Annotated in this window: 49 protein-coding genes (2 of these 49 only partly in view); 19 read left to right on the top strand and 30 right to left on the bottom strand. The window is 70.5% G+C overall.

Features of this window, described 5'->3' with window-relative positions; all coding sequences use genetic code 11:
- The 6 genes from BLW84_RS17515 to BLW84_RS17490 form a co-directional block, all read right to left on the bottom strand.
- Positions 1–82: the start of a universal stress protein gene (locus tag BLW84_RS17515; protein ID WP_245761213.1), read on the bottom strand. It extends 797 nt beyond the left edge of the window; only the first 82 of its 879 coding nucleotides appear in the window; it begins with the start codon at positions 80–82; its stop codon lies off the left edge, out of view.
- A 64-nt stretch (positions 83–146) separates the two neighbouring features.
- Positions 147–395: an SHOCT domain-containing protein gene (locus BLW84_RS17510; RefSeq protein ID WP_093266599.1), complete on the bottom strand. Its 249-nt coding sequence runs from the start codon at positions 393–395 to the stop codon at positions 147–149.
- Positions 396–417: 22 nt separating this feature from the next.
- Entirely contained in the window at positions 418–1,302 is an 885-nt protein-coding gene (locus tag BLW84_RS17505) for a universal stress protein (protein ID WP_093266598.1), read from the bottom strand.
- Positions 1,299–2,246 carry a nitroreductase family protein gene (locus tag BLW84_RS17500; protein ID WP_093266597.1) on the bottom strand — a complete coding sequence of 316 codons (948 nt, stop codon included), beginning with the start codon at positions 2,244–2,246 and terminating at the stop codon, positions 1,299–1,301. The genes BLW84_RS17505 and BLW84_RS17500 overlap by 4 nt, the downstream gene beginning before the upstream one ends.
- Positions 2,243–2,659, bottom strand: a complete 417-nt coding sequence (locus BLW84_RS17495; protein WP_093266596.1) for a CBS domain-containing protein — start codon at positions 2,657–2,659, stop codon at positions 2,243–2,245. Before BLW84_RS17495 ends, BLW84_RS17500 begins: the two co-directional genes overlap by 4 nt.
- Before the next feature lie 87 nt (positions 2,660–2,746).
- On the bottom strand, positions 2,747–5,431 hold the full coding sequence (locus tag BLW84_RS17490) for a bifunctional acetate--CoA ligase family protein/GNAT family N-acetyltransferase (RefSeq protein WP_245761212.1): 2,685 nt from the start codon (positions 5,429–5,431) through the stop codon (positions 2,747–2,749).
- Positions 5,432–5,577: 146 nt separating this feature from the next.
- Here BLW84_RS17490 and BLW84_RS17485 point away from each other — a divergent pair, with 146 nt between their 5' ends.
- From BLW84_RS17485 to BLW84_RS17465, 5 genes are all read left to right on the top strand, one after another.
- Positions 5,578–6,396: a universal stress protein gene (locus tag BLW84_RS17485; RefSeq protein WP_093266593.1), complete on the top strand. Its 819-nt coding sequence runs from the start codon at positions 5,578–5,580 to the stop codon at positions 6,394–6,396.
- A gap of 25 nt (positions 6,397–6,421) precedes the next feature.
- On the top strand, positions 6,422–8,098 hold the full coding sequence (locus BLW84_RS17480) for an NADH-ubiquinone oxidoreductase-F iron-sulfur binding region domain-containing protein (RefSeq protein WP_093266592.1): 1,677 nt from the start codon (positions 6,422–6,424) through the stop codon (positions 8,096–8,098).
- Positions 8,098–10,776, top strand: coding sequence for a formate dehydrogenase subunit alpha (fdhF, locus tag BLW84_RS17475; protein ID WP_093266590.1), 2,679 nt, complete (start codon positions 8,098–8,100; stop codon positions 10,774–10,776). Before BLW84_RS17480 ends, fdhF begins: the two co-directional genes overlap by 1 nt.
- 99 nt (positions 10,777–10,875) lie before the next feature.
- A complete protein-coding gene (locus BLW84_RS17470; protein ID WP_245761211.1) occupies positions 10,876–11,586 on the top strand; it encodes a hypothetical protein in 711 nt (236 codons plus the stop codon).
- Positions 11,587–11,652: 66 nt separating this feature from the next.
- Complete coding sequence (locus BLW84_RS17465) at positions 11,653–12,087, top strand: universal stress protein (protein WP_093266587.1); 435 nt, start codon at positions 11,653–11,655, stop codon at positions 12,085–12,087.
- 299 nt (positions 12,088–12,386) lie between these two features.
- On the opposite strand, the gene BLW84_RS17460 is transcribed toward BLW84_RS17465, so the two are convergent.
- Complete coding sequence (locus BLW84_RS17460) at positions 12,387–13,388, bottom strand: type 1 glutamine amidotransferase domain-containing protein (protein WP_342743156.1); 1,002 nt, start codon at positions 13,386–13,388, stop codon at positions 12,387–12,389.
- A 160-nt stretch (positions 13,389–13,548) separates the two neighbouring features.
- On the opposite strand from BLW84_RS17460, the gene BLW84_RS17455 reads away from it, so the two are divergent.
- The gene (locus tag BLW84_RS17455; RefSeq protein ID WP_093266586.1) at positions 13,549–13,818 is read left to right on the top strand and encodes a hypothetical protein; all 270 of its coding nucleotides are present in this window, start codon (positions 13,549–13,551) and stop codon (positions 13,816–13,818) included.
- 20 nt (positions 13,819–13,838) lie between these two features.
- On the opposite strand, the gene BLW84_RS17450 is transcribed toward BLW84_RS17455, so the two are convergent.
- The gene (locus BLW84_RS17450; protein WP_093266584.1) at positions 13,839–14,792 is read right to left on the bottom strand and encodes an alcohol dehydrogenase catalytic domain-containing protein; all 954 of its coding nucleotides are present in this window, start codon (positions 14,790–14,792) and stop codon (positions 13,839–13,841) included.
- Positions 14,793–14,954: 162 nt separating this feature from the next.
- On the opposite strand from BLW84_RS17450, the gene BLW84_RS17445 reads away from it, so the two are divergent.
- From BLW84_RS17445 to BLW84_RS17425, 5 genes are all read left to right on the top strand, one after another.
- Entirely contained in the window at positions 14,955–16,676 is a 1,722-nt protein-coding gene (locus tag BLW84_RS17445; protein ID WP_093266583.1) for an NAD-dependent malic enzyme, read from the top strand.
- Between the two features lie 2 nt (positions 16,677–16,678).
- Complete coding sequence (fumC, locus tag BLW84_RS17440) at positions 16,679–18,148, top strand: class II fumarate hydratase (protein ID WP_093266581.1); 1,470 nt, start codon at positions 16,679–16,681, stop codon at positions 18,146–18,148.
- Between the two features lie 82 nt (positions 18,149–18,230).
- Positions 18,231–18,575 (top strand): CoA transferase, encoded by a 345-nt coding sequence (locus BLW84_RS17435; protein ID WP_177226519.1) that lies wholly within the window; start codon positions 18,231–18,233, stop codon positions 18,573–18,575.
- 60 nt (positions 18,576–18,635) lie between these two features.
- Positions 18,636–19,406, top strand: coding sequence for an HAD family hydrolase (locus BLW84_RS17430; protein WP_093266578.1), 771 nt, complete (start codon positions 18,636–18,638; stop codon positions 19,404–19,406).
- A 20-nt stretch (positions 19,407–19,426) separates the two neighbouring features.
- Positions 19,427–21,799 carry a glycoside hydrolase family 65 protein gene (locus BLW84_RS17425; protein ID WP_245761210.1) on the top strand — a complete coding sequence of 791 codons (2,373 nt, stop codon included), beginning with the start codon at positions 19,427–19,429 and terminating at the stop codon, positions 21,797–21,799.
- Between the two features lie 10 nt (positions 21,800–21,809).
- Here the strand turns inward: BLW84_RS17425 and BLW84_RS17420 are convergent, their stop codons facing one another.
- A complete protein-coding gene (locus BLW84_RS17420; protein WP_093266648.1) occupies positions 21,810–22,937 on the bottom strand; it encodes a hypothetical protein in 1,128 nt (375 codons plus the stop codon).
- 546 nt (positions 22,938–23,483) lie between these two features.
- Here BLW84_RS17420 and BLW84_RS17415 point away from each other — a divergent pair.
- Both BLW84_RS17415 and BLW84_RS17410 read left to right on the top strand, forming a co-directional pair.
- Positions 23,484–24,413 carry an NAD(P)H-binding protein gene (locus BLW84_RS17415; protein ID WP_093266575.1) on the top strand — a complete coding sequence of 310 codons (930 nt, stop codon included), beginning with the start codon at positions 23,484–23,486 and terminating at the stop codon, positions 24,411–24,413.
- 136 nt (positions 24,414–24,549) lie between these two features.
- On the top strand, positions 24,550–25,056 hold the full coding sequence (locus BLW84_RS17410; protein WP_093266573.1) for a metallophosphoesterase family protein: 507 nt from the start codon (positions 24,550–24,552) through the stop codon (positions 25,054–25,056).
- A 134-nt stretch (positions 25,057–25,190) separates the two neighbouring features.
- On the opposite strand, the gene BLW84_RS17405 is transcribed toward BLW84_RS17410, so the two are convergent.
- The 7 genes from BLW84_RS17405 to BLW84_RS17375 all read right to left on the bottom strand — a co-directional run bounded on the left by BLW84_RS17405 (position 25,191) and on the right by BLW84_RS17375 (position 36,884).
- Positions 25,191–25,889 (bottom strand): hypothetical protein, encoded by a 699-nt coding sequence (locus BLW84_RS17405; protein ID WP_093266572.1) that lies wholly within the window; start codon positions 25,887–25,889, stop codon positions 25,191–25,193.
- A 114-nt stretch (positions 25,890–26,003) separates the two neighbouring features.
- Positions 26,004–27,491, bottom strand: a complete 1,488-nt coding sequence (locus tag BLW84_RS17400; RefSeq protein WP_093266646.1) for a dynamin family protein — start codon at positions 27,489–27,491, stop codon at positions 26,004–26,006.
- The gene (locus tag BLW84_RS17395; protein WP_093266570.1) at positions 27,460–29,352 is read right to left on the bottom strand and encodes a dynamin family protein; all 1,893 of its coding nucleotides are present in this window, start codon (positions 29,350–29,352) and stop codon (positions 27,460–27,462) included. The genes BLW84_RS17400 and BLW84_RS17395 overlap by 32 nt, the downstream gene beginning before the upstream one ends.
- A 51-nt stretch (positions 29,353–29,403) precedes the next feature.
- Positions 29,404–31,743 (bottom strand): hypothetical protein, encoded by a 2,340-nt coding sequence (locus BLW84_RS17390; RefSeq protein WP_093266569.1) that lies wholly within the window; start codon positions 31,741–31,743, stop codon positions 29,404–29,406.
- Between the two features lie 44 nt (positions 31,744–31,787).
- Positions 31,788–33,731 carry an Hsp70 family protein gene (locus tag BLW84_RS49900; RefSeq protein WP_177226518.1) on the bottom strand — a complete coding sequence of 648 codons (1,944 nt, stop codon included), beginning with the start codon at positions 33,729–33,731 and terminating at the stop codon, positions 31,788–31,790.
- Positions 33,732–34,765: 1,034 nt separating this feature from the next.
- Positions 34,766–35,656: a VOC family protein gene (locus tag BLW84_RS17380; protein WP_093266565.1), complete on the bottom strand. Its 891-nt coding sequence runs from the start codon at positions 35,654–35,656 to the stop codon at positions 34,766–34,768.
- A gap of 43 nt (positions 35,657–35,699) precedes the next feature.
- Positions 35,700–36,884, bottom strand: a complete 1,185-nt coding sequence (locus tag BLW84_RS17375) for an acyl-CoA dehydrogenase family protein (protein WP_093266563.1) — start codon at positions 36,882–36,884, stop codon at positions 35,700–35,702.
- A 190-nt stretch (positions 36,885–37,074) separates the two neighbouring features.
- Between BLW84_RS17375 and BLW84_RS17370 the strand changes: the two genes are divergently transcribed.
- Positions 37,075–37,593, top strand: coding sequence for a MaoC family dehydratase (locus BLW84_RS17370; RefSeq protein ID WP_093266645.1), 519 nt, complete (start codon positions 37,075–37,077; stop codon positions 37,591–37,593).
- Between the two features lie 30 nt (positions 37,594–37,623).
- Here the strand turns inward: BLW84_RS17370 and BLW84_RS17365 are convergent, their stop codons facing one another.
- From BLW84_RS17365 to BLW84_RS17355, 3 genes are all read right to left on the bottom strand, one after another.
- Positions 37,624–37,998: a nuclear transport factor 2 family protein gene (locus tag BLW84_RS17365; RefSeq protein WP_093266562.1), complete on the bottom strand. Its 375-nt coding sequence runs from the start codon at positions 37,996–37,998 to the stop codon at positions 37,624–37,626.
- 107 nt (positions 37,999–38,105) lie between these two features.
- Positions 38,106–38,345, bottom strand: a complete 240-nt coding sequence (locus BLW84_RS17360) for a hypothetical protein (protein ID WP_093266560.1) — start codon at positions 38,343–38,345, stop codon at positions 38,106–38,108.
- A gap of 12 nt (positions 38,346–38,357) precedes the next feature.
- Positions 38,358–39,524, bottom strand: coding sequence for a 3-ketosteroid-9-alpha-monooxygenase, oxygenase component (locus BLW84_RS17355; RefSeq protein ID WP_093266558.1), 1,167 nt, complete (start codon positions 39,522–39,524; stop codon positions 38,358–38,360).
- Positions 39,525–39,859: 335 nt separating this feature from the next.
- Between BLW84_RS17355 and BLW84_RS17350 the strand changes: the two genes are divergently transcribed.
- Entirely contained in the window at positions 39,860–40,660 is an 801-nt protein-coding gene (locus tag BLW84_RS17350) for a mycofactocin-coupled SDR family oxidoreductase (RefSeq protein WP_177226517.1), read from the top strand.
- A gap of 166 nt (positions 40,661–40,826) precedes the next feature.
- Here BLW84_RS17350 and BLW84_RS17345 read toward each other — a convergent pair whose 3' ends face one another.
- The 4 genes from BLW84_RS17345 to BLW84_RS17330 all read right to left on the bottom strand — a co-directional run bounded on the left by BLW84_RS17345 (position 40,827) and on the right by BLW84_RS17330 (position 45,551).
- Complete coding sequence (locus BLW84_RS17345; protein ID WP_093266557.1) at positions 40,827–41,612, bottom strand: SDR family NAD(P)-dependent oxidoreductase; 786 nt, start codon at positions 41,610–41,612, stop codon at positions 40,827–40,829.
- The gene (locus BLW84_RS17340) at positions 41,609–42,916 is read right to left on the bottom strand and encodes an MFS transporter (protein WP_245761209.1); all 1,308 of its coding nucleotides are present in this window, start codon (positions 42,914–42,916) and stop codon (positions 41,609–41,611) included. Before BLW84_RS17340 ends, BLW84_RS17345 begins: the two co-directional genes overlap by 4 nt.
- 183 nt (positions 42,917–43,099) lie before the next feature.
- A complete protein-coding gene (locus BLW84_RS17335; protein WP_093266554.1) occupies positions 43,100–43,627 on the bottom strand; it encodes a nuclear transport factor 2 family protein in 528 nt (175 codons plus the stop codon).
- Between the two features lie 373 nt (positions 43,628–44,000).
- The gene (locus tag BLW84_RS17330; protein WP_093266552.1) at positions 44,001–45,551 is read right to left on the bottom strand and encodes an FAD-binding protein; all 1,551 of its coding nucleotides are present in this window, start codon (positions 45,549–45,551) and stop codon (positions 44,001–44,003) included.
- A gap of 264 nt (positions 45,552–45,815) precedes the next feature.
- Here BLW84_RS17330 and BLW84_RS17325 point away from each other — a divergent pair, with 264 nt between their 5' ends.
- Positions 45,816–46,652 carry an SDR family NAD(P)-dependent oxidoreductase gene (locus BLW84_RS17325; protein WP_093266551.1) on the top strand — a complete coding sequence of 279 codons (837 nt, stop codon included), beginning with the start codon at positions 45,816–45,818 and terminating at the stop codon, positions 46,650–46,652.
- A gap of 143 nt (positions 46,653–46,795) precedes the next feature.
- On the opposite strand, the gene BLW84_RS17320 is transcribed toward BLW84_RS17325, so the two are convergent.
- Positions 46,796–48,517, bottom strand: a complete 1,722-nt coding sequence (locus tag BLW84_RS17320) for a 3-ketosteroid-delta-1-dehydrogenase (protein ID WP_093266549.1) — start codon at positions 48,515–48,517, stop codon at positions 46,796–46,798.
- 108 nt (positions 48,518–48,625) lie between these two features.
- A complete protein-coding gene (locus BLW84_RS17315; RefSeq protein ID WP_218157355.1) occupies positions 48,626–49,483 on the bottom strand; it encodes an SDR family NAD(P)-dependent oxidoreductase in 858 nt (285 codons plus the stop codon).
- Positions 49,484–49,877: 394 nt separating this feature from the next.
- Here BLW84_RS17315 and BLW84_RS48390 point away from each other — a divergent pair, with 394 nt between their 5' ends.
- The 3 genes from BLW84_RS48390 to BLW84_RS17300 all read left to right on the top strand — a co-directional run bounded on the left by BLW84_RS48390 (position 49,878) and on the right by BLW84_RS17300 (position 51,966).
- Positions 49,878–50,114: a hypothetical protein gene (locus BLW84_RS48390; protein ID WP_218157354.1), complete on the top strand. Its 237-nt coding sequence runs from the start codon at positions 49,878–49,880 to the stop codon at positions 50,112–50,114.
- Between the two features lie 36 nt (positions 50,115–50,150).
- Positions 50,151–51,026 carry an IclR family transcriptional regulator gene (locus tag BLW84_RS17305; RefSeq protein WP_218157353.1) on the top strand — a complete coding sequence of 292 codons (876 nt, stop codon included), beginning with the start codon at positions 50,151–50,153 and terminating at the stop codon, positions 51,024–51,026.
- A gap of 337 nt (positions 51,027–51,363) precedes the next feature.
- Positions 51,364–51,966, top strand: coding sequence for a TetR/AcrR family transcriptional regulator (locus BLW84_RS17300; protein WP_093266543.1), 603 nt, complete (start codon positions 51,364–51,366; stop codon positions 51,964–51,966).
- 101 nt (positions 51,967–52,067) lie between these two features.
- Here BLW84_RS17300 and BLW84_RS17295 read toward each other — a convergent pair whose 3' ends face one another.
- The 5 genes from BLW84_RS17295 to BLW84_RS17275 all read right to left on the bottom strand — a co-directional run.
- Complete coding sequence (locus BLW84_RS17295; protein ID WP_093266542.1) at positions 52,068–52,880, bottom strand: 2-keto-4-pentenoate hydratase; 813 nt, start codon at positions 52,878–52,880, stop codon at positions 52,068–52,070.
- A gap of 74 nt (positions 52,881–52,954) precedes the next feature.
- The gene (locus BLW84_RS17290) at positions 52,955–54,055 is read right to left on the bottom strand and encodes an acyl-CoA dehydrogenase family protein (RefSeq protein WP_093266540.1); all 1,101 of its coding nucleotides are present in this window, start codon (positions 54,053–54,055) and stop codon (positions 52,955–52,957) included.
- A 13-nt stretch (positions 54,056–54,068) separates the two neighbouring features.
- Positions 54,069–55,226, bottom strand: coding sequence for an acyl-CoA dehydrogenase family protein (locus BLW84_RS17285; protein ID WP_093266539.1), 1,158 nt, complete (start codon positions 55,224–55,226; stop codon positions 54,069–54,071).
- A gap of 2 nt (positions 55,227–55,228) precedes the next feature.
- Positions 55,229–56,122, bottom strand: a complete 894-nt coding sequence (locus BLW84_RS17280; protein ID WP_093266537.1) for an SDR family oxidoreductase — start codon at positions 56,120–56,122, stop codon at positions 55,229–55,231.
- Between the two features lie 621 nt (positions 56,123–56,743).
- Positions 56,744–57,671: the 3' portion of an acetyl-CoA C-acetyltransferase gene (locus BLW84_RS17275; RefSeq protein ID WP_093266536.1), read on the bottom strand. It continues 224 nt past the right edge of the window; the window shows 928 of its 1,152 coding nt (coding positions 225–1,152); the start codon falls outside the window, past its right edge; its stop codon occupies positions 56,744–56,746.

The following is a 57,671-nucleotide window of genomic DNA, read 5'->3' as shown; positions in this document are numbered from 1 at the left end:
GCGCACCTCGCAACGCGGCTTCGCCGGCCGCCCACAGAGCTGCCGTTGCGGCCTCGGTCGAGCCGTCAACGCCTGCGAGCACGCACCTCATCACGCGTTCTCCCCGTTGGAATCGGATTCCGGCACCGCAACACCGGATCCGGCCGTCATCTCCGGCGTCTGCGTTCGGCCAGTGCCGTCATCCGGCGCCGGTACTCCTCCTCGTCGATCTCCCCGCGGGCGAAGCGCTCCGCCAGCAGCTCTTCGGCCGTGCCGGTGTCGCGGTCGCCCCGCCCAGTGCGCTGCAGGTAGCGAACCAGCGCGATGATCGCCGCGATGACGAGCGCCCAGAACAGGACCATGCTCACCGTCGTCATCGCCAGGCCCCACATACCCCAGCCGTAGCCGTAAGGCATCACGCTCGCCTCCTCTGCTCGTTCAGCGCGCCACGATGAGCGGGCACGGTGCGTGGTGCACCAACTGCTGACTCGTCGAACCCAGCACCAGACCGGTGAACGCACCGCGCCCGCGTGCTCCCACGATCACCACCTGCGCGTGCTGCGCGTGTTCGAGCAGGACGCGTGCCGGTTTGCCGTTCGCCACGATGCGGCGGACCTCGACCTGGGGGTACTTCTCGTGCCAGCTCGCGAGGTGCTCGGCGAGGATGCGCTCCTCCTCCTGCTGGACCGCCGCTGCGCGGCCCTCGGCGTGGAAGCTGTACCAGGCTTGCTCGGTGCCGACCGCGTGCCAGGCGTGGACGGCTTCGAGAGCGGCACCGCGCATCGCGGCTTCCTCGAATGCCGTCGTCAGCATGATTTCCCCGGCCGGTGTGCCGTCCACGCCGACGACGACGGGGGCGTCGGGGGCTTCCACCCGCGGCCGCCGCACCACTGCGACCGAGCAATGGCCGTGCGCGCACAGGCCGATCGCGACCGACCCGACGAGGAGTTCGGCGAAGCTGCCGAGGCCGCTGCGGCCGACGACGGCGAGCTGCGCGTGCTGCGACTCGGCGACGAGCACGGGTATGGCGCCGCCGGCGACCACGAAGGTCCGCACCTCCAGCCCCGGGGCCGCTGCGGTTGCTTCTCCCTTGGCCCGGTGCAGCCACTGCTCGGCTTGCCTCGCCATGGCTTTCGCGTACGTTTCGGGCACCGGTGTCGTCGGCAGCTCCGGCAGGTACGTCTGGGCGAGGACGTCTGCGAAGACCACGCGCAGCCAGGTGCCTCGGCGGTTGGCCTCGGCGGCGGCCCAGCGCGCGGCGTCCAGCGCCGCCGACGAACCGTCGATGCCCACGACTACCGGTTTCTCCTGCGCTGCGGTCATCGATCCCCCACCTCCGGTTCCACGGGCAGGCCGAATCGCATCAGCATCTGCGGCACCGCGGTGAGGCCGAGGCGCTGTGCCAAGCCGGTGCGCACCTCCTCCAGGTGCAGCGGTTGCGTCATGACGGAGGCGGCCAGGTCTCGGCTCGCCGCCTCCAGCCAGGCCTGCTCCATCGCTGCTCCGGCCCGGACGTGGTCCTGCGGGGTATCGGCACTCGTCGCGATGACGAGCACCGCCTCCCGCTGGATCCGGTCGGCGAGCAGGGACTCGTCGGGCAGCCGCGTGCGAGACGTGGTCAAGCCGACCGCCGCCAGTCCTTCCGCGCCGAACGCATCGGGTCGCACGCCACTACCGCGCGGGGTGGCCCACAGGGTCAGGTCACGTTGGTATTCGGCGTTGTCGCGGAAAACACGGGCCGCGTAGTCAAGCAACCGCGCGACGGCCAACGCCTCGTCGGGACCGGAGATCCACCGGCCGGTCACGCCGGGCGCCGCGAGCGCATCCAGCAGGGCGTCGCGGATGCCGTCGGGGAGTTCTCGCCGGTCGAAGGAGTGCCGGTGGCTTCGGCGGTCGGCCAAGACGCGGCGTCGGCGGTTCTCCGCATCGGTCGGCCGCGATCGGCGGGTGCCCACGACGGTGGCGGTCACCAGGTCGTCGGCGGAACCGGTCGCCGCCTCGGCGGCCCACCCCAGCCCGCGGATGGCCAGAGCCAGGTTCGCCAGCGCCGCGCCGAGGGAGATGCGCCGGTCGCGCCCTTCGGGGTCGTGCTGGGCCGCCAGAACCGTTCGTTCTCGGAGCTCGGCGGTCCGCCCGTGGAGCGCCAGTTCCCACGGGCGGGTGTTGTGCACCGACGGTGCACAGTGGACGGATTCAGCGAGGACAGCGGACTCGGCCGCCGACCACGAGTCCCGCCCGCCGTCGGCCTCGGCCCTGGCGACGCTCATCGCGAACCCTCCTCCTCGGGTCGTGCGGCACGGGTTCGGGCGATGCTGCGGACCAGATCGACCGCGGTGAGCACGCCGCACAGCCGACCGTCCCGCATGACCAGGACGGCATCGGTGTGGGCGTCGATCATGCGTTGCGCGGCGATGCCGATGTCGTCGGTGGCGTCCACCCGGGGCCCCGGCACCGGGCACAGCGAGCCGACCGGAGCGGACGTCTTCGGGTACTGGGCCGCGATGCCCTGCAGCAGATCCGCCGCGCTCACCAGCCCCAAGGCGTCGTCGTCGACGACCACGGCGAGGTGGTGGACGTCGCGCCGGTACATCTCGTACAGCGCGCTCATCGCGTCCAGCTCGGGCCGGACGGCCACCACGGGAGAGCTGGCGAGATCGAGCGCGCTTGCCTGAACGGTCATGTTCCACCCCGGAAGGCCGTATCCGGCTCGACCGTCGCGCACCCGCGGCCGTCCAGCTAGGGGAGATGGTCACGGAGTTCGCCTCCGTCAAACGCGGAGCTTGCGGATGAAGGGATCCTCGGGTTCGCCCGGCTCCAACCGGATGCGCGCGTCGGGGATCCGCACCCCGTGCTCGGCGGCGATCAGGGGGTTGAGGTCGGCTTCGGCTACCTCGGGGAGCAGCTCCGCCATCCGGGCCGTGCGCAGGAGCACGTCGACCACGGCGTCGGCGTCCAGCGGCTGTTCTGCCTGGGGGCCGAACAGCCGCGAGGCGGCCCGCAGGTCGTGGAGCATGTCGCGGGCGTCCCGGGTCGTGAGCGGGACCAGGCGCCGGCTGCGGTCGGCGATCAGGTCGGTATCGGTACCGCCCATGCCGAAGACGACTATCGGGCCGAAGGACGGCTCGCTGAGCACGCCGACGAGGAGCTCCCGCCCCTGCTCGACCATCGGCTGCACCACGACCCCGCGGAACCGGCTGCCGAAGCGGTCCCGCAGCCGCGCCCACCCGGCGCGCAGTTCGGCGACCGTGGACACGGCGAGCACCACGCCCCCGGCTCGGCCTTTGTGCACGAGGCCCTCCGCCAGGGCTTTGAGCACGACTACGCCGCCGAGCCGGTTGAACGCGGTGAGTGCCTCGGCTTCATCGGTGCACACCGTCGAGGGCACGACCGGGAGGCCGAAGGACGCGAGGAGTTCCTGCACCTCGCCGGGTTCCAGCCAGCCTCCCCCGGGCGCTCGGTCCAGCGCACCGGCCACGACACCGCGGGCGGCGGCCACGTCGATGTGCGGCAGGTCGGGCACCGCACCCCGCGGCCGGGCCAGCCAACCGGAGTACCCGGCGACGTCGGCCAGCGCACGGGCGGCCAACGTGGCATCGGCGAACGTCGGCAGTCGGGTGTCACCGGCGGTGAGCGAGGCCAACGATTCCCGCTGCCCTGCGCGCACGACGAGCACTGGTTTGCCGAATCCGTCCGCGCGGGCGCGGGCCACGGTGTCGGCGAGGGCCGGGGCCGGGTCGCTGACCGCGGTCCGCAGGACGGGAACGACCAGCGCGTCGACGGCGGGATCGCGCAGCACGAGTTCCACGCTCCGGCAGAAGGTGGCCGCGTCGATCGTGGCGGTGGTGTCGACCGGGTTCCGCGCGCTTGCCTCGGCCGGCAGCAGGTCGGCGAGTCCGGGTTCTGCCCGCTGCAGCACCGAGAATTCGAGTCCGGCTTGAGCGCAGGCGTCGGCGGCGAGCACGCCGAGGCCGCCCGCGTTGCTGATCACTGCCACGCGCGGCCCGGCCGGCAGGGGCTGCCAGCTGAGCACGCAGAGCACCGCGGCGAGTTCCGCCAGGTCGTCGACCCCGATAGCGCCGGTCTGCCGCAGCAAGGCATCCCGGGTGCTGCGCGGCGTCGAGGTCGCCGCCGTGTGCGAGAGAGCGGCCTGCTGGGCGATCGGGCTTGCCCCGCTGCGCAGTACGATCAGCGGCTTCGTCCGGCCGATCCGCCGCGCCAGCCACGCGAACTTCCGTGGGTTGCCGAAGGATTCCAGGTAAAGCACCGCGACCCGAGTGCGTTCGTCGCGTTCCCACCACAGCAGCAGGTCGTTGCCGCTCACGTCGTACTTGTCCCCTGTGGACACCATGGTGGACACGCCCAGGCCGACGTCGGCCAGCCGTTCCAACAGGGCGATGCCCACGCCTCCGGACTGCGTGGCGATGCCCACCTCCCCCGCTGGGAGCCCCGCAGCGCTGAAGGTCGCGTCCAGCCGCACGGCAGGATCGGAGTTGACCACGCCGAGGCAGTTCGGCCCCACCAGCCTCATCCCCCACCTGCGAACGGCGGCGAGCAGGCCATCCACGAAGGCGGGGTGACCGGTGATTCCGGCGGCCACCACGACCAGCGCGCACACCCCGAGCCGCCCGCATTCCTCCGCAACGTCGGGGATCCCTTCGGCGGGCACGCACACCACGGCCATCTCCGGCGCTTCCGGCAGGTCGGACACGGACCGGAATGCGGTCAGGCCGTGGATGTCCCCGCCGTGGCGGTTGACCGCGTAGATCGCTCCGGTGTATCCGCTGTGGATGACGTTGCGCAGCACGGCGTTTCCCACCGCCGACGCCCGACGGCTCGCACCGACGACCGCTACCGACTTCGGGCAGAGCACCCGGCGCAGGCTGGCGACGTCCGCGATCCGTTCGCGGTCGCTGATCCTGGCGTGGTAAGGCTCCCCGGCGTCCAGCGCGACCTTCACCTGGTACGACGCACCGTCCAGGTGGGCGTCGTACCGCAGGCCGCTGTCGCGGAGCACCCGCAGCATCGCCGAGTTCTCCGCCAGCACTTCCGCGAGGAACGCCCGCACGCCGCGTCGCCGTGCCGCCGCGACCAGGTGCTCCAGGAGCAGGGTTGCCACCCCGCGCGCGTGCTTCGCGTGTTCGACCAGGAATGCCACCTCGGCGACTTCCGGGATCAGCACCTCGAAATGACCGACGCCGATCAGGTGCTCCCCGGTGAACACCCCGAGCGCCACCACATGCGCATCACCGGGTTCCACCAGTCTCCGCAGGAAGCGGGTGATGGCCGAATCCGAAGGCACGCCGAAGAACCGGAAGTAGCGGTCCTCGGGCGAGAGCGTTCCGTGCAAGCGTTCGAGCTCGGCGAGATCGCCGGCGGCCAGTGGCCGGACAGTGACGACGCTGCCATCCGCCAGCACCGCCCGCACGGCTTCCGCGCTCCCCTCTGCTGACACCGGTAGCCCCTCCCACGCGATTCCCGTACTCGTGAGAAGACCACCCCACCTCGCCGGCGCCGATAGGGCCCATCGGCCCTATCAGCACGCCGGTCGCGGTTGACAACGTGAGCGGCGGTCCGAGCATCGCGGGGAGGGCGCCGAGGATGACACGCGCGAAGCAGTCCGTCGTGGTCGGTGTGGACGGCTCGGAGTCCTCATTGCAAGCGGCGCTGTGGGCGGCCGCCGAGGCCGAGCGCCTGTCGGTTCCGCTGCGCGTCGTTCTGATCAACAACGATCCCACCCGCGATCCGTTCGCCGAGGAAGTGGTGCGGGACATCGCCGACAGCTGCCGCCGGGCGGTGGGCGAACTGGAGATCACCGAGGAGGTCGCCCCCGGGCATCCCGCCGAGGAGCTGGTGCACCGGTCGGCCTCCGCGCGGCTGGTCGTGGTCGGCTCGCGCGGGCAAGGCGCGTTCCGGGAGACGTTGCTCGGCTCGATCAGCGCAGCGGTCGCCACGCACGCCTCGTCGCCGGTGGTCGTCGTCCCGGGCCACGACACCGCCACGTCCGGGCCGGTCGTCGTCGGCGTGGATGACTCGACGGGCAGCCGGAAGGCATTGCGCTACGCCTTCGACGCGGCCGACCGACGCCGCAGCGAACTCGTCGCGGTGCAGGCGCTGCCGAACGCCTACTTCATCCCCGGCCCCTACGACCACCCGGACCGCGACGAACTCCTGGCCAGCGCGGAAAAGCGCCTCGCCGAGCAGGTGTCCGCCTGCACCGACTCCTACCCGCAAGTGGTCGTTCGCCAGGTCGTGTCGAACATCCCGCCGGTGCGAGCGCTGCGCGAGGCCGCACAGCATGCGCAGTTGCTGGTCGTCGGCCATCGTGGGCTCGGAGGGTTTTCCGGTCTGCTGGTGGGTTCCGTGGCCAGGGGCGTGTTGCACCACCCGCCGTGCCCGGTCGCGGTAGTCCCGGGCTGACGGCTTCACCGCCGAGGGGGCATTCGTGCGGCGAGACGCGTTCGTCGAATGGGAACAGCGGTTCGGGCGGGGTGGGACCGGAGTTCTCGGGCGACTGCACGCCGCCGCAGCGCGGCGGGAGCGGATCGGCGCGGACGATCTGCACGACGTCGCCGAGGAGGTCCGGCGGCCGGTGGCCGCGCTCGCCGGGGCGGCGGGCTACTACGCCGATTTCGCCGGTGCACACGGCATCCGTCACGTCCGGGTTTGCGTGGGGACCTCGTGCTTCGTCTCGGCCGGCGACCACACCATCCCGCTGGCCGAAGCGGCTCTCGCCGTCGAGCCCGGAAGCACCAGCGCCGATGGTTCGGTGTCGTTGGCCGGCGCGTACTGCTTGGGCTTCTGCTACGCCTCACCCGCGGCCCTCGACGGGCACACGCCCATCACCGGTCCTGAGCTCGGCGATCGATTGCTCTCCGCCGACCACCCGGTCGTCCCGGCGATCCCCTACCGGGTCACCAGCCGCCGGGCCGTGACGCTCGCCGGGCTGACCGGAGCCGAGGAGTCCTGGCAGGTGTGGCCGCAGGTCGTCGCGGGCGGGTCACCGGCCGCGATCCGCGCCGAGGTCTCGATTGCCGGTCTGCGCGGCCGGGGCGGGGCCGAATTCCCGGTGGCACAGAAGTGGGAGGCGGCGCGCGGCGCGGAGCCGAGGTTCGTGGTGGCCAACGGTGACGAAGGCGATCCCGGTTCGTTCTGCGACCGGCTGCTGCTGGAGGGCGACCCGCACCGGGTGCTGGAGGGACTGGCCCTCGCCGGGTTCGCGGTCGGCGCGAACCGGGGCGTGGTGTTCGTGCGTTCGGAATATCCCGCAGCGGTGGGAAGAATGCGGGCCGCAGTGGCGGCGGCGCGGGCCGCGGGGCACCTCGGGACCGATGTGCACGGCTCGTCGTTCGACTTCGACGTGGAGGTCGTGGAGGGCGCGGGCTCCTACGTCACCGGAGAGGAAACCGCGCTTCTGCATGCCTTGCAAGGGTTTCGCGGCAGCGTCCGGCCCCGGCCGCCTTACCCGACCGAGTACGGCCTGGCCGGGCGGCCCACCTCGGTGAACAACGTCGAAACGCTCGCGGCGGTGCCGTGGGTGTTGCGGCACGGCGGCGCCGCTTACGCGCAACTCGGCAACCCGGTCGAAACCGGCACCAAGCTCGTGTGCCTGAGCCAGCGCTTCCGGCGCCCCGGCGTCTACGAGGTCGAGTTCGGCGTACCGCTGCGCTACATCGTCGAAACCCTCGGCGGCGGCCTCAAACCCGGCTACACCCTGCGGGCCCTGCAGGTCGGCGGCCCGCTCGGCGGTTTCCTCTCGCCCGACGACCTGGACATCCCGCTGCTCGCCGAGGTGCTCGCCGGCGCCGGGGTGGCACTCGGGCACGGCAGCCTCGTCGCCATCGACGACCGCATCACCGCACGGGAGCTGCTCCGGCACGTGTGGAGCTTCGCCGCCGCCGAGAGCTGCGGCGCCTGCACCCCGTGCCGCGTCGGCACGCGGCGCGGGATGGAGCTGGCAACGCGCTTCCCGACCGACTCGGAGCAAGTCCTTTCACAGCAGGAAGAGCTGTTCGAGGTGTTGAGCACCGGCAGCCTCTGCGCCTTCGGTCGGGGCGTGCCCGCAGCGGTGCGAAGTCTGCTGCGCGTCTACCGCGACGAGCTCCTGCCAGGAGAGCACTGATGCACGTGATCATCGGGCGCACCGCGGTGGACGTCGCGGACGGCGCCACGATCCTCGATGCCGTCCGTGCCGGCGGCACAGACCTGCCGACGCTCTGCCACGACGACCGGCTGTCCCCGCGCGGCTCATGCCGCACCTGCCTGGTCCGCGCGGCAGGCCGGATCGTCGCCGCCTGCACGACGCCCGCAACCGACGGCATGCACGTCGACCTCGACGACCCCGCGACCCGGCAGGCGGCCAGAGGGGCGGTCGAGCTGATCGTCTCCGAGCTTCCCGAGCGCGCGCTGGACATCCCTGCCGAACGCAGCGAACTCGTCCGGGCCTGCGCGCATTTCAGCATCACCACCAGCGGTTTCGCCGGCGCGAAGCATGATCGCGGGACTGATCATTCGCACCCGTACGTCAAGCTCGACCGCGACCTGTGCATCGCCTGCGGACGGTGCGTGGCCATGTGCGCCGAAGTCCAGGGCACCTTCGCCCTCGAACTCACCGGCCGCGGCTTCGACACCGTCGTGGCGCCGGGCGACGGCGGGCCGTGGGTCTCCTCGCCGTGCGTCGGTTGCGGCGGATGCGTCGACAGCTGCCCCACCGGAGCGCTGTCCGAGCCCGGCCTGCTCGACCTCCGTCCCACCACCGCGACGACCACGACCACCTGCGGCTACTGCGGTGTCGGCTGCACCCTCGACGTGCACGTCCGCGACGACACCATCGCCGCGATCACCCCGACGCACGGCGCGCCGGTCAACCGCGGCCACGCCTGCATCAAAGGCCGCTTCGCGCATTCCTTCGCCCGCGCCGCCGACCGCCTGACGACGCCGCTGCTGCGGCGCGACGGCCAACTGGTCGAAGCGACCTGGCAGGAAGCCCTCACCACGGTCGCCCGGCGTCTAGCCGCCATCCGCGACCGGTACGGCCCGGACTCGATCGCCATGATCTCCTCCGCCCGCGCCACCAACGAGGAGAACTACCTGGCCCAGAAGTTCATCCGCACCGCCATCGGCACCAACAACATCGACAACTGCTCCCGCCTGTGCCACGCGCCCTCCGCCGCCGGGCTCACCGCCTCCCTCGGCCTCGCCGGCGGCACCAACCCCCTCGACGACCTCGACCACGCGGACTGCGTCCTGCTCGCCGGCGCCAACCCCACCGAGGCGCACCCCGTCGTCGGAGCCCGCATCAAGCAACGAGTCCTCGCCGGAGCCCGGCTCGTCGTCGTCGACCCCCGACGCACCGAACTCGCCGCGCTCGCCGACATCCACCTGCAAAACCAGCCGGGCTCCAACGTCGCCGTCTTCAACGGCCTCGCGCACCAGCTGATCGACGAGGACCTCGTCGCCCACGACTTCCTCGAACAGCGGACGACGGGGTTCGAGGAGCTCGCGGCGCTGGTCCGCGACTACGGACCCGACGCCGTCGCCGGTATCGCCGAGGTGCCATCGGCGGAATTGATCGCGGCAGCGCGGCTTTTCGGGCGATCGCAGCGCCCGATCGTCATCTACGGGCTCGGCGTCACCGAACACGCCCACGGCACCGACGGCGTGCGCACCCTGACCAACCTCGCCATCCTGCGCGGCTCGGTCGGCACCCCAGGCTGCTGCGGAATCCTCCCGCTACGCGGCCAGAACAACGTCCAAGGCGCATCCGACATGGGCGCGCTGCCGGACGTCCTGCCCGGCTACCAGCCCATCAGCGACGCGGGAATCCGGGACCGCTTCGCAACCGCCTGGGGCCACCCGATTCCCGGACGACTCGGGCTGCGCATCCCGCAGATGTTCGACGCCGCCATCGCCGGAGACGTGCGGGCGCTGTACGTCATCGGCGAGGACATCGCCCAGAGCGACCCGACCAGCGGCCACGTCCGCGACGCCCTGCGTGCGTGCGACCTGGTGGTCTGCCACGACCTCTTCCTGTCGCGCACGGCCGAGCACGCCGACATCGTCCTGCCCGCCGCCTCGTTCCTGGAGAAGGACGGGACCTTCGTCAACTTCGACCGGCGTTTCCAACGCGTGCGCCCCGCGCTGACCCCACCGGGACGAGCGGACACCGACTTCGGCATCCTGCTCGGCCTCGCCGACGCCCTGAGCGCCGACCTCGGGTGCCGCACGCCCGCCGAAGCGCTCGCCGAATGCGCCGCCCTGACACCGGTCTTCGCCGGGATCTCGCACCACCGGCTCGACGCCGAAGGACCGCTGCACTGGCCATGCCGAGCGCCCGGCCAACCCGGCGAAGCCGTGCTCCACCTCGACAGGTTCGCCACGCCGGACGGCCGAGCAGCACTGGCCGCCCTGCCCTACCTCCCACCGGGCGAGCAACCCGACGCCGAGTTCCCCTACCTGCTGGTCACCGGCCGGCGGCTCGTGCACTACAACACCGGCTCCATGACCCGCCGCACCCCCAACACCGAACTCCGGCCCGCCGAGACCCTCGAACTCCACCCCGCCGACGCCGCCCGCCTCGGCGTGCGGGAAGGCACCGAGGTGACCGTGACCAGCCGCTGGGGCCGAGCCGCCCTGACCGCCCACCCCAGCCGCGACATCGCGCCCGGCCAGGCCTTCGCCGCCTTCCACTTCCCGGGCGCGACCGTCAACGACCTCACCTCGCCCCACACCGACGCGATCACCGGCTGCCCCGAGTACAAGGTCACCGCAGTACGCATCGCGCCCGCGCAACGCGACTGACCGCGGTGAACAGAGGACCTTCGGCCCCGTGACAACACCCCTGCCGACCGCAAGTGTCGAGGCAACTCGTGTCCACTGGAGACGTTCGCGGAGGAAGCCATGACTGTGCGTGAAGGCCACGAGATGCGCTGGGGCGGGCTGGCCGGACTCGCTTCGCTGGTGCTCGCCATCGTCGCGGGGATCCTGCTGCGCAATGCACCGGGCATCGTCGCTTCCCCCGAGACGATCGCGATGTACCTGGCCGGTTCGCTCCGGACGATCATGGCCGCGGTCGTGCTCGCGGCCGCCGCGGTGGCGCTGTTCATGTGGTTCGGCGCCACCCTGGCCACCGCCTTCCGGCTGGCCGACCCCGACAGCGACGCTCCTGCCGTGGTGCTGTCCGGGTTCGCGCTCACAGCCGCCATCGGATTTATGGCCACGGCGGTCTTCGGCGGCATGGCCTACACGCTGGCCTCCTACCCTGCGCTGCTCGTGCTGGCCGCTGTGCCCTACACCGCGCTCACCATCGTGGGCACCATCGCCGGACTCGCCATCGCCCTGCCGCTGGCCGCCTGCACCGTGGCCATGGCGCGCACCGACGTGTTCCCCCGGTGGATGGCGTGGTTCACCGGGTTCGTCGCCGTCATCCGGGTCCTCGGCGCGATCACCGTCCTCGGTGGTGGCGGTGTGCTGATGCCGGGCAGCGCGCTGGCCGGCATGCTCCCCGGGGCGCTGACCGGCTTGTGGATGCTGGTGCTCGGCGGCTACCTGGTCCGCGAACACCTGCCCAGCATTTCCCCGCAGCGACGTCAGGCACCCGGGCCGGCCTGATCCGGCGAGCCGGCGCGGCGACCGGAGCGCGCCGGCTCAGCCACTCGTCCTTTGTGGAGTGCTTCCGTGAGCGAGCAGAGCAGTTATTCGATCGTCGTCGGCGTCGACGGCTCGCCATCCTCGAAAGACGCCCTGCGGTGGGCCGTTCAACAAGCACGTCGTGCGGATGGACGGATCGACGCGGTGATGGTCTGGGACACGCCTGCGTTCTACGACTGGCCCATGCGAACCGCCGAGCAGCTCGACCGCGCCACGAACGAGGCGCTCCGCAGGATCGTCCGCGAAACCGCCGACGAAGCCGACCTCATCAGGATCAGCACGCACGTCGCCCGCGGCCATCCGGCCAAGGCCCTGCTGGACGCCGCCGAAACGGCCGACCTCCTCGTCGTGGGCCGGCGCGGCCAAGGCGCCTTCACCCACGCCCTGCTCGGCTCGATCAGCCAGTACTGCGTCAACCACGCCCCATGCCCGGTGGTAGTCGTCCGCGACGCGAAACCATGATCCCACAACCTATCCACGCCGAGCGGACCCAATTCGGATCCGCGTCGGGGCGGCGACGACCGGGGCCTGCGGAGCCGTTCGCCAACCCGGAGCACCTGGCATTCGGCCGCTGGCACACGTCTCGGCTCGACGCAGGAGCGGGGCGTCCTGCGGCCCGGCACGGGCCGCGGGTGGGCCCATGCTCATGGCCGGCTCTTTCTACGAGGTTCAGCTCACGGCGGTGCGGCCAGGCAGGGTCGGTGATGCAAGAAACTTCGGCGTCGCCTCGGCGTTCTCCTGGGCGCATGCGCCGCAGCCGCCTACGTCAATGCCTTCAGCAGCCGCTCCGCCAGGACCCCGGCAGAGGCCGGGTTCTGCCCGGTGTACAGGTTGCGGTCCACCACCGTGTAAGGCTTCCACATCTCGCCGCGGGTGAAGTCGACGCCCAGGTCGTTCAGTTCGTCCTCCAGCAGCCACCGCGCCTTGGAGGCCAGCCCGACGGCGTTCTCCTCATCGTTGGTGAAGGCCGTGACGCGGTAGCCGGCGAACGGCGAAACGCCGTGGATCCTCGTGGCCAGCATCGCGGCCGGGGCGTGGCAGACGACGGCGAGCGGTTTGCCGGAGGCGAGCGCCGCGGTCAGCAGCCGGCCCGCGTCGGCGTCGTCCCACAGGTCTTCCATCGGGCCGTGGCCGCCGGGGAAGTAGACGGCGTCGTAGTCCTCCAGGCGGGCGTCCGAGAGCTGGATGGGCCGCCGCATCTCCTCCGCGGAGCGGATGATGCCCTCCAGCTCCAGGGCGATCTGAGCACCGCCCGCCATGTCGGGGCGCAGGCTCATCATGTCGACATTCGGGACGACGCCGTGGGGAGTGGCCACCACGACCTGGTGGCCGGCTTCCGTGAGCGCCTTGTACGGTGCCGCGAACTCCTCGGCCCAGTAGCCGGTCGCGTGCCGGGTGCCGTCCTTGAGCGTCCAGTACGTTGCTCCGGTCATCACGAACAGTAGCTTCGCCATGTCGATCACTCCTGCCGTCCAGGTTCGCGGCCCGCGTCCGCGGGCGTCGCTTGATTCCACGGTCGCGCGCGAAGCGGTCGCTCGCATCCGTGCATCGACGAACAGCAGCACGGCCAGGATGATCTCGGCGATGTGCTGCGCGACGTCGGTGTTCAGCGCGATCCCGAGCAGTTTCGGGGACGCCATCCCCGCGGCGACGCCGAAGAGAACCATCAGGACGGGCGCGGCGATGTTCCAACGGTCCAGCTTCGTCGCGGCGAGCGAGCGGGCCAGGACGGCCGTCGACATCGCCAGGAGGGATGCGATCATCACTGGCGGGACTCCACGCAGACCGGCCCCGGTACGGCGGCTGGTCACCGTCCCGCCAACACTGGCCGAGGCCATTCCGGATGCCCGGTAACCGACGGGCGCCTGGCCACACCGACTGATCGCGTGTTCGAAGGCCACAAGACGTCTGAGGAGTGCAGGGTTGGGGTTCGGGAAGGCCGTGGTGATCGTGGCGGGTGGAACGGTTGCAGCAGGAGCGCTGCTGACCGGCGTTTCGCTGGCGATGGAGCGGGGACAGCCGACCGAGCGGACGACCGTCGTCAAGGTTGAGGAGCCGACCGTGACGCTCAGGGACCTGCGGTGCCCACCAACGTTCGAGGCGGGTGAGCCCCGGGAGTTCACGCAGCTGTGCGGGCTGCCGATGAACCGCGACATCGAGCGCCTGATCGTGCCACCCGAGAAGCCGAGTTAGGCGAAAGCTGACCGGCTGGGTCAGGGGGTGAGGACTACTTTCCCGAATTTTCCGGGGGCAGCCAGGCGGGCGTATGCGTCGTCGTAGGCATTGAGAGGGTGGGTCGCCTCGATCGGCACCTGGATTCGTTCCTGCTCCAGGAGCGGTACGACATGGGTGCGGATGCGGTGTGCCAGCAGTGCTTTCTCCGCTGGGCTGCGCCCGCGAATGGTCGTTCCGATGAGGCGGGCGCGTTTGAGCATGAGGTCGAACATCTTCAACGGGGCGGTCATGCCGCCCTGCACGCCGACGATAAGGAAACGTCCACCCGTCCGCAGCAACTTGACTCGGTCCAGACAGTTTTCGCCGCCGACCAGTTCGACGATGATGTCGAACGGTCCATAGTCGACTTCGCCTTCGGGCGTGACAACGTCGACGCGACCGTTTCCGGCCGGCAGCGAGGCGATTTCGCCGTGGAGTTCGGTGCGCCGCACGCTCGCAACCACATCGGCGCCGGAAACGGCGGCGATCTGGACCATCGCCGTGCCGATCCCGCCGGCGGCGCCGGTGACCAGAACCCGGTCCCCGGCCGCGATACCGGCCTGGGTGACGAGCGCATCCCACGCGGTGCTGAAGGCTTCCGGGAACCCGCCGGCCTGCTCCCACGAGATGTTGCCCGGGACCGGGAGGAGCAGATCTGCGGGGACTGCGATGCGTTCTGCGTGTCCACCGCCACCGACCAGAGCCATCACGCGATCTGCGACGCGGACATCGCGCACCGCCGAGCCCAGTTCGAGGACTTCGCCGGAGACTTCCAAGCCGGGGATGTCGGCCGGCCAGCCGGCCGGTGCCGGGTAGTCGCCGCGTGCTTGCTGCAGGTCTGCGGCGTTGAGCCCGGCTCCACGGATGCCGATGAGGACCTGATCTGGTCGGAGAACGGGATCCGGGTGCTTCTGAAGCTCGAACCGGCCATCGACGATGGTGACTGCGCGCATGACGAGATGCTAGGGCCGAGGACGTGCGACACCGCACTTCCTTTGTCCATGGGGCTTTCTTCCTCTGGCCAACCGACGGCGGTCCGGTTTCCCTGGATGCATGCGTCCCGGTGGGTGAGCCGCCCGCCGGTTCCCCGTGCGGCGAGAAGGGGGATGCGAACCATGTCGGTGAGGTCTGGCCGGGAAACCGTCGAGGCGCGGATCCCGCAGCAGATGTCGGGTGGTGCGGTCACGGCCGCACGTGGCTTGGAAGTCCTGCGGAACCCGTTGCTGAACAAGGGGACCGCCTTTACCCAGGTCGAGCGGGACAGCCTGGGGCTGGACGGGCTGTTGCCCTCGGCGGTCACCACGCTCGAGGAGCAGGTGCAGCAGGCCTACCAGCAGTACCGTGCTCAGCCGAGCGACCTGCTCAAGAACGTGTACCTCACGGCCCTGCACGACCGGAACGAAGTGCTGTTCTACCGGCTGCTCAGCGAGCACCTGAGGGAACTGCTGCCCATCGTCTACGACCCGACCGTTGGCGAGGCGATCAAGCAGTACAGCCACGAGTACCGCCGGCCGCGTGGGGTGTACCTGTCCATCGCCGACGTCGACGGGATCCCCCGGGCGTTGGAGAACTTCGGTTCGGGCGCCGAGGACGTCGACCTGATCGTCGCCTCGGACGCCGAGGAGATCCTGGGCATCGGCGACTGGGGTGTGGGCGGCATCGACATCGCCGTGGGCAAGCTGGCGGTGTACACGGCCGCCGCGGGAATCGACCCCGCTCGGGTCATCCCCGTCTCCCTGGATGCCGGCACCGACAACCAGCAGCTGCTCGACGACCCGAACTACGTGGGCAACCGGCACCACCGGGTGCGCGGGCAGCGATACGACGACTTCATCGATGCCTACGTCTCGGCCGCGACGCGGATGTTCCCCCACGCACTGCTGCACTGGGAGGACTTCGGTCCGGGGAACGGCCGCCGCATCCTGGAGAAGTACACCGACCGCATCTGCACGTTCAACGACGACATGCAGGGCACCGGCGCGATCGCGCTGGCAGGCCTGCTCGGGGCCCTCGAAGTGGCGCAGACACCGGTGCGCGACCAGCTAGTCGTCATCTTCGGGGCGGGCACGGCGGGAATCGGGATCGCCGACCAGCTCCGGGACGCGATGGCGCGCGACGGCCTCGACCGCGAGACGGCGATTCGCCGCATCTGGGCGGTGGATCGCCAGGGCTTGCTCACCGACGACATGTCCGACCTGCGAGATTTTCAGGTGCCCTACGCCCGGCCTGCCTCGGAGGTGGCCGACTGGCGGCGCGATGGCGGCGTCGGGCTCGCCGAGGTCGTCGCCCGCGTGCGGCCGACGATGCTGGTCGGTACCTCCACCGCGCACGGCGCCTTCACCGAGGACGTCGTCCAGGAGATGACCGCGCACGTGCAGCGGCCCATCATCTTCCCGCTGTCCAACCCCACCGAGCGCATCGAGGCGATGCCCGCCGACGTGATCCGGTGGAGCGGTGGGAAGGCCCTGGTCTGCACGGGAATCCCGGTCCACCCGGTCACCTACCGCGGGACCACCTACGCCATCGGCCAGGCCAACAACGCCCTGCTGTACCCCGGGCTCGGACTCGGCGCGGTCGTCGCGAGAGCCCGGCGGGTCTCGGACGGCATGCTCCAAGCGGCGGCCGAGGCGGTCGCCGGCATGGTCGACGCGCACACGCCCGGGGCGTCGCTGCTGCCCCAGGTGGACGACCTCCGCGAGGTCTCGGCCACCGTCGCCGCGGCGGTCGCCGAGCAGGCGACCGAGGAAGGCCTGGCCCAGGCCGAGCTGCACGACCCGCCTCGCCAGGTGCGCGAGGCGATGTGGCAGCCCGCCTACCGCCCGGTGCGAGGAGGCTGAACATGCCCGCCCAGCAGCGGCGCGCGCCGCGGATTCGCGAGGTCCCGGTCGGGATCGACGCCACCGGAACCCGGACCGAGAGCGACTCGCTCGGTGCGGTCGAGGTACCCGCCGACCACTACTGGGGCGCGCAGACGCAGCGCTCGCTGATCCATTTCGACATCGGTGACGACCGCATGCCCAAGCCCGTCTACCACGCCTACGGCTACGTCAAGAAGGCCGCCGCGACGGTCAACGCTCGCGCGGGCCGCCTGGCGCCGTGGAAGGCCGATCTGATCAGCCGGGTCGCGGACGAGGTCGTCGCCGGTGACCTCGATGCCGAGTTCCCGCTCTACGTGTGGCAGACCGGGTCGGGAACCCAGTCGAACATGAACGTCAACGAGGTGATCTCCAACCGGGCGATCCAGCTGCTCGGCGGCCGGCTGGGCAGCAAGGACCCGGTCCACCCCAACGACGACGTGAACATGGGCCAGTCCTCCAACGACACCTTTCCCACGGCCATGCACATCGCGGCGGTGCAGGCGATCGACACCGCGCTGCTGCCTGCCGTCCAGCGCCTGCGCGACGCCGCCGCGCGCAAGAGCGAGCAGTGGGCCGACGCGGTCAAGATCGGTCGTACTCACCTGGAAGACGCCACGCCGCTGACCGTCGGCCAGGAATGGTCCGGCTACGTCGGGCAGCTCGACGATGCCATCGACCACCTCCGCACCACCCGGTCCGGGCTGCACCGGCTGGCGATCGGCGGAACCGCCGTGGGCACCGGGCTCAACGCGCCGCCCGGGTTCGGCGACGAGGTCGCCACCGAACTCGCCGCGCTGACCGGCTACCCCTTCGTCAGCGCCCCCAACAAGTTCGCGGCCCAGGGATCGCTGGACGCCCTCGTGCGCACCTCGGCGGCGCTGCGCACGTTGGCGACCGCGCTCTACAAGTTCGCCAACGACATGCGCTGGCTCGGCTCGGGCCCCCGCACAGGCCTGGGCGAACTGACCTTCCCGTCCAACGAGCCCGGCTCCTCGATCATGCCGGGCAAGGTCAACCCGACGCAGGCCGAGGCCCTGCTGATGGTGTGCATCCAGGTCATCGGCAACGACACCGCCGTGTCCATGGCCGGCGCGGAGGGCAACTTCGAACTCAACGCCTTCCGCCCGGTCGTCATCAACAACCTGTTGCACTCCACCAGGATTCTCGCGGACATGTGCGACCACTTCCGCGAGTACCTCGTCGAAGGCGCCCGGCTGAACAACGACCAGCTGGCGAAGAACATCGACAACTCGCTCATGATGGTCACCGCGTTGAGCCCGGTCATCGGCTACGACGAGGCATCCCGGATCGCCCACCGCGCGCTGGACGAGAACCTCACCCTCAAGGACGCGGCGATCAAATCGGGCGTCAGCGAGAAGCTCTACGACGACGTGGTCGTCCCCGAGCAACTCGCCCACCCCGGCGCGGCCAAGCCTCGTCCTTCGGCGTGAGGTACCTCGGGACGAGCCATCCGATCCCGCGCCCATCGCGCTGGGTCGCCAACGCGGCGTTCGGCTGCGGTGTTCACCGCGAGTGCTCGTCGAGAGCGGGCCGGATGCGCACCTGCCCGGCTTCGACGCGACCTCGTACTGGGCGCGCACCGGCCTCGGCCAAGGCTCACGGGTGTCGGCATCGCTGGTCGCCGAGGGGGCCTGGGCGGCCGGTGCGTGGCTGCAGGCCATGCTCGTCGGCGCGAAGAACCCACGCCCGGTCGACCGGCTCAACCCGCCGAACGCGCTGGCGAACGCCTACCGCACCGCGGACGACCGCTGGCTGACGCTGGCCTTCGTCAACGAGGACAAGCAGGTTCCGCTCTTCCTCCACGCCATCGGGCACCCCGAGGCGGCGGAGGACCCGCGCTTCCACGATTCCGCCTGACCGCGGCCACGCGCGGGCGGTCCATGTTTGGAGTCCTGTGCGCACGGAAAACTTTCGAGCATGGACCGGCCCGAGCTGAGCCGCGCCACGCAGCAGATCCGCGTGGCGCCGGAACGGATCACGGCCTGTCTCTTCGACCTCGACGGCGTGCTCACCAGCACCGCCGCGCAGCACATGGCGGCCTGGAAGCAGACCTTCGACGCGTTCCTGCGGGAACGGGAGGGCGAGCACTTCTCGCCGTTCACCGAACGTGACTACCTGGAGCACGTGGACGGGCGGCCGCGGGCGGACGGGGTGCGCCAGTTCCTCGCCTCCCGCGGCATTTCCCTGCCCGAGGGGAGTCGCGACGACCCACCGGCCTCGGACACGATCCACGGTCTCGGCAACCGGAAGAACGAGACCCTGCAGGAGATCATCCGGCAACGAGGGGTGACGCCCTATCCGGGGTCGGTGCGCTACCTGGAGGCGGTGCGGGGCGCCGGCCTCGCCATCGGCGTGGTCACCTCCTCGGAGAACGGCGCGTCGGTGCTGGAAGCGGCGGGCTTGAGCCGCTTCGTGCAAGCGCGGATCGACGGCCTGGTGATCACCGAGCAGAAGCTGCGCGGCAAGCCGGCGCCGGACGCCTTCCTGGCCGGGGCCCGGGCACTCCGCGTCGCACCGGCCGAGGCGGCGGTCTTCGAGGACGCACTGGCGGGCGTGCAGGCCGGCCGGGCCGGCGGGTTCGGGTGGGTGGTCGGCGTCGACCGCACCCACCACGCGGACGAGTTGCGGGCGCACGGCGCCGACGTCGTGGTCTCGGACCTGGCCGACCTCCTGGTCGCGGACCGCTGACGGGCGAGGTGGTGAACGACGTGACGATTCCTCGGCTACCGGGTTACGAGGTCGCCCCGTGGGAGCTGCGGTGGCGGTGGCTGGACCTGGACGCCCTGCGCCGCACCGAATCCACCTTCGCCCTGTCCAACGGCCACATCGGGTTCCGCGGCTCGTTCGAGGAAGGCGAGCCGCGTGGCCTGCCCGGTACCTACCTGAACGGCTTCTACGAGCGGCGACCGCTGCCCTACGCCGAGGCCGGGTACGGCTACCCGGAGGACGGGCAGACCGTGGTCAACGTGACGGACGGCAAGATCATCCGGTTGCTCGTCGAGGACGAACCGGTGGACATGCGCTACGGCTCGGCCCCGCACCACGAGCGCGTGCTCGACTTCCGGTCGGGAACGCTGCGCCGCAGCACGGAGTGGATCTCCCCCACCGGCCGGCGCGTGCGCATCACCTCGGAGCGCCTGGTCTCGTTCACCCAGCGCGCCATCGCCGCGATCCACTACGAGGTCGAGCCGCTGGACGGGCAGGCACAACTCGTGGTGCAGTCCGAACTGCAGGCCAACGAACCGATCGAGCGGGACGTCGACGATCCGCGAGTGGCCGCCGTCCTGGAGGGCGCGCTGATCTCGGACTTCTCCGTGGGCGAGGGCAGCGTCGCCGTACTGGGCCACCACACCCGCCGGTCCGGCCTGCGCATGGCCGCGGCGATGGACCACGAGGTGGACGCGCCCGGTCCGGTGTGGACGGAGAACCGGACAGAGGACGACCTCGCCCGGTTGACCGCGGCCGCCGAGGTGCCGCAGGGGCAGAAGCTGCGGTTGACCAAGTACGTCGCGTACGGCTGGTCCAGCCAGCGATCCCCGCAAGCCCTGCGGGCCCAGGTGGAGGCCGCGCTGGCCGGCGCCCGGCAGAGCGGCTGGCAGGGCCTGCTCGACGAGCAGCGCGCCTACCTGGACGACTTCTGGGAGGCCGCGGACGTGGAGATCGACGGCGACGCCGAGCTGCAGCAGGCGGTCCGGTTCGCGCTGTTCCACGTGCTGCAGGCCGGCGCCCGCGGAGAGAGCAGGGCGATCCCGGCGAAGGGGCTCACCGGCCCCGGCTACGACGGGCACGCGTTCTGGGACACCGAGTCGTTCGTACTGCCGTTGCTGACCTACACGGTCCCGGATGCCGCCCGCAACGCGCTGCAATGGCGGCACTCCACATTGGACAAGGCGCGGACCAGGGCCGCTCAGCTCGGCCAGGCCGGCGCCGCGTTCCCGTGGCGCTCGATCAACGGCGATGAGTGCTCCAGCTACTGGCCGGCCGGCACGGCGGCGTTCCACATCAACGCGGACGTCGCCGACGCCACCGCGCGCTACCTCGCGGCCACCGGGGACGCGGACTTCGAGGCATCTGCCGGGCTGGAACTGCTGGTGGAGACGGCGCGGCTGTGGACGTCGCTGGGGCACCACGACGCGCACGGCCGGTTCCGCATCGACGGGGTCACCGGTCCCGACGAGTACACGGCCGTCGTCGACAACAACGTCTACACCAACCTGATGGCGCAGCGGAACCTGCACGAGGCGGCCGACCACTGCGAGCGGCACCCGGAGCTGGCCGGCGAGCTGGGCGTGGACGACGAGGAGACGGCCCGCTGGCGGGACGCGGCCGACCGGGTGGTGGTGCCCTACGACGACGCGCTGGAGGTGCATGCGCAGTCCGAGGGGTTCACCAAGCACGCCCACTGGGACTTCGCGAACACGCCCCGGGAGGACTACCCGCTGCTGCTGCATTACCCGTACTTCGACCTCTACCGCAAGCAGGTGGTCAAGCAAGCGGACCTGGTGCTGGCCATGTTCCTGCGCGGGGACGCCTTCACCCCGGAGGAGAAGGCCAGGAACGTGGCGTACTACGAGGCGCTGACCGTGCGGGACTCATCGCTGTCCTCGTCCGTGCAGGCGGTGCTCAACGCCGAGGTGGGCCACCTCGGACTGGCCTACGACTACTTCGCCGAGGCGGCCCTGGCCGATCTGCACGACATCTACCAGAACGTGCGCCAGGGCCTGCACATCGCCGCGCTGGCCGGTGCGTGGATCGCCGCGGTCGCCGGGTTCGGCGGCATGCGGGACCACGGCGGCGAGCTGAGCTTCGCGCCCCGGCTACCGCCCGCGCTCAGCCGCATCTCGTTCCGGATGTGCTTCGCCGGCAGCCGGATCTGCGTCACCATCCACCGCGACGAGGCGACCTACGCGCTGCGCCACGGCGAGCCGGTGCAGACCTCGCACCACGGCACGCCGATCCTGCTGAACCAGGGCCGGCCGATCACCATGCCGATACCACCGCCGCCGGAGAACCCCACGCCCCGCCAGCCCGCGGGGCGAGCGCCGGCCCCCCGCCGGATCCGGCCGATCCCCGGTGGCTGAGCTCATCGGCTCAGGCCCGATTCTCGCCCCCGGGGCGGCGGTCCGCCGGGCGCACCGGCGGGATCGGATGGCTGGGCCAGCGTCGCGGCCCCGACCACAGGGAGGGCACGGCGTCGGTCGCCGCCGCTAGCGCGTACGCGGTGGACTCGTAGTTGACCCGCCAGCCCCGGAAGTGCGGCCACGCCTCCTCCGGAGTGCGCTCCACCGGGAACCCGACCTCGGTCAGCCGCGCGACCGCGGCGCGGTATTCGCCGTACGACAGCCGAATTCCGGAGTCCGGATCCGGGTCCTCGTCGACCGGGATGCCCACGGCGAACGCGATCTGCCGCAGAGCGGTGAAGCCCATCCGCAGGCACAGCCGCGGCTCGATCCGGTCGCGGCTCGGGCACAGCGCGAGCAGCAGTGCCGCCGAGTCCAGCACGGCCAGCAGCCCGACCAGCCACGAATGCCGCGGCTGCGGGGACCGGAACCAGACCAGGACAGGGTAGTTGCTGTGGCTCTCGCCGATGTCGGCCGCCCACCTCTCCCAGAGCCGGTACAGCTCCGTGAGGTCGTCTTCGCCGAGCTGGGTGCCGTACCTGGTGCGGGCGAGCAGCTCCGGGCCCCACGGCGGAGATCCAGCCCGCGCCGCCAGCAAGGTCACCTCGGTCTCGCGGCGGTTGAACGCCGAGTACAAGGTCGGCAGGTAGGCGATCTGGAGGGCCACGATCAGAAGTCCCGTTCCGGCCGCGAGGAAATCGATGACGCTCGGCCCGGCGGTGGCGGTGGTGGCGAACCCCAGCGTGAACAACGACGAGCCGGCCTCCCGAGCCGACTCGGCCAGACCCGGCTCCCACGGGAACAGCAGGAGGGTGTAGCCGAGGAAGTAACCCGCGAGCCAGGTGGCCAGCATGACGGCGAGGAAGGTGACCGGCTGCGCGGCGAGAATCCGGTCCCGCGTCGGGTAGTCGGGCGCCGACCTGGTGAGCAGCACGAAGAGCGAGTTCACCGCCCGGCGGACCGAACGCGTGAGCCCGCTGGGACGCGCACGGGTGATGACCAGCGTGCGCGCGACGCTCACCGTCACCACCGCCACGAGCAGACCACCCATGACGGCCGCGCCGATACCACCGGCCGCCCTGCCGTCCAACTGCCCCATGCACATCCCGGATTCATCCACTGTGGACTTCCCTGGCCCGTTCAGCCGACCGAACCGAGCGTCCGTGCGGCTGTTTCACTTCAGGAACGCCGGGCGTAGCGCGCTACCTCGGCGGCTTTCCCTTCGGTGGTCCCGTCCCCGGAGCCGACGGCTCTGCGCGCGTGGTTGCCACGGCGGCGTTTCCACGCACCGCCTCAACCCGGCCAGCGCGCAGCGCCCTCTCGATCGCGCCGAGCATCGAATTGACCCGAAGAGTCTAATGTCGATTGCGGTAGTGCGGATAGAGGATGCCGGGCAGGTGCTCGCGGTGGCGATGCGCCGGGCTCCCGGCCGGAGCCGGACGTACATCATCGGTCGGCCTTCCCCGGGACGCGCAGGGACCAACGAACCTGGTGCGCCACCAGCTCGGGAGCGGAGACTGGTGAGAGCCGGAGAGATGCCTCCAGGTGAGCAGCGTGCGGACGCCCCCGCCGACTGCGACAGGCCCGAGAGCTCCGCCCCAAACCCGGCGCCACACGAAGAACCGATGACGCGCGAGGCTTTTCGATGACCACCGAACCCACGTACCTGATCACCGGTGCCGGCGGCGGAGTCGGCGGGATCAGCCCGCTCGTCGTGGAACACCTCCTCGCCCACCACCTGGCGGTTCGCGCCATGGTCCACCACGACGACGCCCGGGCCGAAGCGCTGCGCGACCTCGGCGCGGATGTCATCGTCGGCGACCTCACCAACCCCGTGCACGTCGCCGCAGCCACCGACGGCATCAACCGGATGTTCTTCAGCATGAGCGTCTCGCCGGACTACCTCGAAGCCACCGCCGTCGTCTGCGCGGCGGTCCGCGAACCGCCCGGCCTCGAAGTCCTGGTCAACATGTCGCAGATGACCGTCTCCCAGATGACGGCGACGAGCACGGCGGAATCCCACCAGCAACGCCTGCACTGGCTGGCCGAACACGTCATCGACTGGTCCGCGGTCCCGGCAGTGCACATCAGACCCACGGTGCTGCTCGAGAACCCGCTGTTCGCCGTGCTCGCCGCGCAGTCGATCCGCGACCACGACACGCTGGCGCTGCCCTTCGGAACGGGCCGCACCTCCCCCATCGCCGCCGACGATGTCGCCAACGTGGTCACCGCAGTCCTGCGCGCACCGCAACGCCACATCGGCTCGGTGTACGAACTGACCGGCCCCGAGACCCTGGGCATCGACGAACTCGCCCACGAGTACTCACGCGCGCTGGGTCGACCGATCACCGCCGCGCACCTCTCCTACGACGAGTGGTTCGACCAGATGACGAGCACCGACCTGAATCCCCACGTGCAGCAACACATCGCCACGATGGCGAAACTGCACCGCGACGGCCGCTACGACCGCGCCACCACCGACGTCGAGAAGATCACCGGCCAACCCGCCCGAACAGTGGAGCAATACGTGCGAGAACGGCGCGAGGAGTTCAACGGCCGGCAAGACGGGCCGTAGGGAGAGCGAACCGAGTTCGCGGCGCCTCGTTCGCGGGAGGTTCCTGGCGAATACGGTGCCGGTAGCCCGAACTCAGCGCATCGAGCGATGGTCGGCGCTGTGGCGGAGCGGTACCGGCCTCGTCGACACTCGAGGCATGCACCTGCTGCTGATCGCCGACACGCACGTCCCGAAACGCGCCAAGGCCCTGCCACCGGAGATCTGGGACGCGGTGGCAGCCGCCGACGTCGTCATCCACGCCGGCGACTGGGTCGATGTCGCGCTGCTGGACGAACTAGAGGCGCGCAGCGCACGAATGATCGGGGTGTACGGCAACAACGACGGTCCAGAACTGCGAAACCGGCTTCCCGAAATCGCCCGTGCCGAGCTGGACGGAGTCCGGCTCGCCGTGATCCACGAGACCGGCTCCGCGCAAGGCCGGGAAGCCAGGTGTGACCGCTCGTTCCCGGACACCGACGTGCTCGTGTTCGGGCACAGCCACATCCCGTGGGACACCACCACGCCCGGCGGTCTTCGACTGCTCAACCCCGGTTCGCCCACCGATCGCCGCAGCCAGCCGCACTGCTCGTACGTGACTGCCGACATCTCCGACGAGCAGATCCGGAACGTCGAGCTCCACCGCCTACCGCGCCGCACCGGCTGACCCCACCGCGAACACCGTCCGTGCACGGCCAGCTCACCAAGCTCGCGGTGCTGCACCTCGATCCGCCGCGCGGCACGGAGCAGATCCATCGTCCCGTTCTCGTCGACGAGAACGGATCTGAAGCCATCACCTCCTCAATAGTCCGCCGAGTCGTCGTCGGTCATGCCAGGATCAGCGGAGTAGTCGTCATCGGTCATGCCCGGGTCGACGGAATAGCCACCGTCGAGCGAACCCGGGTCGACCGAGTAGCCGCCATCGGTCATGCCCGGGTCGACGGAATAGCCGCCATCGAGCGAGTCCGGGTCGACGGAATAGCCACCGTCGAGCGAACCCGGGTCGACGGAATAGCCGCCGTCGAGCGAGTCCGGGTCGACGGAATAGCCGCCGTCGAGCGAGCCCGGGTCGACCGACATGTTGGGTTCGTCGGAGTAGCCGCCCGACATGTTCGCATCCGCCGACATTCCACCCATGTCATCCGTGCCGGGGAGGCACATGCCTGCGCCCTGCTCGGACGCGGCAGCCTCGGCTCCCGCGTCAGCGGGGTCTACTTCGTGCGGGAGGTCCTCGTCGTCCACCACCTCCATGCCGCGGACCGCGTCGACTCCTTCCCCGGCGATGCCGCCGATTCCTCCGCCGATCTCGCTACCTGCCCAGCCCGTTCCGGGCGGGCCGAACTCCGCACCGGCAGCACCTCCGATCATGCCGCCGATCGCCTTTCCGGCCCGCTCGCCCGCGTGCTCGTCGCTGAAGTCGCCTTCCTGGACGGGCCCGGGGAACGGGACGCCGCTGTCGTTCGGATATCCAGGATTCGCTTTCGGTCCCACGTCTTGCACAGGACCCTCCTTCCCAGTCCGCCGAGCAGAACGCGCGCTCCAGCCCGACGGGCACCGATGTTCGAACTCAGGCGACCCGCTGCCGAACGACAGCAGGTCGCGACTGCTCCGGGGTCACCCGGTCGGCTCGACGAGGTCGCCCAGCATTCCCTCGCAGGTGCGAATCAGGACGTGGGCCGCGGCGACCGACTGCCGCAGGCTCGCGGGGTTCTCCGCCCGGCTCTGCCAACGGGCCAGCGCCTCCTGCGCGGCATTGCGGATCGCTCCCTGGTCGGCCTCCGGCGCCAGCCCGAGGCGGCGGGCCGGGGCGATTCCCGAACTTCCCAGCAGTCGCTCGGCTGCCGCGACCTCCTCCTCGGTGAGCCCGGCGGGGTCTTGCCGCAGGGAGTTGAGCAACCGGAGCTCGGCGATCTCGTGGGCGCCGGCCCACACCCGCTCCGTCTCCGCGACCAGTTGTTTGTTTCCCTCCAACGGCATCTGCCGCAGCACCGTGCCCAGCGCCTGCAGCACCGATCGGGACTTGAGCACTTCGGCCCGGGCGGCGAACTGGGTGCCCAGCGCCGCGACGAGCTGCCGCAGCCCGGAGTTCTCGATGAGCATCGCGGCCAGCTGCACGGAACTGCCGCACTTGCCCGACCGGATCAGCTCGATGCCCAGCCGCAGCCCGTACAAGCCCAGGCGGTCCAGCAGCCGGCTCCGCCCTTCGGCGTCGACTTCGGCGGGGCAGTCCAGCTTGACGAAGCGGTCCACCGAAACCAGTGTCGGTGCCAGTTCCTCGGTCGGCGCCCTGGCCAGCAGTTCCAGCGCGTGGAATTCCTCCTCTCGCAGGGTCCGCCCGGTGTAGGCGAGCAGCCCGGTCACCGGCAGCACCGTCTGGCACAGCCGACGCACCTGCTCGTTCTTCCGGTAGGAATCGGCCACGCGCGCCGCGCTCGCCATCGAATCCATCTTGCCCGCGCCGATCTCGTCGGCCCGCGACAGCACGCCCACCGCGTTGACCGGTGTCGGTTGCACGATGTCGTCGTCGTGGAACGCCTCCAGCAACCGGATGTCCTCGCGGTGCGCGTAGCGCATCAGGTACAGCACCGCATCGGCCGGCGTGACCCGGCCGTTCGCCGGGGTCAGGAAGTCCTGGGCCCGCTCGGAGATGTCCGCCGACACCGAACCGATCCCCGGCGTGTCGATGAGCATGAAGTTGCGCAGCGCGGTGGACGGCCACTCCACCACCAGCCGCTCCACGTCGGCGGCCCGGGCGCCGCCGAGGTCGATCACGATGGCGCGGCCGTCCGGGCGGGCGTACCGCACCTCGCGTGCCTCCCCCTGCCTGGGCTGCAGCACCACGCGACACCCTTCGCCGTGCTGGAACCAGGTGACGATGCGGGTGCACTCGCCCGCGTCGGTGGCCGCCAGCTCCTCGCCGATCAACGCGTTGAGCAGGGTGGACTTGCCGGCCTTGACCTTGCCCGCGATGGCCACCCGCAGCGGCTGCCGCACCCGCACCGCGAGGGTCTGCAGCGATGCCTCGGCCGGGGTGCCCGCGTAGGCGGTGGCCGCCGACCGGATCAGCCCGTCAACCTGCTGGATGAGCGATGGGTTGTTCATCCCGCACCCCGCCTTCACTTGCCCGGAAGAGTGTTTCGGCTTTCCTGCGCAGCATTGCCACGGACCTGCGGGCCTGCTCCATCTCGGGCAGGCGGCGCTCCCGCTGGTTCTTGTCGGCCTGCAACGACTTCTTGGCCGCCGCCACCGACTGCGCCGCCGCGTTCTGCAGTTCCGCCGCGCGCTGGGAATAACCCTGCCGCATCTCGCGCTGCATCCGGCGGATGGTGTCCTTGGAGTCCTTTGCGATGTGGAACTTCAGGTCCTCGGTGTACTGGTTGACCGCCGCCCTGGCCTTCTGGCGGCGTTCCTGCACGTCGCGCTTGGCTCCGGAGTGCAGTCCGCCGACGCCGCTGAGGACGCTGAAGGCCATCGACACCGGGTTCATCCCGGACGTCAGCGCCACCCGGCCCACGGTCTTGAACAGCAGCATGCCGGTGCGCATCCCCTTGGTCTTCAGGCTGGCCTTGACGATCTCGACGTCCTCGGCCGCCTCCTCCAGCTCCTTGATCAGGTCCGTGGGGGCCTCGGCGTGCACTTCCACCTCGGTGCCCTGCTGTTCCTCGGCGAACTGCTCGGCCACCGACTTGCCGAGTTCGGCGACGCATTGCTGGAGCAGCGTGTAGTTCTCCACCACCTCGGCGGTCAGCCGGCGCCGCATCCACGCCTGGATCTCGTCCCAGGTCTTCGCCGGATCTCCTTCGTTGATCGCCTTGTTGGCCTCCTTGGTGAGATCCCGGAACCGCCGCCGCATGTCGAAGTCCACATCGGACGAGATGTTGCCGAAGCCGTCACCGAGCGTCTGCTGCCAACGCGCCCCGGTGGCGCGCAGCGACTCGGCCTTCTTCCCCGCCGCCTGCAGCTTCGCGACGAGCTCCTTGCCCTGCGCGGGATCGGCCAGCGCCTTCTGCCGGGTCGCCAGCACCTGGTCGACCTGGCCCAGCACGTCGTGGAAGTTCGCGGCGACCGCGGTCAGCGTGAGCCGTTCGATGTTGGCGACGACTTTCTGCCCGAGGTAGGCCAGTAGCGGCACGCAACCCGACTCCGCGAACAACCGCTTGTCGCGCTTGAGCGCGGCCTGCGCCTGCAATGCGGTGGCCACCGGGAACACCGGGATCTCCAGACCCGCGGCACGCAGGTGCGCCTTGTCCTGCTCGACGATCAGCCGCCACTGCGGGTAGAGGTCGATCTTCGTCACCGCGCAGACCACGCTCGGGCAGAGGTTCTTCGCGGATTTGAGCAGTTCGATCTCCGTGGCGGTGAGTTCCTGCGCGGCGTCGGTGGCGAACACCAGCGCGTCGGCGGCCGACAGCACGCCGTAGGTGGGCGCCTCCGCCGTCTCGCTCAGGCCGCCGACCGGCGTGTCCACGAAGGTCACGCCCTGCGACAGCAGCTGGTTCGGGATGCCCACGTCCACCCACATCAGTTTGTTGCCCTCGCCGTTCGGCGGCGCCTCGGTGACCTGCCTGGGAACTTCCTTCAACGGCGCGGTCACCCGGCTGGCTTCCTTCTTTCCGTTGCCGCTCGGCTGGTAGGTCAACGTGACGGTGGGTTTCTCGGCGTAGGCGATCGACATCGGCACGGCGGTGGACGCGGTGTCCACCACCGGGCAGATCGGCACGTTGACCAAGGCGTTGACCAGCGAGCTCTTGCCCTTCTTGAACTCGCCGACCACGACGATGCGGATCAACCGCTTCTTCCGGTCGGCCAAGTGCTTCCGGTCCGCGTTCAACCGCCGGACCAGGTCCTTGCGCCCGCTCTTCTCGGCGAGCTTGCTGGCCGCGGCCAGGACGGCTGCGACGCCGTCCACCCAGTGCGCGGAGCCCCCCTCGGGGGGCTTGGGTTGCTGCGATGGCTCTGTCATTGCCGCCACCTGACCCCGTTGCCGTCAAAGTCCACTGTGGATGAGCATCGGTCAGAATCCGAAGAAGTCGCTGATGGCGTCGCCCGCGTCCTCCAGGGCACCGCCGACGTCGTCGACCACGTCGGTCACCGTCTCCGCGGCGTCGTCGACCACGTCGCCCGCCGCCGTGCCGAAATCGGTGAAGGTGTCACCGATGTCGCTGACCGTCTCCGTGCCGAAGTCCCAGACGTCCGAGAACTCGTCGTCGAATCCGATGTCGGTCACGAAGTCCCAGGCGGCGTCGCCCACCGCGTCGGCCGCGTCGTCGATGGCATCGTCCACACCGGCGTCGCCGAGCCATTCGCCGAACTCGCTGCCGAGCCAGCCACCGGCCGCGGCTCCCAGCGGCCCGAGGAAGACTCCGCCAATGGTCGCGCCCGCGACACCGCCGACCGCCTCGCTGTAGTCGCCCGAGAAGAGGTCATCGACGCCCGAGGCGAGGCCGCCGACGCCGAGCGCGTCGCCGCCGAGGTCCACCGCGGTGGTCAGCATGCCGCCCCAGTCACCGCTGAGCACACCAGTGGCCGCGTCCGCGTATTCCCCGACACCGAGCGCATCGGCCGCAACACCGGCCGCTTCACCGGCCACCCCGCCCCAGTCGCCGCTGAGCACGTCACCGGCCACGTCGTCGATCGGACCGAGATCGCCGAGGCCGAGCTCGTCGGCTGCGGTCCCGAGCAGGCCGCCCCAATCGCCGTTGTAGAGGTCGGTGGCCGCCTGGCCGAAATCGCCGATGCCGAGCCCGCTGGCCACGTTGTCGGCCAGCCCGCCGATGTCCCCGCTGAGCAGGCCGCCCGCGACGTCGCCGAGCCCGATGTCGCCGATCGTGGTCGTCACCGAACCGGCCAGGTCGCCCCACTCCCCGCCGAGCAGGTCGTCGGCGACGTTGGTGAAGTCGCCGAACCCCATCCCGGACAGGGTGTCCCCGGCGTAAGCACCCCAGTCGGTGCTGCCCAGCGCCTCACCGGCCACACCCATCGCGGCGCCGGCGGCGGAGGTCGTGGCGCCGACCGGACCGCCCAGCGCATCCAAGCCGCCGAGCCCGCTGCCGGACAGGGCCGGCTCGGTGATCTGGAGCACGGACGGGTTCGAGAACGGATCACCCTGCGCCCACGGCAGCGTGGTGGTGGTCGTGCTCCAGCCGCCGGTGTCCCAGCCGCCACCACCCCAGCCTCCGGTTTCCCAGCCCCCGCCCAGTGGTCCCTGGTCGGAGAACCCGGTGTCCCAGCCGCCGGCGTCCCAGAGCCCGGACGTGTCGAAGACCGTTGAGTCGTACGTCCCCACGTCCCAGGGGGCCTGCCCGGACTCGCCGAGCAACCCGCCTGACGACTCGTCCGTCGCCGGCCCGGCGGAACCCGGCTTGAGGTATTCCGCGACGTCGGGGTACTCCTGGACGCCACCGCCTGACGACTCGTCCGTCGCCGGCCCGATGGAACCCGGGTCGAGGAAGTACGAGACGTTGGGGTCTTCCTGGGCGCCAGTGTCGGCAGCAGTGCCGGCCCCCAGCGTCTCCCGCAGGTCCTCGCCGCCGTAGTACCCGGTTGGACCTGCGATGCCGTGGGCATCGAGGTCGCGCAGCCTGTCCAGGTCTTCCTGGCTGAGGTCCTGCTGCTCCGCTGCCAAGCCCGCGTCTTGCGTCGTCGAGTAGTCCGGCTGCTCGTAATCGGTGTGCGGTCCTAGGCTCTCGTAACCGGGCTCCGCCGGCTGCACGCCGTCCCACGCGCCACGTTCCGGATGCTCGTACTCGGTATGTGGGCCCCAGCTCTCGTAACCGGGCTCCGCCGGCTGCACGTCATCCCACGCCCCACGCTCCGGATGCTCGTACTCAGTGTGCGGCCCCCAACTCTCGTAACCCGGCTCCGCCGGCTCCACCCCAGGCTGTTCCCCGGCACCGGGGTGCTCGTAGTCGGCCCCGGAAACCGGGGTTTCACCCTCGGGGAACTGGTACTCCAGGGTCGTGTAATCGCCGGTGTCGGAGGTCTCCTCGGCGGGTTGGTCCACGTCCTCCGTCGAGTAATCGGGCGCCTCCGAGACCACATCCGTGGGCTCGGCCCCGTAGTCGGATGGATCGGTGTAGGCGATGTCGGTGGAGTCCCCGGTGGGGCCGTAATCGGACGGATCGGTGTAAGCAACGTCAGAAGAATCCCCCGCAGTGCCGTAATCGGCTGTGTCGGCGGTGTAGTCCGTCCCGGCTGAGTAATCGGTATCCGCCGAGTAGTCAGGCTCGGCCGAGGTATCGGTTTCGGCGGAGTAGTCCGTCGTTTCCGCTGCCGTGTAGTCCGTCGTTTCCTCGGCAGAGAAGTCCGTGGTCTCGTCGCTGGCACCTGTGTCAGCGACCGTCTCCTCGTCCATGTCTTCCTGCCTCGTGTCGTGGGTAGTCGTCCAACCGGACGCCATCACTGGTCGTGGGTGCCCTTGTTGGTGCCGCCAGTTCCTCCGTCGCCGGTCTTCGGTGGGTTTTCGGGGGTGGGCTTCGGGTGGTCGGTCACGGTGCCGCCTCCGGAACCGCCTCCAGAGCCACCGGAGCCTCCAGAACCGCCGGAACCTCCGGAGCCGCCGCCGGATCCGCTGTCCGTTCCCCCGCCTGAACCACCGGAACCGCCGGAACCGCCGGAACCGCCTCCAGTACCACCACCGGTACCGCCTCCAGAGCCACCACTGGAACCGTTAGTGGTGGTCCCTCCGGAATTGCTGCCCGTGCCACCTCCCGAACCGCCGCTGCCTCCGGAGTCGCTACCGCCCGGCTGGTTCGGGACGTACTTCGGCGTGGGCACCGGGGCCGGGGGTGCCACCGCGGGTGGCGGCGGAGGCGCGCCGGACATGCCCGACAGCAACGTCCAGCCGCCCCAACCCGCGCCCCCGAGCAACAAGGCCACAACGATTACGAGCGTGATCACTCGCGCCCGCGGCGTCTTCAGCACTGCTGGGACCTTCAGCGACGGCAGCGAGGGCATCGAAGGCACCTTGAGCGGTGAACTCGGCGGTGCGACCGGTGCGGCCTCGGGCACGTAGCGGGTCGTTTCCCCGGGTGCGTCCGCGACCGGAGCGGGTGCCAGCTCCTCGGCAGGCGCCGGCGGCTCCGCCGATACCCGCTGCTGCGGCACCGGCTCCGGCTCCTCTGGCACTGGCTCCGGCTGCACCGGTGCTGTCGGTGCCGACTCGCTCGGCGCCTCCTGCGGGACAGCTACCGGCGGGGCCACTGCGGCGGCGGGCGCGCTTCGCTCGGCCGACGCCGGGCTCGCCGCTACGGGTGGCGGGGCCGGGACGGGCTGGCTGGCGGCTCGTTCGCGTGCGGCGATGGCTGCGCCGGACGAGACCGCGTACTTCGGGGAGGCGTCGACCGCCACCGGCCTGCGCAGCTCCGCCGAGATCATCTGGGAGATCAGCGGGATCCGCGAGGATCCGCCGACGAGCAGCACCTTCTGCAGATTCCCCGGCTCGATCTCGGCCGATCGCAGTGCGCGCTGCAGGTCCCGGATGGTTTCGGCGACGCTCGGCCGGATCATCTGCTCGAACTCCTGCCGGGTCAGCCGCACCTGCGTCTGGACCTGGGGCAGCAGCACCGGCACGACCGTCTGGGTGTCCTCCGACAAGGCCTCCTTGGCGGCTGTGCATTCGGCGCGCAGGCGCAGGATGATCTGCCGGCTGTGCACATCGCGCGGATCAAGTCCTTGCAGGGACTTCCCGGTGCTGCGCACGACGTGGGTCAGCACGGCCTCGTCGAAGTCCATACCGCCGAGGTGTTCGATGCCCTGCGATGCTCCGAGCAGGTCGAATCCGCGCTCGCGCTTGGCCAGCACCGCCGCGTCGAAGGTGCCGCCGCCGAGGTCGTAGACGGCGACGGTGTCACCGGCATCGACCCGTTCCGCCGAGGCGTAGGAGATGGCCGCGGCCTCCGGTTCGGTCACCGTGGTGGTCCCGGCCAGGTCGGCCAGCTGGAAGCACTGGGCGAGCAGGTCTTGCTTGTACGGCCCCCAGTTCGCCGGGTGGCAGACCGTCACGTGCTCGGGCTGCTCACCCCGCTCGCGGGCGACGGTGTCGACGGTCCAGCGCAGCAGCCGGGCCATCAACGCGTCGGCGGAGAACGGTTTGCCGCCCAGGATGATCGGGGCCGGGTCGCCGAACCGGCGCTTGAACTCCCGGACCACGCGACCAGGATCGGTGGCGGCCCGCCGGTGCGCGGCCTCGCCGACGAGGAAGTCGTCGGCATCGGTGAGGAAGAGCACCGACGGCACCTTCGGCGCGTGTTCACCTAGCGTGGCGACCTCGACGCGGTCCTCCACGGCGACTGCCGCCGCGGTGAAGGTCGTGCCGAGGTCCACCCCGAGCTGGTAGCCCATCGAGGTCTGTCTCCTGCGCCAGCCCTGGTTTCCGTCCCGGTAATGATCTGCGGTACGCCTAGCGCACCCGCGGCCCGCCACCGCCATGTCCCGGCCGACTGCGGACCGGAGCGGTGGGGCACCCACGTAGCGACCGCTGCGTCATGGCCACGCACCAACTGCGTCCAGACCACTCCCGGTCGCTCCACAGCCATGCGACCACACCGAGTTTCCCGCCAACAGCGCCAAAAGTCCTTTCTCGCGAACTAAAAGAATCGGCCTGACCGCCAGAACCATTGACTGTTGCTAAAGGTCTGATGTGGACAGTCTCAGAAGTGGCATTCGGGAAGCAATGTGCGGCGAGCGCCCCAGTGATCGGCCTCCCGGCGCGTACGGCTCAGTTCTCACGACTGAGCCGGGTCTGGAGTCGCTGCTGCGCACCTTGGGGGTGTCGGCTGTGCACATCCCGCCGACGGTGAATGTGCGGCGGATCAGCAACTGCACTCGTTGCCAAGTCACCACACCGCAGCAGAGTTCGCGAACCGAACCCTGGCTGGATACCGAACACTCCAACCTCGTCGCCGCCGTGCACGCTGTCAACGCCATAGGCCACACCGATACCGCAATCCACCTTCCGCTGTTCCTCAGCGGGTACCTGCATTATCGCCACTACCTAGGCGACAGCCTCGCCGTGACCGCTACCGCCCAACGAACTGCCGCGGAGATCGGGGACCGCTCTGGTGAGGCACGGGCCTGGAACAGCTTCGGTGTCGCACTTCGAGCTGCGCGCAGGTTCGATGAAGCCATTGATGCGCCGGCACAAGCCGAGCGTTGTTCGAGGAGGCTGATTCCCACGAATAGCGCATTCGCCATTGGTGCGCCCACGTCGATGCTCCCAGCGGTGACAATGACGCACGCCGACGCTATGACCTCTGCCTCGGCAAACACTTGCCCCGGATAGCGCTCAGCAGCGCCGAATCGATCGCACCTCGGCCCACCGAACAGAACGCGGCGCGGAGGTTTCTCCGCGCCGCGTCGTCTTTTTTCGGGTCAGGTCAGCTGCTGAAGTCCCACTTGTGGCCCCAGTAGCTGTCCGCCGTGATCTCCTCCGCCGAGTAGGCCTTTTCGTCGACCAGCATGCCCGCGCAGCCCACCTCGAGGTCCCAGCCTCCCGGGGTTCGGACGTAGAACGACACCATCTTGTCGTTCGTGTGGCGTCCCAGCGTGGACGACAGGTGGTAGCCCCCCTCCATGACCCGGTCCAGCGCCCGGCCGACCTCGTCGAGGGTCTCGCACTCGACCATGATGTGCACCAGCGCCGGGGACTTGAGGTCCGGCGACGGCAGCAGCGCGAGGCTGTGGTGCCGTGCGTTCACACCCATGAAGCGGAGCCGGACCGGGCCGTGCTCCGGGGGTGCCGGCAGCCGGAACGCCCCACGCGGCAGGAAACCGAGCGTCTCCGCGTAGAAGCGGTACGCCTCGTCCAGGTCGCTCACCGGCACCACGACGTGGCCCAGCCCCAGCGCCCCGGTGACGAAGCGGTTCCCGAACCGCGTCGCGACCGGGCTGTGGTCCAGCGCCGGGCCGTGGAAGATCTCCAGCGGGGTTCCGCCCGGTGCTTCGAAGGTGATTCCCGCCTCCACCCGGCGGGTGTCGGCCTCCTCCTGGGTCAGCGGCTTCGGGGCGATCCCGGCCGCCTCGACCGCGGCCTGGACCCGCTGGAGGCCCAGGTGGTCGCGGACCTCCCAGCCCACGGCCTCCACCCGGTCCACGTCGCCGGGCAGGACGACGATCCGGCCGATCCGCTCGTCCACGCGCAGGTACAGCGCGTCCTCCTCGGGCCCGCTGCCCTCGGCGAAACCGATGGTCTCGAAGGCGAACTTCCGCCAGGCGTCCATATCCGTGGCGCGGATCCGGACGTAGCCCAGTGAGCTGATGTCGGTCATGAACTTCCTCTCTCCCGTTTTGTCGTAGGCGGCGCGGCTCGGTTCAGATCAGCGCCCGCAGCGGCCCTTCCGGTTCGATGCCCAACGACGTCAGGGCATTCGAGTGGTAGATCGAGCCGGGGATGTGGATGGCGTGCTGCAGGCCGACGTGCGCGTCGCGCCAGAAGCGCTGCATCGCGTTGTTGCGGCGCACCGCGTTCCCGCCGGACCGGGCGAAGATCTCGTCGACCGCGGACACCGCGCGCCACGCGCAGCGGACCTGGTTCCGGCGCACCACCGACCGGTCCTCGAAGCTGATCGGCCGGCCCGCGTCGACCATGTCGTAGAGCCGGCTCACGCCGTCGAGCAGCTGCGTGCGCGATCCGGCGATCTCCGCGGCGGCTTCGGAAATCGCGTACATCGTGTGCGGGTCGTCGCGCACCCGAGTTCCGGCCGCCATGACCCGGTCCCGCTGGTAGTCCAGGTGGCAGGCGAGCGCGCCTTCCGCGATGCCGATGACCGCCGCCGTGATGCCCAGCGGGAACATCGTCCAGAACGGCAGCCGGTACACCGTGTCGGTCCGGACGGCGCGCTCGGCGGCCAGCTCGCCCTGGGCGACCTCGTCGGCGTCGATCGTCCGGTACGACGGGATGAACGCGCCGTCGACGATGACGTCCTTGCTCCCGGTGCCGCACAACCCGATGACGTCCCAGGAGTCCTCGACGATCGTGTAGTCCTTCCTCGGCAGGACCACGTGCATCGTCTTCACCGGCTGTGCGGGCTTGCCGTCGGCGTCGCCGAGCATCGCGCCGAGGAAGATCCAGTCGCAGTGGTCGGTTCCGGAGGAGAACTGCCACCGGCCCCGGAGGACGTAGCCGCCGTCGGTCGGGGTGGCCACGCCGCTGGGCATGTACGGAGAAGCGATCCAGGTGTCCCCGTTCTCCCCCCAGACCTCCTCCTGGAGCCGGCGGTCCATGAGCGCCATCTCCCACGGGTGGACGCCGCCCACCCCGCACACCCATCCCGTCGATCCGCACACCTTCGCGACCGCCATCACGGCTTCGGCGAAATCGCGCGGATGGGCTGCGAATCCGCCGAAGTCGGTCGGCTGCAGCAGCCGCATGACCCCGGCTTCGCGCACCAGCTTGACGCTCTCATCCGCCAACTTGCCGAGGCGTTCGGTCTCTTCCGCGGTCGCTGCGAGCCGGGCCGCGACCTCTTCCACTCGGCGAACCACATCGTGCGCCATGCAGGCACCTCCGGAAATGATCAAGATGGCCGCTCCCGCCACCGAAGTGCCAGGGCGTGCTAGACGCTAAGTTCGGCCTCCGGGCCGCTCCCAGCACTGCTCCCGCTGACCGAGACCGACCTGCGCGCCCGGTCTCGACTTCCCAAGCAAACGCTTGGCTGGATATGCTCTCAGTGCCGAGGTGGACGAGATGGCCGGTGCCGCGGGCACGGCAGGAAGGCAGGAACAGGTGGCCGAGGAATCCGGGGGCGCGGCCCCGTTCGCCGTCGACGGGCTCGACGAACTTCGCGCGGCCGTCGGCACGACGCTGGGCCCCACCCCGTGGCTCCCGATCGACCAGGCGCGGATCGACGGCTTCGCCGACGTCACCGGCGATCACCAGTGGATCCACGTCGACCCGGTGCGGGCGCGCGAGTCCGCGTTCGGGTCGACGATCGCGCACGGCTACCTCACGCTGTCGCTGTGCAACTACTTCCTGCCCCAACTGCTGTCGGTGCACGGCGCCAGCATGGGGGTCAACTACGGCGCCGACCGCGTCCGCTTCCCCGCGCCGGTGCCCGCCGGATCCCGCATCCGCGGCCACGGCGAGATCCTCGCCTGCGTCGACGTGCCCGGCGGGGTCCAGGCGACGATCCGGATCACCGCGGAGGTCGAGGGTCAGGCCAAGCCGGCGTGCGTCGTCGAGACGCTCAACCGCTGGCTGGCCTGACCCGGGAACCCCGCGCCGCAACGGGCGCGGTCACGAAGCGGACTGCACGTCCTCGGGGCTCCAGAACGCCCGCATGCTCGTGATCCGCCCGTCCGCGTCGAAGGTCATGACGTCGATCGGCTCGACCTCGACCGCGCCGTCCGGCGTCTCGGTGCGCACGCGGAAGTGGAACGCGGCGCTGTCGCCCGCCGCCCGCACCGCGATCAGCTCGCTCTCCCGGCGCAGGTTCTCGATGGCCGAGTAGAACTCGACGATCGCGGCCCGGCCGCGCAGCGGCTCACTTCCCACCGGATCTTCGAGGGTGGCGTCCTCCGCGTACAGCGCCGCGATCTCCGCCGCTCCCCCGGTCCCGATGGCCTTCACATAGCTCGCGACGACGTCGCGGATGACGGACGGCTCCGGCATGTCCGATTCCTCTCCTCCTGGTCGGCCCGCGTAGCAGCGGGCTGGTGGCGACGACCGCCGACGGCCGACTCCTCGCACCCGCTGCGAGGAGTCGGCCGTCGGCGGGATCACGGCTGCGGAAGGCGGATTCGCCCATCGCGCACCGCGGTTTCGATGCTGTCGCGCAACTTCAGGCATGTCAGCACCGTTGCGCGGTCGGCGGTCGGGCTCTGCGCGAGCTCGACGCACTGCTCAGTGTCGCTCGTCCACTGCACGAGCGTGTGGGCCAGGCTGTTCTTCTTGACCAGCACGCACGTGCCGCAGATGCGGCACGACACGGGCCGGAGCGGGATCTCTTCGTCGGTCATGGATCTCGCCGATCAGGTGGTGGGGGCGCTGTCGTCGACGATGATCCGGCCGTTGGCCAGGTTGTCGTCGACCTCGGCCTGCCAGAACTGGATCGCCCGCTCGGTGTCGATCTCGAACTCGAACCGCTGGGTCATCTCCGGCTGGACGTCCTCGACATCGACGTAGAACTGCTCGTACCAGCGCCGGAGCTGGTAGACCGGGCCGTCCTCCTCGCACAGCAGCGGGTTGTCGATCTTCGCCTTGTTCTGCCAGATCTCGACGTCCTGCAGGAAGCCCTTCTCCACTCCCGTGGCGAACGCCTGGGCCATCTGATCGGCATCCTCGTCGGACATGCCTGCCGGCTTCTTCACCATCGCGCCCCACTGCAGCACGAAACTCGTGGGTGACACCGGGTAGTGGCAGTTGATCAGCACGGTCTCGATCGTCTGGTCTCCGACGTCGCTCCACAGGTAGTCGATCATGTAGGAGGGCCCGTAGTAGGAGGCGCTCGAACGCAGGCTGCTGTCGTCGGAGTAGTTCGTGCCGATCTTCACGTCCGGCCGGGCCTTGCTGTGCATCGTCTGGGTGGCGACGTGACCCTCGAACACGTTCTTGAAGTAGGTCGGGAACGAGTAGTGGATGTAGAAGAAGTGCGCCATGTCCACCACGTTGTCGACGATCTCGCGGCAGTTCGATCCGTCGATCCGCAGCGAGTTCCACGTCCACGACGTCCACTCGTCCGAATCCGTGCCGGGGATCTCCGGGATCGTCACGTCCGGCGGCGGCTGCTTCCCCTGCGGGTCGTTCCACACGAACAGCTGCCCGTTGCGCTCCAGCACGGTCCACGCCTTCGTGCGGGCCCGCGGCGGCACCCGCCGCGCGTAGGGGATGCTCGCGCAGCGTCCGCTGCCCGACCAGCGCCAGTCGTGGAACGGGCAGGCGACCTCGTCGCCCTTCACCGTACCCTGGCTCAGGTCACCGCCCATGTGCGGGCAGTAGGCGTTGAGCACGTTCAACTTCCCGCTGCTGTCGGCGAACACGACCAGCTTGGTGCCGAATGCCTCGATCGGGTGCGGTTTTCCGTCCCGGTAGTCGTCGGCAAGGCCGAGGCAGTGCCAGCCGCGCGCGTATCGAACCGGCGGAGCCGCCGCCTCGATCACGCGCACCTCGTTCTCGCCCGCCGCTTGCAGTGACGTCATGAGGGCTCCTTTGCCTCCGTCTTGCCAAAGCTCATCAATGGTGGGAAGTCCGAGCGGGGCGAAAACAGCCGCCCTCCCGCTCACCGGGACCGATCTCGGCCGGCGCGGGCCCGCCCGCCGGCTCCGGTGGCCGTCTTGGACCGCGACTCGCAATGTCCTGGCATCCGGCCATTCGCTTGCCCGCCACCGCGACGCCGGTCCTCGTCCGACGGGCCACCGCGCTGATAACGTAGCAAGCGCTTGGTCAAGATGGCGGAAAAGCGGTGCCGCCGGAGAACGCACCGGGCCGCTGGGCCACCGTGCCGCCGAGGACGGAACCGTTCGGGAGGAAACCCATGAGGCTGTCCGGGAAAACCGCTTTCATCACCGGCGCCGCGCAGAGCCAGGGCCGCAGCCATGCCGTGCGGCTGGCCGAGGAGGGCGCGGACATCATCGCCGTGGACATCTGCCGGCAACTCGACATCGTCAAGTACCCGATGGGCACCGAGGAAGGACTGGCCGAGACCGTTCGGCTGGTCGAGATGCTCGGCAGGCGCATCCACGCGGCCGTAGCGGACGTGCGGCACGAGGACGAACTCGCGGCCGTCGTCGACGCGGGTGTGTCGGCGCTGGGCGGGCTCGACATCGTGGCGGCCAACGCGTCGATCTGCACCACGCAGCCGTCCGAGGACCTGACCCCCGAGATCTGGCAGACGACGCTGGACATCAACCTCACCGGGGTGTGGAACACCTGCGCGGCCGCCATCCCGCACCTGCTCGCCTCGGGCGGCGGCAGCATCGTGATCACCGGTTCCACCGCGTCCCTGAAGGGACTTCCCTTCTTCCTGCCCTACGTGGCCGCGAAGCACGCGGTGGTCGGCATCGCGCGGTCGCTCGCGCTGGAGTTCGCCGACCGGGGCATCAGGGTGAACACGATCCACCCCACCGGCGTCGACACGCCGCAGGGGCACTCGCCGGTCCTGCCGACGCTCCTGGAGAAGCGGCCGGATCTCGGGTCGCTGTTCATGAACACCCTTCCGGTGGAGCGCGTCCAGCCGATCGACATCAGCAACGCGCTGGTGTTCCTGGCCTCCGACGAAGCCCGGTACGTGACCGGCGCGAACTTCCCGGTGGACGCGGGCAACACGATCCGCTGAGCGACCAGGCCGTCTGAGGACCGCGGGCTCCCGGGAACCGGACAGCCCGCTGCGCGATGTTGTGAACGTCGCGCGGTCACGGCTCGAAAAGCGTGCAGGCCGCCCGTTGTCCCTGCGTGATCAGCAGGGACAACGGGCGGCCGCCTGCGGCTCAGCCCGCTCGTCGTCAGTCGCCGAGCGAGCTGAGCCGGTCGCTCGCCGTGACGCCGCCGTCGACGAACATCGTGCTGCCGGTGACGAAGCTGGCTTCGTCGCCGAGCAGGAAGCGGACGACGGACGCGACCTCCTCCGGTTGCCCGACGCGGCCGAGCATCGCATCGCCGCGCATCCGGGCCGTGCGCCGGGTGTCGGCGAGGCTGCGCTCCAGCATCGGCGTTTCGATGTACCCGGGGCAGACCGCGTTGACCCGGACCCCGGCCGGGCCGAACTGCGCGGCCAGCGACCGGGTCAGCCCGAGGACTCCCGCCTTGGAAGCGCTGTAGGACGGGATGTTCGCCTGCCCGAGGGTCGCGTTGATGGACGAGATCGCGACGATGGCCGACCCCGGCTGCGCTTCGAGGTCCTCGGCGAGCGCGGCGGCTATGTAGGCGTACGCCGTGAGGTTGACGTCGAGGACGCGCTGCCACGCCTCGCGCGACAACTCCGTCACCGGCGTCGAGTCGACAACGCCCGCGGCATGGACGAAGCCGCCGATCCTGCCGACCGCACGTCGGGCTTCGCCGAGGGCGTCGTCGTACCGGGCCACGTCGGCGACATCGATCCCGGCCACGGCGACCGGCGTCCCGTGGTCGTGCTCGATCTGCTTCGCGACCGCGGACGCGCCCTCCTCGTCGCGATCCCACAGCACCACCGGTCGGCCGGCGGCCGCCAGGGTGCGGGCGCAGGCCGCGCCGATCCCGGACGCCGCACCGGTGACCAGCACCGGCGTCTTCGGAGATGTCGTGGCGTTCATCGCGTTCCCTCCATCGCACCGGAATCCGAGCGGCCCCCGACGGCCGGGCCGTCCTCGGTGAGGTCGCGGCCCCTGGTCTCGGTGATGAGCCAGATCGACACGATCGTGATCGCCGCCGACACGGCCGCGATGGCGCTCAGCGACAGGCTCGAACCCCCGCTGGCGGCGACGAGGCTGGTGGCGATCAGCGGGGTGAAGCCGGCGCCGAGCAAGCTGGCGAACTGGTAGCCCAGCGAGACACCCGTGTACCGAACGCGGGTGCCGAACATCTCCGAGAGCATCGGCGCCAGCGGCGAGTACATCAGGTTCTGCAGCACCTGGGCGATCATCAGCCCGGCCGTCATGATCACCACGGACCCGCTGTCGACCATGGCGTACAGCGGCAGCGCGAAGAGCACCGTGCCGACCGCGCCCACCATGACCACGCGGCGCCGCCCGAACCGGTCGGACAGGGCGGAGAACAACGGGATGCAGACCAGCGAGACGGACACCGTGAACAGCAGCGCCCGCATGACATCGGACGTCTGGTATCCGATACCGGTGGCGTAGGCGATGATGTGCGAGCTGGTCAGGGCGGTGAGCGCGAAGGGCCCGATGCCGGCGGCGCACGCCAGGACGAGCGCGCGCGGCTGCTTCAACAGCTGCAGCGCGGGCACCTTGGGCTGCGCCTGGGCCTCCGCGGCGGCAGCGGCCTCGCGGAACACCGGGCTTTCGACGACGCTCAGCCGGACGTACAGCCCGATCATCAGCAGCACCGCGCTCAGCAGGAAGGGCACCCGCCAGCCCCAGGAGAGGAAGGCCTCGCTCGGCAGGAGGGTCACCAGCGTGACCGCGGCGGTGGAGAGCAGGAAGCCGAAGGGCGAGCCGAGCTGCATGATCCCCACCCACGCCCCGCGGCGCCGGGAGTCGGCGTGCTCGATGACCATCAGCGCCGCCCCGCCGTACTCCCCGCCGACCGCCACGCCCTGCACGACGCGCAGCAGGACGAGCAGCACCGGGGCGGCGAAGCCGATCTTGTCGTAGGTCGGCAGGACGCCGATGAGGAAGCTGGCGCCGCCCATCAGCATCATGGTCACCACGAGCATCGACTTGCGCCCGAGCCGGTCGCCGAAGTGCCCGAACAGGAGCCCGCCCAGGGGACGTGCCACGTAGCCGGCCGCCAACGTGCCGAAGGCGGCGACGGTCGAGACGCCCGGGGTGGCGGTCGGGAAGTAGAGCTTCCCGAACACCAAGGCCGCCATCGTGCTGTAGAGCAGGAAGTCGTAGTACTCGATGACGGTTCCCAGCAGGCTGGAAAGCGCCACCTTGCGCAATTGTGCTGACCCGACGGAAGACGGGCCGGCACCCGTCGGGGTTGGTTCCTGCGAGTTCATCGGGGGCCTCCAGCCGATACCCGACCAATGGGGAATTTCCTATGTGGACCGTTCACCGGTCGCACCGCGCAGCGACCGAGGAGGGACGCCGCGCGTCGCAAGGCAGAGCGCCTGCTACAGCCGGCCGCGGAGGTACGAGAAGAACCCGGGCGTCTTGGTGACGCGGAGGCGGGTGAGCTTGCGGTAGCTGATCCGCCACTGCCCCGCCACTTTCCGGTATTCCTCGTGGTAGTGGCCGTAGCCGTGCATGTGCTCGGTGACGTCACCGTGCTGCCACCACAGCTCGTCCTCCATCGCCCAGATCCCGCGCGCCGTGGTCGGCGAGGTGAGCTCGATCTCCGGCATGTGCCCGTGGTGCACCGTCGTGACCTTCGTGTCGCCGTCGAGGAGCCCGGAGATCGCCTTGGTCAGCGCCTCGGCGCCGACCACCTTGTTCCCCTGGCCGTCCGCCTGCGGCCGGTTGTCGTCCGGGACGTCGGCGTACGACTCGCTGACCACGTCATCGGTGTGGCACTCCGCGTAGCGGTCCCACTGCTTGGTGTCCATCACGCGAAGGCGCTTGGCGAACAGGGACTGGATCTCCGAGATCGCCAGCAGCTCCTCGGCCGCCGACTGCGTCGCATCTGCGGGAACGCTCGACATGCCTTTCCTCCTGCGTCGTCATTGACGTTGACCGGCAGTCGCGGTGGCGACGACCTCCGCCCGAATGCACCGGGCGGCGCGCGGACTCCGCGGGCGTTCAGCTTTCAGCCCGCTCCGATATTCCGCGAATTGCCCAAGCGCTTGCTTGATGGCGGGAAGGTTAACCACGCACCGAGGAGGCGTCAAGGTGACGGCCGCGTTTCCGTCGAGCGCGGTCGCGGCCGGCAAGCAGAACGCCGCGAGGCGGGTGGCCGGAAACCACCCCGCAACTCGCGGCGTTCGTCGAATTCGGAAACCTTTCGAGCGGGTGCTCCGCCGATGACCGGCGGGCCGGTGCGCGCCAGTCGTCAGCGCGCCCCGCCGGTCGCCGCGGTCATCGTGCGACCATGTCCAGCGCGGCGAGGTGGCTGAACACCATGCACGATCCGATCGGGTTGCCCCCGCCCGGGTACACCGTGCCGCTGACCGCCGCCATCGAGTTGCCCGCGGCGTAGAGGCCCGGGATCGCGCTTCCCGACGCGTCCAGCACCCGGGCCTGCGCGTCGGTGCGCAGGCCGCCCTTGGTGCCGAGGTCGGAGATCCCGAACGCCGCGGCGTGGAACGGTCCCTTCTCGATCGGGACCAGCGGCGAGCCGTCCCCGGCGAACGCCCGGTCGTACGGCTCGGCACCGCGGTGGAAGTCGTCATCGGTCCCGGTAGCCGCGAACGCGTTGAACCGCGCCACCGTCCGCGCCAGGTTCTCGGCCGGGACGCCGATCTGCTCGGCGAGCTCCTCCAGGGTGTCGGCGCTGAACCACAGGCCGGCGTCGACGTAGTCCTCGGTCTCCCCCATCGGGACGCTGGTCGAGCGCACCGGCGGCCGCGCACCCTCGCGGTCGTCGTAGATCATCCAGAACGGCAGCGTCACGCTGCCGTCGCCGATGCGGTCGATGACGACGCGGCCGATCCGGTCGTACGGCCAGGACTCGTTGACGAAGCGCTCCGCGTTGTCGTCGACGAAGATCCCGCCGGTGAACCACAGCGAGAACGTCGACGTCCCGTCCGGGTGGGTGATGCCGGGCGACCACCACGCCTCCGACATCAGGTCGGTGTCCGCGCCGGCGTCGATGCCTGCCTGGATCGCCTTGCCCAGGTTGCCCGACGGCCCCATGGCATCGCGCGACGACCCCGGAACCTGGTGCTCGGTCCGCATCGACTGGTTCCGCTCGAACCCGCCGGCCGCGATCAGCACGCCCCGGCGGGCGCGGATCCGGCGCCGCCGACCACCCTCGTCGACCACGGCACCGACCACGACGTCCCCTTCGCGCACCAGCTCGTCGCAGACGGCGCCGCGGCGCATCCGAACGGCGTCCTGCTTGGACAGCGCGAGGAGCAGCCTGCCGATCAACGCCTGCCCGCCGATGAGCAGCTCCGGCAGCGGATTGCCCGCCCGGTCGACGTCCAGCGGCGGCCGGAGGGAGTCCCGCAACGCGCCGAGCCGCTCGGGCTCCAGCGGCGACGGCATGATGTGCCGGCCGGTCGCGCTCGCCTTCGGGGCGGACCCGAAGTAGTCCGGCCACGGGTAGACCATGAACTCGAAGTCGTCGTCGGCTTCCAGGTAGTCGACCAGCCGGCGGCCGTTGTCCAGGAACGCGTCCTGCAGCTCCCGGGGCGTACGATCCCCCACCACTGCGTGGAAGTAGGTCTTGGCGTCCGCCGGGGTGTCCTGGTCACCGGCCCGCCGGAGCGCCGCGTTGCCCGGGAACCACAAGCCGCCGCCGGAATACGCCGTGGTGCCGCCGAACTTGTCGGTCGCCTCGGCCACGATCACCGAGAGCCCCTCCCGGGCCGCGGTGTAGGCCCCGGTCAGCGCTCCGCCGCCGGATCCGATCACCAGCACGTCGCACTCGTCGTCCCAGCGGTTCGCAGTCTCGTCCGTCGCCATGGGATCACGATGCTCCCGGGCGGCTCCGCCACGCCGATTCGATCCCACTGACCAAGACGGACTTTTCCCGCTCGCGCGGCTGAGCAAGCGCTCGGGCGGGAGCGTCCGGGTGCACCGCGGGGCCCGGCGCGGCGCGCGGATTCCCGATGAGCGGGAGATCGGCGCGCATTCGGCGGCCTAGGCTGGAAGCCTGGTGGTTTCGGGTGGCGCAGGAACCGGCGATCCCGCCCAATTCGGGCCATTCCGCCAGTGAAAGGGAAGCCGATGGGACGACTCGATGGCAAGGTCGCCATCACCGGCGCCGCGCAGGGCTTGGGAGCCGCCACCGCGCGGCTGTTCGCCGCCGAAGGCGCGGCCGTGGTGCTCGGTGACGTGCTCGTCGACGCGGGGAGGCAGGTCGCGGACGAGATCGGTCCGCAGGCGATGTTCCAGCAGATCGACGTCCGGGACGAGGCGGACTGGCGCGCGTTGGTCGCCGCGGCCGCCGACCGGTTCGGCGGCATCGACATCCTCGTCAACAACGCGGGAATCCTGCATTGGGCGGAGATCGAAGAGCTGTCGGTCGCGGACGCCCAGCAGGTGCTCGACATCAACGTGCTCGGCGTCCTGCTCGGCGTCAAGGCGGTGGTGCCGACGATGAAGGCGGTGGGGCGGGGCGTCGTCGTCAACATCTCGTCGGTGGACGGGCTCCGGGACGTCAGCGGCCTGGCCGCGTATTCGGCCAGCAAGTGGGCGGTGCGCGGGTTGTCCCGGTCGCTGGCGTACGAGCTGGGGCCGTCCGGAATCCGCGTGTGCACCATCCATCCCGGCGGGGTGGACACCGCGATGGGAAATCCCGCCGACGAGTCCGACGAGGAGCTGCAGCGGCACTACGTCGACGTGCCGCTGCAGCGCATCGACGAGCCGGACGAGATCGCCCAGGTGGCGCTGTTCGTGGCCAGCGACGCGGCGAGCTACCTGTCCGGGGTGGAGCTCGCGGTCGACGGCGGCTGGTCGGCCGGAACGTACTACCCGACGCTGCCCGGCGCGCCGGACGGAGTGCGAGCGAGACGACGATCGGGACCTCGTTTCGCGCAGCGGTGCATCCTCGCTAGCCGGTGAGGAGTGAACGGCCTGCTCGCCTCGATAGACGAGGCGAACAGGCCGTTCACTCCACCGCTTTCGAAGGAGTCCGCCGCTCCCCTGGGCTGGCGGATGCTTCGCCGAGCACGGAAGAACCCCGCCCCGCGAAGTCGGCATCGTCGTCAGCTGGAGGAAGCAGGCGCAACCGGAGCTTCCTTGCCGGCGGCGTGCCGCGCCACCACGTTGCCGTAGACGAGGCCCTGGCCGATGGTCGCCCCGGCTCCCGGATACGTGGCGCCGAACGCGTTCGCGGCGGTGTTGCCGATCGCGTAGAGCCCGTCGATCGGGGAACGGTCCGACCGCAGCACCCGTCCGTGCCCGTCGGCTCGCAGCCCGCCGCAGGTGCCGAGGTCGCCGAGGACGATCCGCACCGCGTACAGCTGCCCCTGCAGGGGGCGCAGGTTCGGGTTCGGCGCGACGGTCGGATCGCCGTAGTAGCGGTCGTAGGCGCTGGCGCCGCGGCCGAAGTCGTCGTCGACGCCGGCGGCCGCGAGTTCGTTGAACCGGCGCAGGGATGCGACGAGCCCTTCGACCGGCAGCCCGGTCCGGCGGGCCAGATCGGCGGGATCGTCCGCCCGGTGCGCGATACCGGCGGCGTACCAGCTCTCCGGCAGCGCCATCCGCGGGAACAGCCCGGCCGCGTACACGTAGCTGTTGCGGTAGCGCTGGTCGAACACCATCCACATGGATCCGACGGCATCGCCGGCCCGCTCCCGCTCCAGGATCCGCTGGCCGAAGCTCATGTAGTCGGTCGCCTCGTTGACGAACCGGCGACCGTGCCGATCGACGATCAGCGACCCCGGCAACGACCGCTCGGCGAGCAGGACCAGGGGCGCCGCGCCGGGCAACGGCGCGACAGCCGGGAACCACCACGCCTGGTCCATCAGGTCGAGGTCGGCTCCCGCCTCCTGCCCGATCCGGATGGCGTCTCCGGTGTTCCCCTCGTTCCCCAGGCTCCAGCCGGGTTCGAGCGCCTCCGACTGGAACTCGTGGCGCAGCGCGATGTTGTGGTCGAAACCGCCGGCCGCGAGCACGACACCGCGCCGGGCCCGCACCGTCACCTCACGCCCGTCCTGCTCCAGCACCACGCCGGTCACCCGGTCGCCGTCCGTGGTCAACCGCTGCACCGAGGTCCGCGTCCACACCGGAATCCCGGCCCGCAGGACACCGGCGTACAAGCCGGCCGCGAGCGCCTGACCGCCCGCGACGTACTCCCGGCCGAGCAGCTTTCCGCCGATGCCCTGGGAAACCCGCTGCGCCACGCGCGGCACCGCGCGGCCCGGAACCCGGGTCATGAGGTTCATCCACTTGTAGTCGAAGCCGGTGATCGGCATGGGCACCGGGGACTTCAGGCCCGTGGGGCGCAGCCGGGCCCGCTCGGCGCCCAGGACCGAGAGGTCGAACGGCTTGCACTCGCAGCTGCGGCCGGCCGCGGTGCCGCCGGGCAGCTCCGGGTGGTAGTCGGAGTAGCCCTTGCTCCACATGAAGCGCATCGGCGTGGTTCGCTGCAGCATCCGGACGGTCTCGTCGCCGTGGCGCAGGAAGTTCTCCCAGCGCTGGTCCGGCGAGGTGCCGTGGACGACGGAGCGCAGGTAGAGCTCGGCGCGCTCGAGCGAGTCGACCGCCCCCTCCGCCGCCAGCAGCGAGCTCGCCGGGATCCAGAACGCACCGCCGGACAGGGCCGTCGACCCGCCGACGTAGTCGGTCTTCTCGACGATGAGCACGTCGAGCCCCATTTCTCGCGCCGCGAGCGCCGCGGCCATCCCGGTGCCGGAGCCGGCCACGACGAGATCGACGGTCGTGTCGTGGGCAGGTGCGGGAGCGGGCGGTGTGCTCGTGGGCATCGGCGTCTCCTAGTTCTGGTGCCGGTACTGCGATGCCGCAGCCCATCACCGCTGCGCCCCGCCGGTGAAGAGCTGCTCCCGCTCAACAGGATGCGCTCGATCCACCGATCAATCGCGCCGGCCGAACCGGCTCCGGTGAGGCGCTGGAGCGCGACGGTGGGTGAGCTGATCGGCACGCGCCGCCATGGCCGCGTGCACGGTCTCGGGGTGGGTGACGATGTAGAACTCGCCTTGCGCCGCCTGCTCCACGATCGTCGCCGCCGCTTCGTCGGCGCTGATGGCCTGTTCGAGCATGGCCAGCATGGCCTGCCGGTGTTCCTCGGCGGCCGCGACGTCACCGGATTCGACGCCGCCCGCGGCGCTGAAGATGTTGGACGCCACCGGCCCCGGCAGCACGGCCGCGACGGAGACATCGGCGCCGACTTGGGCGATCTCCTGGTGCAGGCACTCGACCATGCCCAGCACGGCGTGCTTGCTCATGACGTACGGGGCTTGCAGGGGCAACGTCGTGACGGCACCGACCGACGCGATCGCGAGCACGTGGCTGCGCTGTTCGTCTTCGATCATGGCGGGCAGGAATGCCCGGATCCCGTGGAAGACTCCGCTGATGTTGATGTCCACGACCCGCCTCCAGCGCTCCGGCGGGACGTCCCACAGGTAGCCGACCTGCTCGACCCCGGCGTTGTTGATCAGCAGCCGGACCGGGCCGAACTCGTCCCGCACCTGGCGGGCGAGCCGCACCATCGCGTCGGGATCCCGTACGTCGACGACGTGCGCGACCACGCGGCCACCGCGGCCGTGCTCTTCGGCGGCGATGGCGCGCACGGCCGACTCGTCGACGTCCGCCGCGATCACCGTCATGCCGAGGTTCCCGGCGAGGTGCCGGGCCAATCCGGCACCGAGCCCGGATCCGGCACCGGTCACCACGGCGAGACCCCCGCCGAACACCTCCTGCTGAGTGGGCACGGAACTCCCTCCAACGGCATCGTTCGGGGCACCGCGGCAGACCGGGCGCGTCCCCGGCTGCGGTCGCCGGAACAGCATCCGCCGCGCCGCTTCGTCCACGATGGACGCGGGGCCGCGATCACGGCCCCGCGGCGCCAGGACGACTCACCGCCGGACCACCTCGCGACGGTGGACAACCCCGTGGTTCCGCACCAGTATGCGACCCCGGCACATCCCAATCAAGCGCTTGGTGCAAGCATTGCGCTCCGCCCATCGCGGCCGAAGAGTTCGCGGGCGGTCGCCACGACGACCGGCGCCGACGGGCCGCGGCCGACGTCCGGCGATCCGCCCGATCCCGGCCCCATCACGACAACCGGAGGTTTCCATGGTCACACGTGTCACCTACACACGGAGCGTGCACGACAAGGCGGAGATCAACGCCGTGCTGGAGGTGCTGCGCGGCGGCCCGCTCGCGCTGAAGATCGACGAGATGGAAAGCCGGTTCGCCGACCTGTACCGGCCGGCACCCGAGCCGCGCGCTGACACGTCGATCGGGCAGCCATCCCGCCCGGACGGGATCATTCGGGCGGGATGGCCGCCGTCATCGGTCAGGCACTTTTCGCCGACCCGAGTCGCTGCTAGCTTGTTTTAGAATCAATTCCATTTTGCCGGTCGCGGGAGGTGTGGCATGACCTCAACGTTGAGGATGAATGCCGAGTCGGCAGTCGAGGAGCCCGTACCGCCGTCCATGGTGGAGCGGATGACGCTGATCCTGGACCTGTTCGAGCACCCGCACACCCGTCGGAACCTGGAGGAGGTGACCCGGCGGACCCGGCTCCCCCGCTCGACGGCCCACCGCATCCTCGACCAGCTGGTGCGGTTGCGATGGCTCGACCACACGACGTCCGGATACCGGCTCGGCAAACGAGCGCTCGGGCTCGGCGGCCGCGAAATCGGGCAGAACGCCCTCCGCAGCGCGGCGGCACCAGTGCTCCACGACCTGGCGATCCGCACCAAGCTGGTCGTGCACTTGGCGGTCCTCTCCGGCACCGAGGTGTACTACCTCGACAAGGTGGGCGGGCGGTCCGCGGTCGACGTGCCCTCGCGCGTCGGCGGCCGGGCTCCGGCGCACTGCACGGCGCTGGGCAAGGCGATGCTCGCCTGGCTGCCCCCGGAACGGATCGACACCGAGTACGCCGACGCGGTCCGCCGGACCCCGCGCAGCATCGGCGATCTGGGCATCCTGCACCAGGAACTGGATCGCATCAGGCGCCGTCGCGGCCTGGCCTTCGAACGCGGAGAGTGCTTCGCCCACGTCAGCTGCGTCGGCATCGCGCTGCGCGGCCAGGAAGGTCCCGCGGCGGCGATCTCCCTGGTGGGCGACGTGCACACGCCCATGGAGCGGGTCGCGCCCCTCCTCATGCAGGCTGCGCACGCCGTGTCGAACGAGTTCTTCGCCGGGCCCGTCCTGTCGCGGCCCGACCTTTCGGCTCCCCAGCAGACGTGGTCGAGCGAGGCGATGACCCGCTTCCTCACGGTCGGAGACGGCGGCGACTGGCTCTAGAACCTGTTTCCGAACTCGCTCTGCGTGGCGGTGCGGGCAGCGGCCCCCTGCGGGAGTTGCTGTCGCCTTCTCGCTGTGGGATCCCCGACTCATGAATGCCAATTCACCACGTCGGGGCTGTCCTCGCGAGAAGCCCCCTGCGAACCCGCAGCGGTGCAAGCTGCGAGGGTGGGCTAAGCGGCTGCGCCGCTTCAAAGACAAAACCCCGCGATACCACACCTCACACCACAACACTCAACACAGCCTCCAGCCACCAGATCCGACGTCCGGCGCGCGAACCACGCGCCTCTATCCTGAATCCGGAACATCCGGACGTGCGGCTAGAACAGGGGGAACAGTGGCCAGAATCGCCGATGTGCGGCCGCCCGCATCGCCGGTGTCGAAAGGCCAGGTCGCGCGCCGCGATCGCATCCTCGACGCCGCCGCGGAACTCGGCGCCACGGCGGACTTCGACCGCGTGCAGATGCACGAGGTCGCCAAGGACGCCGGTGTCGCGATCGGGACGGTCTACCGCTACTTCCCGTCCAAGACGCACCTGTTCACCGCGGTGTTCGAGGCGCAGCTCGGCAAGTTCGTCGAGCAGCTGTGGCCGACCGGCGGCGCCGACGTCGTCACCGACATCGGCGAGGTCCTGGTGGTGTTGAGCCGTGAGCTGCTCAGCCGGCCCCGGCTGTGCTCGGCGATGATGCAGAGCACCGCCGCCAGCTACACCACGGATCCGAGCGGGTATCCGGACAACGACTCGGCGCTCTCCCGCGCCATCCTCCGCACGCTCGGGAAGTCCGCGCCCAGCGAGGAAGACCGGAGCACCGTCCGCCTGCTCGTGTTCAGCTGGTGGGGAGTGCTCGTCTCCAGCCTCAGCCGCAAGACGACGGCCGAGCAGGCGGAGGCCGACATGCGGCTGGCGGCCCGGCTGCTCCTCGCTCGATACCTGGCGTAGCCGATCGGCAGCGCTCGGCCGTTCGCTCACGACGAGGGCGAACCGGCCGAGCACGGGCGGAACCGCTGGAACCGCAACGGGTTTCCGCAACGAGGGAGCCGTCATGCTTCTTCCCCGGAGAACGTGGTGGCGACCTCGCCGAGCGGATCGATGACGGCGCGGAACCGCGTGCCCGGTGCGACCGGGACCAGCGGGCCCAGTGCGCCCGAGAGCACGATCTGCCCGGCTCGCAACGGATCGCCGAAGGACAGCGCCGTGCGGGCCAGCCAGGCGAGCGCGGCGAGCGGATCGCCGAGGCACGCGGCCCCGTCGCCCTCCGAGACCAGCTCGTCGTCGGCGTACAGCCGCATCACCGCCTCCCGCGGCTCGAACTCGTCGAGCGTGAGCCGGTGGTCGGCCAGCACGAACAGCCCGCTGGAGGCGTTGTCCGCGACCGTGTCGGTGATCGCGATGTCCCAGCCGGCGATCCGGCTGTCGACGATCTCCAGCGCCGGCACGGCGTAGTCGACCGCGGCGCGGACCTGCGCCTCGTCGAGCTCGCCGTCGGCCAGGTCCGCCTTCAGCACGAAGGCGATCTCCGCCTCGACCCTCGACTGCAGCAGCCGGTGGAACGGGATCACGGCCCGGCCCGAAACGTCCATGTCGGCGAAGAGCACTCCGAAGTCGGGCTGTTCGACGCCCATCTGCCGCTGGACGGCGGGCGAGGTCAGCCCGATCTTCCTGCCCACCGCCACCGCTCCCCTGGCTTCACGCCGCCGTGCGAGCTCCCGCTGCACCGCGTAGGCGAGAGCGATGTCGGTGTCGCCGAGAACGTCCCGCACCGGCTCGGTGGGGATTCCCGTCCGCTCGGCCCTGCTGAGGCGGTCGACCGCAGCGGCGATCGAAAGATCGTTGGAATTCCCGGAATCGGCCATCGATGCAAGCACACCGCTACGTTTGCGCGATTCGCCGCGCAGGCCCAGCGCCGGTCCCGCTGTCCGGGATCCGTTCACAGACGTGCCGCCAGCTGCCGCCGCAGCGCCGGGCCGGACCCGGCGAGCAGCTGATTGGCCTTGCCCCGCTTGAAGTACAGGTGCAGGTCGTGCTCGAAGGTGAACCCGACGCCGCCGTGCAGTTGCAGGCAATCCGCGGCCACCCGCATCAGGGTGTCCGCGCCGACCACCTTCGCCACCGCGGCGACGGTCGGCAGGTCGTCGCCCAGCTCGTCGGTCGCCTCGCCGGTGATGGCGAACCGCACCGCGTACTGCGCCGTGGCGACGGCGCCGTGGACCGCGACCGCGAGATCGGCGCACCGGTGCTTGAGCGCCTGGAACGAGCCGATCGCCCGCCCGAACTGCTCCCGCACCTTGAGGTAGCCCACGGTCTCGTCGAGGCACGCCTGCGCTGCGGCGGCGGACTCGGCGGCCAACGCGATCCGGGCGAGGGCGACCAGCCGGCGTGCGAGGGCCCCGTCATCGCCCTCGGGCGACAGTCGATCCGCGCGAGCACCGGTGAGCTCGACGTCCGCGAGCCGGCGCGTGTGGTCCAGCGCCCGGCGCGGCGTGCGGGTCACGCCCGGCTGCTCGGGGTCCACGAGATGGACTGCGGCGTCGTCCCCTTCGCCGCTGATCACCAGCAACACGTCCGCCGTCGCCCCGTGCGGGACCGCACCGACCACGCCCGACAGCCCTCCGCCGTCGGCCACGACCGGGCCGCGACCGGGGGTCTCGGTGAGGCCGGCCACGGCGATCGCGACCGGCTCCTCGGCGAGCCTCGCGAGCAAGGCCTCGCCGGGCTCGCCGGGCGTTCCCGCGTCGGCCGACTCGCTCAGCAGGGTCCCGGCGATCAGCGTGTCCGGCACCGGTGACGGCGCGACGGCGCGCCCGAATTCCTCGATCACCACAGCGGCCTCGGCGAACCCGAGCCCCAGCCCGCCGAACCGCTCCGGCACCGGGAGCCCGCCGAGCCCCAGATCCGCTACGCCGCGCCTGAAGAGCGCCCGGTCGTAGCCGTGGTCGCCGTCCATCGCCGCCCGCCGGTCCGACTCGGCGCGGAGGAAGTCGGCGACCGCCTTGCGCATCTCGTCGCGCAGGTCTTCGTTCTCGCTCACCGCGTACTCCGTTTCATCCGCGAGGCAGCCCGAGAACGCGCTCGGCGATGATGTTGCGCTGGATCTCGTTCGAGCCGCCGTAGATCGTGTCCGACCGGCTGAACAGGAACGACGTCTGCTCGGGCGAGAGGTCGTAGGGTTCGTCGACGGTGAGCGCCGCCGGCCCGACGACGTCGACGGCCAGCTCGCCCAGGTCCCGGTGCCAGGTCGCCCACTGCAGCTTGGACAGCGACGCCTCGAACCCGGACACCGAACTGCCTGCCGATCGCAGCGTCGACACCGCGGTGTAGCGCATCACCCGCAGGTCGATCCACGACTGCACGATGCGCCCGCGCAGCTCCTGATCGGCCAGCGCGCCGCCTTCCCTGGCGAGTTCGACGACGTGGTCGAGTTCGCGCTGGAAGCCGATCTGCTGGCCGAGCGTGGCGACGCCGCGCTCGAAGCCGAGCGTGCCCATCGCGACCCGCCAGCCGTCGCCCTCGTCGCCGACCCGGTTGGCCACCGGCGTGCGGGCGTTGTCGAAGAACACCTCGTTGAACTCGCTGGTGCCGGTGATCTGCCGGATCGGCCGGACCTCGACGCCCGGCTGGTCCATCGGGACCAGCAGGTAGGAGAGGCCCGCGTGCCGGCTCGACCCCGGGTCGGTGCGCGCGAGCACAAAGCACCAGTCGGCAACGTGCGCGAGCGAGGTCCACACCTTCTGCCCGTTCAGGACGTACTCGTCCCCTTCGCGCACCGCGCGCGTGCGGACGCCTGCGAGGTCGGATCCCGCACCAGGCTCGGAGTAGCCCTGGCACCAGAGCGCCTCTCCCGACAGGATTCCGGGCAGGAAGCGCCGCTTCTGCTCGTCGGAGCCGAACGCGAGGATCGTCGGACCGACGAGCTGCTCGCTCATGTGCAGCAACCGCCCCGGCCCGCCTGCCTTCGCGTACTCCTCGTGGAAGATCACCTGCTGCGCCAGGGAAGCACCGCGGCCGCCGTGCTCGACGGGCCAGCCGAGGCCGATCCAGCCGCCCGAACCGAGCCGGCGCTCCCACGCCAGCCTGCGGTCGAGCGCCTCGTCCTCCCGGCCCGAACCGCCGAGGCCGACGACGTCGGCGAACTCGCCGGTCAGCTCTTCGGCCAGCCATTCACGCACTTCGGCGCGGAATTCCTCATCACCGGTGCTCATCGTCAGGCCCCGTACACGGGTGTCGGCGGTTCGGCCTTCGCGACCAGGTCGGCGATGACCGCCGTCAGCTCCTGCGGCTCCCACCGGCCGTTCTTCACCGCGGGCGGGCCGTGCCGCCACCCGTCGGCGAGGGAGACCTCGCCGCCTTCGATCTCGAAGACCCGGCCGGTCGTGGTGGCCTCGTCGCTGCCCAACCACACCACGAGGCTGGAAACGTTCGCCGGATCCATCGCGTCGAAGCCGTCGGCGGGCTTGGCCATCCGCTCCGCGAAGACCGCCTCCGTCATCGGGGTCCGCGCCGACGGGGCGATGGCGTTGACGACCACGCCGTAGCGGGCGAACTCGACCGCGGCGACCTGGGTCAGCGCGGCGATGCCGGCCTTGCTCGCGCCGTAGTTCCCCTGGCCGACGCTGCCCATCAGCCCGGCCCCGGACGACGTGTTGACCACCCGGGCGGCGATCCGGTTGCCCGCCTTGGCCTGGTCCCGCCACCACGCGACCGCGTGGCGCAGCGGGGCGAAGTGCCCCTTGAGGTTGACGGTCATGACCTGGTCCCACTCGGACTCGCTCATGTTGACCAGCATCCGGTCCCGGTTGATGCCCGCGTTGTTGACGAGGGTGTCGAGCCCGCCGAACGTGCTCACGGCGAGGTCGATCACGCCCTTGCTGGCCGTCCAGTCGGCGATGTCGGCCACGACCGCGACCGCCTCGCCTCCCGCGGCCCGCACCTCCGCGGCGACGTCCTCGACGGACGGTGACATGTCGTTGAGGACGACCTTGGCGCCGTGGCGCGCGAATTCGAGGGCGTGCGCCCGGCCGAGGCCCTGCCCCGCACCGGTGATGATGGCGACCCGTCCCGCGCAGATGCCGGCCGTCGGCCCGTCGTGCTCCGTCATGCGCCCAGATAACCACACGATCCCGATAACAAGCAAGCGCTTGGTTCAATCACGCTCCCGGCGAGGCCCCACCACGGCCCGCGCACGGCGATGCCGGGCGACCGAGAAGGCGCCCACCGGTATCGATTCGATCTAAACCGACCGCAGCTACGGCTCCAGGCGGTCCCGTTCGAGCCGGCAGCCACACCAGTGGTCCGCAGTTTCCATTGAGCGTTTTTCATCCTGGTCGGCCCGCAGTCGCGGGTCGCAAAGGTGCACGTCGATGGGGTGTCGCATGCGCCGCAGGCGCATAGCCCACCTACGACACTTGCACCGCCGCGGGTTCACGGTGCCCACCCCTTCGGGGTTCCCTCGGCGAGGACGGCCCCTCCGCCGTGTATTGGACATACATCAGGAGGGGCACCCACAGACCAGGAAGCCTCTGAGGTTCCGCCACCCGCACCGCCACGCAAACTGAGGTCGGAAAAACCTCATTGAAACTGCGGAGGACTGGCCACCGGTCGCCGAACCAGCGAGCGCGGGCGGCACAAGGCCGCGGGCCGCCGGGAGCGGGAGCCCGCGGCTCAGGCGATCCCCACGGGAGACATGCGCCGATGCGGAGAATGAGCCCTCGAACAGGTGCTACAGGCGTTCGATGATCGTGACGTTGGCCTGGCCGCCGCCCTCGCACATCGTCTGCAACGCGAACCGCCCGCCGCGGCGCTCCAGCTCGTGCAGCATCGTCGTCATCAACCGGGCGCCCGTCGCCCCGATCGGATGGCCGAGCGCGATCCCGCCGCCGTTGACGTTCGTCCTGGCCAGGTCCGCGCCGGTCTCCTTCGCCCACGCCAGCACCACGGACGCGAACGCCTCGTTGACCTCGAACAGGTCGAAGTCGTCGATCGTCATCCCGGTCCGCTCCAGCGCGTGCCTGGTCGCCGGGATGGGGCCGGTCAGCATCCAGACCGGATCGGCGCCACGCACCGAGATGTGGTGGATGCGCGCACGCGGGGTCAGGCCGTGCTCTTCGACGGCGCGCGGCGAGGCGATCAGGACCGCCGCCGAGGCGTCGCTGATCTGCGACGCGACGGCCGCCGTGATCCGCTCACCGCCCGCGACGGGCTGCAGGCCCGCCATCTTCTCCAGGCTGGTGTCGCGCCGGGGCCCCTCGTCGGTGTCGAAGCCATCGACCGGTGCGATCTCCGCGGCGAACCGGCCCCCGTCGATCGCGGCGATGGCCCGCTGGTGGCTCTCGTAGGCGTAGGCCTCCATGTCGGCCCGCGAGATGTTCCAGTGCTCGGCGATCATCTCGGCCGAGCGGAACTGCGACACCTCCTGGTCGCCGTAGCGCTTGAGCCAGCCGGGCGACTCGGCAAAGGGCGTGCTGAAGCCGTACTGCTGGCCGACGAGCATCGCGGCCGAGATCGGGATGGCGGACATGTTCTGCACCCCACCCGCCACGATGAGGTCGGCGGTGCCGGAGAGCACGCCCTGCGCCGCGAAGTGGACCGCCTGCTGGCTCGACCCGCACTGCCGGTCGACGGTCACGCCCGGCACGTGGTCGGGCAGG

Origin of the sequence: Saccharopolyspora shandongensis, assembly GCF_900106995.1 — a bacterium.
Classification (GTDB): Bacteria; Actinomycetota; Actinomycetes; order Mycobacteriales; family Pseudonocardiaceae; genus Saccharopolyspora; species Saccharopolyspora shandongensis.
Note: the sequence above shows the minus strand (reverse complement) of the source record. Positions and strands in the feature narration are given on the sequence as shown.

Excerpts from the sequence above, each read along its gene's own strand:
- BLW84_RS17510 (WP_093266599.1), bottom strand. The coding sequence starts at position 395 with ATGCCTTACGGCTACGGCTGGGGTATGTGGGGCCTGGCGATGACGACG.
- BLW84_RS17505 (WP_093266598.1), bottom strand. The coding sequence starts at position 1,302 with ATGACCGCAGCGCAGGAGAAACCGGTAGTCGTGGGCATCGACGGTTCG.
- BLW84_RS17500 (WP_093266597.1), bottom strand. The coding sequence starts at position 2,246 with ATGAGCGTCGCCAGGGCCGAGGCCGACGGCGGGCGGGACTCGTGGTCG.
- BLW84_RS17495 (WP_093266596.1), bottom strand. The coding sequence starts at position 2,659 with ATGACCGTTCAGGCAAGCGCGCTCGATCTCGCCAGCTCTCCCGTGGTG.
- BLW84_RS17485 (WP_093266593.1), top strand. The coding sequence starts at position 5,578 with ATGACACGCGCGAAGCAGTCCGTCGTGGTCGGTGTGGACGGCTCGGAG.
- fdhF (WP_093266590.1), top strand. The coding sequence starts at position 8,098 with ATGCACGTGATCATCGGGCGCACCGCGGTGGACGTCGCGGACGGCGCC.
- BLW84_RS17470 (WP_245761211.1), top strand. The coding sequence starts at position 10,876 with ATGACTGTGCGTGAAGGCCACGAGATGCGCTGGGGCGGGCTGGCCGGA.
- BLW84_RS17460 (WP_342743156.1), bottom strand. The coding sequence starts at position 13,388 with ATGATCGCATCCCTCCTGGCGATGTCGACGGCCGTCCTGGCCCGCTCG.
- BLW84_RS17450 (WP_093266584.1), bottom strand. The coding sequence starts at position 14,792 with ATGCGCGCAGTCACCATCGTCGATGGCCGGTTCGAGCTTCAGAAGCAC.
- BLW84_RS17445 (WP_093266583.1), top strand. The coding sequence starts at position 14,955 with ATGTCGGTGAGGTCTGGCCGGGAAACCGTCGAGGCGCGGATCCCGCAG.
- fumC (WP_093266581.1), top strand. The coding sequence starts at position 16,679 with ATGCCCGCCCAGCAGCGGCGCGCGCCGCGGATTCGCGAGGTCCCGGTC.
- BLW84_RS17430 (WP_093266578.1), top strand. The coding sequence starts at position 18,636 with ATGGACCGGCCCGAGCTGAGCCGCGCCACGCAGCAGATCCGCGTGGCG.
- BLW84_RS17420 (WP_093266648.1), bottom strand. The coding sequence starts at position 22,937 with ATGGGGCAGTTGGACGGCAGGGCGGCCGGTGGTATCGGCGCGGCCGTC.
- BLW84_RS17415 (WP_093266575.1), top strand. The coding sequence starts at position 23,484 with ATGACCACCGAACCCACGTACCTGATCACCGGTGCCGGCGGCGGAGTC.
- BLW84_RS17410 (WP_093266573.1), top strand. The coding sequence starts at position 24,550 with ATGCACCTGCTGCTGATCGCCGACACGCACGTCCCGAAACGCGCCAAG.
- BLW84_RS17400 (WP_093266646.1), bottom strand. The coding sequence starts at position 27,491 with ATGAACAACCCATCGCTCATCCAGCAGGTTGACGGGCTGATCCGGTCG.
- BLW84_RS17395 (WP_093266570.1), bottom strand. The coding sequence starts at position 29,352 with ATGACAGAGCCATCGCAGCAACCCAAGCCCCCCGAGGGGGGCTCCGCG.
- BLW84_RS17390 (WP_093266569.1), bottom strand. The coding sequence starts at position 31,743 with ATGGACGAGGAGACGGTCGCTGACACAGGTGCCAGCGACGAGACCACG.
- BLW84_RS49900 (WP_177226518.1), bottom strand. The coding sequence starts at position 33,731 with ATGGGCTACCAGCTCGGGGTGGACCTCGGCACGACCTTCACCGCGGCG.
- BLW84_RS17380 (WP_093266565.1), bottom strand. The coding sequence starts at position 35,656 with ATGACCGACATCAGCTCACTGGGCTACGTCCGGATCCGCGCCACGGAT.
- BLW84_RS17375 (WP_093266563.1), bottom strand. The coding sequence starts at position 36,884 with ATGGCGCACGATGTGGTTCGCCGAGTGGAAGAGGTCGCGGCCCGGCTC.
- BLW84_RS17370 (WP_093266645.1), top strand. The coding sequence starts at position 37,075 with ATGGCCGGTGCCGCGGGCACGGCAGGAAGGCAGGAACAGGTGGCCGAG.
- BLW84_RS17365 (WP_093266562.1), bottom strand. The coding sequence starts at position 37,998 with ATGCCGGAGCCGTCCGTCATCCGCGACGTCGTCGCGAGCTATGTGAAG.
- BLW84_RS17360 (WP_093266560.1), bottom strand. The coding sequence starts at position 38,345 with ATGACCGACGAAGAGATCCCGCTCCGGCCCGTGTCGTGCCGCATCTGC.
- BLW84_RS17355 (WP_093266558.1), bottom strand. The coding sequence starts at position 39,524 with ATGACGTCACTGCAAGCGGCGGGCGAGAACGAGGTGCGCGTGATCGAG.
- BLW84_RS17350 (WP_177226517.1), top strand. The coding sequence starts at position 39,860 with ATGAGGCTGTCCGGGAAAACCGCTTTCATCACCGGCGCCGCGCAGAGC.
- BLW84_RS17345 (WP_093266557.1), bottom strand. The coding sequence starts at position 41,612 with ATGAACGCCACGACATCTCCGAAGACGCCGGTGCTGGTCACCGGTGCG.
- BLW84_RS17335 (WP_093266554.1), bottom strand. The coding sequence starts at position 43,627 with ATGTCGAGCGTTCCCGCAGATGCGACGCAGTCGGCGGCCGAGGAGCTG.
- BLW84_RS17330 (WP_093266552.1), bottom strand. The coding sequence starts at position 45,551 with ATGGCGACGGACGAGACTGCGAACCGCTGGGACGACGAGTGCGACGTG.
- BLW84_RS17325 (WP_093266551.1), top strand. The coding sequence starts at position 45,816 with ATGGGACGACTCGATGGCAAGGTCGCCATCACCGGCGCCGCGCAGGGC.
- BLW84_RS17320 (WP_093266549.1), bottom strand. The coding sequence starts at position 48,517 with ATGCCCACGAGCACACCGCCCGCTCCCGCACCTGCCCACGACACGACC.
- BLW84_RS17305 (WP_218157353.1), top strand. The coding sequence starts at position 50,151 with ATGACCTCAACGTTGAGGATGAATGCCGAGTCGGCAGTCGAGGAGCCC.
- BLW84_RS17295 (WP_093266542.1), bottom strand. The coding sequence starts at position 52,880 with ATGGCCGATTCCGGGAATTCCAACGATCTTTCGATCGCCGCTGCGGTC.
- BLW84_RS17285 (WP_093266539.1), bottom strand. The coding sequence starts at position 55,226 with ATGAGCACCGGTGATGAGGAATTCCGCGCCGAAGTGCGTGAATGGCTG.
- BLW84_RS17280 (WP_093266537.1), bottom strand. The coding sequence starts at position 56,122 with ATGACGGAGCACGACGGGCCGACGGCCGGCATCTGCGCGGGACGGGTC.